Annotated in this window: 41 protein-coding genes (1 of these 41 only partly in view); 11 read left to right on the forward strand and 30 right to left on the reverse strand. The window is 73.3% G+C overall.

Going from position 1 to position 57,671, the window contains the following annotated elements; genetic code table 11:
• Positions 1-152: 152 nt before the first annotated feature.
• The 8 genes from ACIQMJ_RS38110 to ACIQMJ_RS38145 form a co-directional block, all read right to left on the reverse strand.
• Positions 153-2,948 carry a beta-galactosidase gene (locus tag ACIQMJ_RS38110; RefSeq protein ID WP_499765883.1) on the reverse strand — a complete coding sequence of 932 codons (2,796 nt, stop codon included), beginning with the start codon at positions 2,946-2,948 and terminating at the stop codon, positions 153-155.
• Positions 2,945-5,242: an alpha-xylosidase gene (gene yicI / locus ACIQMJ_RS38115; protein WP_499765884.1), complete on the reverse strand. Its 2,298-nt coding sequence runs from the start codon at positions 5,240-5,242 to the stop codon at positions 2,945-2,947. The genes ACIQMJ_RS38110 and yicI overlap by 4 nt, the downstream gene beginning before the upstream one ends.
• A 148-nt stretch (positions 5,243-5,390) precedes the next feature.
• On the reverse strand, positions 5,391-6,203 hold the full coding sequence (locus ACIQMJ_RS38120) for a carbohydrate ABC transporter permease (protein ID WP_499765885.1): 813 nt from the start codon (positions 6,201-6,203) through the stop codon (positions 5,391-5,393).
• Complete coding sequence (locus ACIQMJ_RS38125; RefSeq protein WP_499765886.1) at positions 6,203-7,105, reverse strand: carbohydrate ABC transporter permease; 903 nt, start codon at positions 7,103-7,105, stop codon at positions 6,203-6,205. The genes ACIQMJ_RS38120 and ACIQMJ_RS38125 overlap by 1 nt, the downstream gene beginning before the upstream one ends.
• Positions 7,102-8,379 carry an ABC transporter substrate-binding protein gene (locus ACIQMJ_RS38130; protein ID WP_499765887.1) on the reverse strand — a complete coding sequence of 426 codons (1,278 nt, stop codon included), beginning with the start codon at positions 8,377-8,379 and terminating at the stop codon, positions 7,102-7,104. The genes ACIQMJ_RS38125 and ACIQMJ_RS38130 overlap by 4 nt, the downstream gene beginning before the upstream one ends.
• A complete protein-coding gene (locus ACIQMJ_RS38135) occupies positions 8,379-11,294 on the reverse strand; it encodes a glycoside hydrolase family 3 protein (RefSeq protein ID WP_499765888.1) in 2,916 nt (971 codons plus the stop codon). The genes ACIQMJ_RS38130 and ACIQMJ_RS38135 overlap by 1 nt, the downstream gene beginning before the upstream one ends.
• 355 nt (positions 11,295-11,649) lie before the next feature.
• Positions 11,650-12,786, reverse strand: a complete 1,137-nt coding sequence (locus ACIQMJ_RS38140; protein WP_499765889.1) for a S1 family peptidase — start codon at positions 12,784-12,786, stop codon at positions 11,650-11,652.
• 211 nt (positions 12,787-12,997) lie between these two features.
• The gene (locus ACIQMJ_RS38145; RefSeq protein WP_499765938.1) at positions 12,998-13,723 is read right to left on the reverse strand and encodes an SDR family oxidoreductase; all 726 of its coding nucleotides are present in this window, start codon (positions 13,721-13,723) and stop codon (positions 12,998-13,000) included.
• 83 nt (positions 13,724-13,806) lie between these two features.
• On the opposite strand from ACIQMJ_RS38145, the gene ACIQMJ_RS38150 reads away from it, so the two are divergent.
• Positions 13,807-14,676, forward strand: a complete 870-nt coding sequence (locus ACIQMJ_RS38150; protein WP_499765890.1) for a LysR family transcriptional regulator — start codon at positions 13,807-13,809, stop codon at positions 14,674-14,676.
• Between the two features lie 12 nt (positions 14,677-14,688).
• Here the strand turns inward: ACIQMJ_RS38150 and ACIQMJ_RS38155 are convergent, their stop codons facing one another.
• The 3 genes from ACIQMJ_RS38155 to ACIQMJ_RS38165 form a co-directional block, all read right to left on the reverse strand.
• Complete coding sequence (locus tag ACIQMJ_RS38155; RefSeq protein ID WP_499765891.1) at positions 14,689-15,258, reverse strand: hypothetical protein; 570 nt, start codon at positions 15,256-15,258, stop codon at positions 14,689-14,691.
• Positions 15,259-15,902: 644 nt separating this feature from the next.
• Positions 15,903-17,225, reverse strand: coding sequence for a M20/M25/M40 family metallo-hydrolase (locus tag ACIQMJ_RS38160; protein ID WP_499765939.1), 1,323 nt, complete (start codon positions 17,223-17,225; stop codon positions 15,903-15,905).
• A gap of 59 nt (positions 17,226-17,284) precedes the next feature.
• A complete protein-coding gene (locus ACIQMJ_RS38165) occupies positions 17,285-18,235 on the reverse strand; it encodes a universal stress protein (RefSeq protein WP_499765892.1) in 951 nt (316 codons plus the stop codon).
• A gap of 431 nt (positions 18,236-18,666) precedes the next feature.
• On the opposite strand from ACIQMJ_RS38165, the gene ACIQMJ_RS38170 reads away from it, so the two are divergent.
• The 3 genes from ACIQMJ_RS38170 to ACIQMJ_RS38180 are packed head-to-tail and all read left to right on the forward strand — an operon-like array spanning position 18,667 to position 22,597.
• Positions 18,667-19,392, forward strand: a complete 726-nt coding sequence (locus tag ACIQMJ_RS38170; RefSeq protein WP_499765893.1) for a hypothetical protein — start codon at positions 18,667-18,669, stop codon at positions 19,390-19,392.
• A 21-nt stretch (positions 19,393-19,413) separates the two neighbouring features.
• Complete coding sequence (locus tag ACIQMJ_RS38175; RefSeq protein ID WP_499765894.1) at positions 19,414-21,192, forward strand: MAB_1171c family putative transporter; 1,779 nt, start codon at positions 19,414-19,416, stop codon at positions 21,190-21,192.
• Between the two features lies 1 nt (position 21,193).
• A complete protein-coding gene (locus tag ACIQMJ_RS38180) occupies positions 21,194-22,597 on the forward strand; it encodes an FAD-dependent monooxygenase (protein ID WP_499765895.1) in 1,404 nt (467 codons plus the stop codon).
• Here the strand turns inward: ACIQMJ_RS38180 and ACIQMJ_RS38185 are convergent.
• The 7 genes from ACIQMJ_RS38185 to ACIQMJ_RS38215 all read right to left on the reverse strand — a co-directional run bounded on the left by ACIQMJ_RS38185 (position 22,573) and on the right by ACIQMJ_RS38215 (position 34,184).
• Positions 22,573-23,937: an MFS transporter gene (locus ACIQMJ_RS38185; protein ID WP_499765896.1), complete on the reverse strand. Its 1,365-nt coding sequence runs from the start codon at positions 23,935-23,937 to the stop codon at positions 22,573-22,575. The two genes, ACIQMJ_RS38180 and ACIQMJ_RS38185, sit on opposite strands and share 25 nt — an antisense overlap.
• 105 nt (positions 23,938-24,042) lie before the next feature.
• The gene (locus ACIQMJ_RS38190) at positions 24,043-24,555 is read right to left on the reverse strand and encodes a DUF1360 domain-containing protein (protein ID WP_499765897.1); all 513 of its coding nucleotides are present in this window, start codon (positions 24,553-24,555) and stop codon (positions 24,043-24,045) included.
• Between the two features lie 51 nt (positions 24,556-24,606).
• A complete protein-coding gene (locus tag ACIQMJ_RS38195) occupies positions 24,607-25,872 on the reverse strand; it encodes a glycosyltransferase (RefSeq protein WP_499765898.1) in 1,266 nt (421 codons plus the stop codon).
• Positions 25,869-28,136, reverse strand: a complete 2,268-nt coding sequence (locus ACIQMJ_RS38200) for a GH92 family glycosyl hydrolase (protein ID WP_499765940.1) — start codon at positions 28,134-28,136, stop codon at positions 25,869-25,871. Before ACIQMJ_RS38200 ends, ACIQMJ_RS38195 begins: the two co-directional genes overlap by 4 nt.
• Positions 28,137-28,252: 116 nt before the next feature.
• Positions 28,253-32,029 carry an nSTAND1 domain-containing NTPase gene (locus ACIQMJ_RS38205; protein ID WP_499765899.1) on the reverse strand — a complete coding sequence of 1,259 codons (3,777 nt, stop codon included), beginning with the start codon at positions 32,027-32,029 and terminating at the stop codon, positions 28,253-28,255.
• 92 nt (positions 32,030-32,121) lie between these two features.
• A complete protein-coding gene (locus tag ACIQMJ_RS38210) occupies positions 32,122-33,123 on the reverse strand; it encodes a glycosyltransferase (protein ID WP_499765900.1) in 1,002 nt (333 codons plus the stop codon).
• Between the two features lie 44 nt (positions 33,124-33,167).
• Positions 33,168-34,184, reverse strand: coding sequence for an Lrp/AsnC family transcriptional regulator (locus ACIQMJ_RS38215; RefSeq protein WP_499765901.1), 1,017 nt, complete (start codon positions 34,182-34,184; stop codon positions 33,168-33,170).
• 100 nt (positions 34,185-34,284) lie between these two features.
• On the opposite strand from ACIQMJ_RS38215, the gene ACIQMJ_RS38220 reads away from it, so the two are divergent.
• The 5 genes from ACIQMJ_RS38220 (at position 34,285) to ACIQMJ_RS38240 (ending at position 39,804) form a co-directional block, all read left to right on the forward strand.
• Positions 34,285-35,454, forward strand: coding sequence for a M20 metallopeptidase family protein (locus tag ACIQMJ_RS38220; RefSeq protein WP_499765902.1), 1,170 nt, complete (start codon positions 34,285-34,287; stop codon positions 35,452-35,454).
• A gap of 287 nt (positions 35,455-35,741) precedes the next feature.
• Positions 35,742-36,746: a glycoside hydrolase family 10 protein gene (locus ACIQMJ_RS38225; RefSeq protein ID WP_499765903.1), complete on the forward strand. Its 1,005-nt coding sequence runs from the start codon at positions 35,742-35,744 to the stop codon at positions 36,744-36,746.
• 126 nt (positions 36,747-36,872) lie between these two features.
• The gene (locus ACIQMJ_RS38230; protein WP_499765904.1) at positions 36,873-37,226 is read left to right on the forward strand and encodes a DsrE/DsrF/TusD sulfur relay family protein; all 354 of its coding nucleotides are present in this window, start codon (positions 36,873-36,875) and stop codon (positions 37,224-37,226) included.
• A gap of 16 nt (positions 37,227-37,242) precedes the next feature.
• Positions 37,243-38,400, forward strand: a complete 1,158-nt coding sequence (locus ACIQMJ_RS38235) for an NAD(P)/FAD-dependent oxidoreductase (RefSeq protein WP_499765905.1) — start codon at positions 37,243-37,245, stop codon at positions 38,398-38,400.
• A gap of 273 nt (positions 38,401-38,673) precedes the next feature.
• Positions 38,674-39,804 (forward strand): acyl-CoA dehydrogenase family protein, encoded by a 1,131-nt coding sequence (locus ACIQMJ_RS38240; protein ID WP_499765906.1) that lies wholly within the window; start codon positions 38,674-38,676, stop codon positions 39,802-39,804.
• On the opposite strand, the gene ACIQMJ_RS38245 is transcribed toward ACIQMJ_RS38240, so the two are convergent.
• From ACIQMJ_RS38245 to ACIQMJ_RS38255, 3 genes are all read right to left on the reverse strand, one after another.
• Positions 39,801-41,081, reverse strand: coding sequence for an MFS transporter (locus ACIQMJ_RS38245; RefSeq protein WP_499765907.1), 1,281 nt, complete (start codon positions 41,079-41,081; stop codon positions 39,801-39,803). The two genes, ACIQMJ_RS38240 and ACIQMJ_RS38245, sit on opposite strands and share 4 nt — an antisense overlap.
• Positions 41,082-41,303: 222 nt before the next feature.
• A complete protein-coding gene (locus ACIQMJ_RS38250) occupies positions 41,304-42,509 on the reverse strand; it encodes a ferritin-like domain-containing protein (protein WP_499765908.1) in 1,206 nt (401 codons plus the stop codon).
• A complete protein-coding gene (locus ACIQMJ_RS38255) occupies positions 42,506-43,357 on the reverse strand; it encodes a phosphate/phosphite/phosphonate ABC transporter substrate-binding protein (RefSeq protein ID WP_499765909.1) in 852 nt (283 codons plus the stop codon). The genes ACIQMJ_RS38250 and ACIQMJ_RS38255 overlap by 4 nt, the downstream gene beginning before the upstream one ends.
• A 469-nt stretch (positions 43,358-43,826) precedes the next feature.
• Between ACIQMJ_RS38255 and ACIQMJ_RS38260 the strand changes: the two genes are divergently transcribed.
• Entirely contained in the window at positions 43,827-45,326 is a 1,500-nt protein-coding gene (locus tag ACIQMJ_RS38260) for a vanadium-dependent haloperoxidase (RefSeq protein WP_499765910.1), read from the forward strand.
• Between the two features lie 34 nt (positions 45,327-45,360).
• Here ACIQMJ_RS38260 and ACIQMJ_RS38265 read toward each other — a convergent pair whose 3' ends face one another.
• Genes ACIQMJ_RS38265 through ACIQMJ_RS38275 form a run of 3 tightly spaced genes read right to left on the reverse strand, consistent with a single transcriptional unit; the run spans position 45,361 to position 48,871 of the window.
• Positions 45,361-47,067 carry a PhnE/PtxC family ABC transporter permease gene (locus tag ACIQMJ_RS38265; protein ID WP_499765911.1) on the reverse strand — a complete coding sequence of 569 codons (1,707 nt, stop codon included), beginning with the start codon at positions 47,065-47,067 and terminating at the stop codon, positions 45,361-45,363.
• Positions 47,064-47,828 carry a phosphonate ABC transporter ATP-binding protein gene (locus ACIQMJ_RS38270; RefSeq protein ID WP_499765912.1) on the reverse strand — a complete coding sequence of 255 codons (765 nt, stop codon included), beginning with the start codon at positions 47,826-47,828 and terminating at the stop codon, positions 47,064-47,066. The genes ACIQMJ_RS38265 and ACIQMJ_RS38270 overlap by 4 nt, the downstream gene beginning before the upstream one ends.
• 5 nt (positions 47,829-47,833) lie before the next feature.
• Complete coding sequence (locus ACIQMJ_RS38275; RefSeq protein WP_499765913.1) at positions 47,834-48,871, reverse strand: putative selenate ABC transporter substrate-binding protein; 1,038 nt, start codon at positions 48,869-48,871, stop codon at positions 47,834-47,836.
• A 213-nt stretch (positions 48,872-49,084) separates the two neighbouring features.
• Between ACIQMJ_RS38275 and ACIQMJ_RS38280 the strand changes: the two genes are divergently transcribed.
• Complete coding sequence (locus ACIQMJ_RS38280) at positions 49,085-49,735, forward strand: winged helix-turn-helix transcriptional regulator (protein WP_499765914.1); 651 nt, start codon at positions 49,085-49,087, stop codon at positions 49,733-49,735.
• A 15-nt stretch (positions 49,736-49,750) separates the two neighbouring features.
• Here ACIQMJ_RS38280 and ACIQMJ_RS38285 read toward each other — a convergent pair whose 3' ends face one another.
• The 6 genes from ACIQMJ_RS38285 to ACIQMJ_RS38310 all read right to left on the reverse strand — a co-directional run.
• Positions 49,751-51,007: an ABC1 kinase family protein gene (locus tag ACIQMJ_RS38285; RefSeq protein ID WP_499765915.1), complete on the reverse strand. Its 1,257-nt coding sequence runs from the start codon at positions 51,005-51,007 to the stop codon at positions 49,751-49,753.
• Between the two features lie 4 nt (positions 51,008-51,011).
• Positions 51,012-51,737, reverse strand: coding sequence for a hypothetical protein (locus ACIQMJ_RS38290; RefSeq protein ID WP_499765916.1), 726 nt, complete (start codon positions 51,735-51,737; stop codon positions 51,012-51,014).
• 10 nt (positions 51,738-51,747) lie between these two features.
• A complete protein-coding gene (locus tag ACIQMJ_RS38295) occupies positions 51,748-52,497 on the reverse strand; it encodes a DUF6073 family protein (RefSeq protein WP_499765917.1) in 750 nt (249 codons plus the stop codon).
• Positions 52,498-52,555: 58 nt separating this feature from the next.
• Positions 52,556-53,008 carry a hypothetical protein gene (locus ACIQMJ_RS38300; RefSeq protein WP_499765918.1) on the reverse strand — a complete coding sequence of 151 codons (453 nt, stop codon included), beginning with the start codon at positions 53,006-53,008 and terminating at the stop codon, positions 52,556-52,558.
• Positions 53,009-53,178: 170 nt separating this feature from the next.
• The gene (locus ACIQMJ_RS38305; protein WP_499765919.1) at positions 53,179-53,610 is read right to left on the reverse strand and encodes an acyl-CoA thioesterase; all 432 of its coding nucleotides are present in this window, start codon (positions 53,608-53,610) and stop codon (positions 53,179-53,181) included.
• Positions 53,607-57,671, reverse strand: partial view of an SDR family NAD(P)-dependent oxidoreductase gene (locus tag ACIQMJ_RS38310; RefSeq protein ID WP_499765920.1) — the 3' portion only. It continues 1,479 nt past the right edge of the window; 4,065 of the gene's 5,544 nt are visible here — the last part of the coding sequence; the start codon falls outside the window, past its right edge; the stop codon is at positions 53,607-53,609. The genes ACIQMJ_RS38305 and ACIQMJ_RS38310 overlap by 4 nt, the downstream gene beginning before the upstream one ends.

The following is a 57,671-nucleotide window of genomic DNA, read 5'->3' on the forward strand; positions in this document are numbered from 1 at the left end:
CGGCCCCCCCCCGCCCGGGCGGGCGCGCGCGGGGGGGCGCGGGGGCGGCTCCCCCCCCCCGCGCCGCCGCCGCGGGGGGGGGGGCGGGGGGCGGGCGCCCCCCCCCCCCCCCCCCCCGACCCGAACCCGAGGTCCGGTTGCTGCCGCCGCGGCTAACGGCCCGGGGCAGCACCGGTCCGGTGGTTGCCTAGGGTCACCAGGCTCACCTTCCCGGGGTCTCCCTGCGCCGCCTCGGTGGAGATCACGGCGAAGGTGAGCGTGTTGTGCTCGCCCAGGACGCCGGCCGGCAGCACGAACTCCCGCTGCGGCCCCGCGCCGTTGAGGTACTGGCCCATGTTCCAGCCGTTGACGAAGATCAGCACCCGGTAGCCGCGCGCCGTGGTGTCCTCGAACCTCAGGCCCAGCGACACGTCGTGCCCGCGCGGCAGGTCCAGCCCGAAGTTCGTGCGGTACCAGGACACGCCCGGCGTCAGCGCGCCCGGCGGGCGTTGCCAGCCGCCGGAGCCGGGCAGGTGCCAGCCGGCGCGCTCGCCGTGCAGGCCGCCGGTGTTCATCGGGCCGCGTTCGCCGTCCATCGGCCTCGAACCGCGGATCTGCCACGAGATCGGCGCGGTCGAACCGCCGACCACCACGCCGAACAGTCCGCGTGGCTGCTTGTGGCGGACGTCGTCGGCCGTCCAGTCGTCGTTGTGGCCCATGTTCTCGACCAGCACGGTCAGGGTGGCCTGCTGCCCGTCGGCCAGCAACCCCTCGGGCACGGCGAAGTCACCGCGTCCCGGGTCGGGGTTGACCGGCTCGGCGTCGGACTCGGTGCCGCCGGCGGCGGAGCCGAGGTAGCGGCCGTTGAGCCAGACCAGGTAGATGCCGCGCCGGCCGGTGATGGCGTTGACCGTCACGGTCTTCTCCGCGCCGGTGGCGGTGAACCGACCGCGGTACCAGACGTTGCCGTTGTGGTGGCCGTACTCGTCGGCGTAGAGCACCGGCAGCGTCTTGGGCTTGATCGGGCTGACCGTGGTGGTCTTCTCCGCCGCGGTCCAGCCCGACTCGCCCTGGCCTGGCGCCTCGGGGCGGTACTCCCACCCGGTCAGCTCGGGCAGGCGCACCGGCTCCGGGCCGGGCAGCGAGCCGACCAGCGACCCGCCGGCCGTGCGCCGCACGGCGACCGGCCGCCCGCCGACCGACAGGTGGCGGACCGGGGCGAACACTTCCACCTCGCCGGCGCGGTCGGTGTCGGCGCGCAGCACCAGCCGATCGCCCCTGACCTCGGCGGACCGGACCAGCGACGGGCCGCGCACCAGCACGGGCCCGGCCGCGGTGTCCTGCCGCCAGAACCCGGCGGCGGTCTCGTCGGTGCCCAGCATCAGCAGCACCGGCTTGCGCCCGCCGCCGCTGATCAGCACGCGCGCCAGGCCGGTGTGCGTGTAGTCCAGCCGCAGGTCGCCGCGGTCGTAGGAGCTGCGGACCCGACCGTCGAGCACCCGCACGGTGGGCGCGGAGTCGTAGCGCAGGACCGTGGAGCCCTGCTCGCCGTCACGGCCGTACAGCACGGCCACGTCCCGACCCGACGCCTCGACGTGCGTCAGGACCTCCGAGCTCGACCACACCAGCCGCTGGCCGCCGAGGTCGTACCCGGCGACGAGCACCTTGGCGTCCCGGCCGTGCACCCGCACCGGCACCTGGTAGCGGCCGTCCGGGGTGGCCCAGTCCAGGGTCGTGGACACGTCCGCGGTACCCGCGAGGTCGGCCTGGCGCACCAGCACGAACTGGGTGCCGGTGTCCGGGTTCGCCCGCGCCCGCGCCAGCACCGCCGGGTCGGCGGGTACCGGCGCGGCGGCCTCGTCGGTCTTGGCCAGCGGCGCGACCGTGGTCATGAAGTAGCCCTGCCGCTTGAACTCGCCGTACTTGGCGGTGAGCTGCCGCGACTCGGTGATCGCCGAGCCGTAGTCGTAGGAGGTGTAGACGTCGTTCGGCTGCGGCAGCCAGCCCCAGGACGTGCCGCCGAAGGTCATGTAGTAGCCGAACATCGTCGCGCCGCTGGAGATGGCGTTGTTCTTGTAGAACACCTTCATGAAGCTCGGGCCGGTCAGCTCGCGGCACTTGTCGTACCCGGCGTCCTTCAGGTCGATCGCGCCCGCCTGGTACTCGGCCGCGTACACCGGCGCGTCGTCGCGCAGCCTGCGCGTGACGCCGTCGCCCCACGGGCCCCACGTGCCGGGGGCGGCGCAGTCGAACGACTGGGGGTAGTCGTCGACGCCGGGGATCTGCACCGCGCCCTCGCCGGACGACCAGTTGGCCAGGTCGCCGCCGCAGCAGTTGTTGTGCACGATCGGCACGTCGATGCCGGCCGCCCTGGCCTGGTCCTGGAGGTCCTGCATGTAGGCCGGGTCCACGTTGACCGCGTACTCGTTCTCCACGTTGTAGGCGATCACCGAGCCACCGCGCGACACCTGGTGCCGCGCGATGATCGGGTTGAGCCGGCTCAACCACTCCGTGTACGCGGCCCGGTACCCGGGATCGCCGGACCGGGCCCGGCCCGGCACCGTCTTCAGCCACGCCGGGAAGCCGCCGCCGCTGGTCTCGGCGTTGATGTACGGGCCGGGTCGCGCCACCACGTGCAGGCCGAGCTCGTCGGCCATCCGCAGCAGCCGGTCCACGTCGCGCACGCCGGTGAAGTCGTACACGCCCGGCGAGGGCGAGTGGTAGCCCCAGTGGAAGTACAGCGACACGCCGTTGAACCCGGCGGCCCGGACCTTCTCCAGCACGTCGCGCCACAGCTCGGGGCTGGGCAGCCGGAAGTAGTGGAACTCGCCCGCCCACAGCACCACCCGCTCGCCGTCCACCATCAGCGAGTACCTGTCGTAGGTGACCTCGTGCCGCTGCTCGGCGGACACCGGGGTCGGCACGGCGAGCGAGGCGAGCAGCACGAGCGCGACCGCTAACAGCCTCACCGGACACCTCGCAGGGTCAGGGCGCCGCTCCCGGCGCTGACCAGCACCCCGTCGGGGTGCGACTCGACCGACCCGCCGTCCACGTCGTCGACCGCACGCGCGCCGACCAGCAGCAGCCTCCAGCTCGACGGCGCGCCCTCGACCTCGACCCGGATCTCGTCGCCGCGGCGGCGGGTGCGGAACGTCGTGTCGCCGACCACCGTCACGTGGTCGCCGTCGGCCAGCCGGTACGCCTGGAGCGTGACGCCCTCGGCGTAGTCGTAGTCCGGCCGGTCGTCCACCGCGCCGACGGGCAGGATCGTGTTCGGCCGCACGAGCACCGGCGCGGTGAGGAAGTCGCAGCGGTCGCGCACCCAGCGCGGGCCCTGCACGGTCTCCCCCGTCAGCAGGTGCGTCCACGTGCCCTCGGGGACGTAGTACGACACGTCGCCCTCGTCGGAGAACACCGGCGCGACCAGCAGGTCGTCACCGAGCATGTACTGGCGTTCCAGGTGGGCGCAGCCGGGGTCGTCGGGGAACTCCACCACCATCGCCCGCATCACCGGGACGCCCTCGGCGGTGGCCTGCCGCGCCGCGCCGTGCAGGTACGGCATCAGCCGCAGCTTCAGCTTCACGAACCGGCGCAGCACGTCGACCGACTCCTCGTCGAACAGCCACGGCACCCGGTACGACGAGCTGCCGTGCAGCCGGCTGTGCGACGAGAGCAGGCCGAACGCGATCCACCGCTTGAACAACGCCGCCGACGGCGTGCCCTCGAACCCGCCGATGTCGTGGCTCCAGAAGCCGAACCCGGACATCCCCAGCGACAGCCCGCCGCGCAGGCTCTCGGCCATCGACTCGTAGGTGGCCTCGCAGTCGCCGCCCCAGTGCACCGGGAACTGCTGCGAGCCCGCCGTGGCGGACCGGGCGAACACCACCGCGTCGCCGTCGCCGCGCCGCTTGCGCAGCACGTCGAACACGGTCTGGTTGTACAGGTGGGTGTAGTGGTTGTGCATCCGCTCCGGGTCGGAGCCGTCGTGGTAGACCACGTCCGTCGGCACGCGCTCGCCGAAGTCGGTCTTGAAGCAGTCCACGCCCTGGGCCAGCAGGGCGTCCAGCTTGGCCGCGTACCAGGCGCGGGCGGCCGGGTTGGTGAAGTCGACCAGCGCCATGCCCGGCTGCCACAGGTCCCACTGCCACACGTCGCCGTTCGGCTTGCGCAGCAGGTAGCCGTTCGCCTTGCCCTCGGCGAACAGCGGCGACCGCTGCGCGATGTAGGGGTTGATCCACACGCAGATGCGCAGGCCGCGGGCGCGCAGCCGCTCCAGCATGCCGACCGGGTCGGGGAACGTGCGCGGGTCCCACTCGAAGTCGCACCAGTGGAACTCGCGCATCCAGAAGCAGTCGAAGTGGAACACGCTCAGCGGCAGGTCGCGCGCCAGCATCCCGTCGATGAAGCCCGACACCGTCTCCTCGTCGTAGGACGTGGTGAACGACGTCGACAGCCACAGCCCGAACGACCACGCGGGCGGCAGCGCGGGACGCCCGGTGAGCGCGGTGTACTTGCGCAGGATCTCGCGGGGCGTGGGCCCGTAGACCACGAAGTACTCCAGCGACTGCCCCTCGACGCTGAACTGGACCTTCGACACCGCCTCCGAGCCCACCTCGAACGACACGTGCCCGGGGTGGTTGACGAAGATCCCGTAGCCCGCGTTGGTCAGGTAGAAGGGGACGTTCTTGTAAGCCTGCTCGCTGCTCGTGCCGCCGTCGGCGTTCCAGATGTCGACCGTCTGGCCGTTCTTGACCAGCGGCCCGAACCGCTCGCCCAGCCCGTAGACGGTGTCACCGACACCCAGCGCCAACTGCTCGCGGACGTGGTGCGTGCCGTGCACGGTCATGAAACCCATGCCCTTGGTCCCGCTGCCGGTCAGCGTGCGACCGTCGGCGGTGAAGTCGACCCGCCACTCCTCGCCCCGGTTGACCCGCACGGACAACGCGCCCGCGGTCATCACCACGCCCGCGTCGTCCTCCACCACCTTGGCCTCGTGCGCGCCGTCGGAGGCCAGCGCGAACACCGGCGCCTCCGGCGTCCCGCCCGAGAAGTGCGTGATCCGCACCCCGATCACGTCGGCCATCGGCGAGGTGAGCCCCAGCGTGACCGCCGGGCCCTTGAGCGTGTCGCCGCGGTGCCGGATCGGTCGGGTCGACGCGTGCACGACGACCTCCCCGTTCCCCGCGGCGACGTCCCGCACCTCGACCGGGTGGGCCGCCTCGACCCCGGGCCGCAGCAGCCAGTACCCGTCGCTGAACTTCACCCGAACTCCAATCAGCGAAAGCCTTGTTGTTGGTCGCCAAGAAACGTCGAGCCGGACCCGTCCGGCCCGCGTAAGCGGTGCCGACGGCCGGTCGGGGCGGCAGCGGCACCCCGGTCCGGGCGGCGGGCCCGCGCCCGCGGCGGTGGCATCACTTCACCGCTCCCGCCGTGATGCCGCGGGTCAACGCGCGTTGGAAGATCAGGAAGAAGACGATCGCGGGGATGACCCCGAGCAGCGCCGAGGCGCTGGTCATGGTGGCGTCCATCATCCGCTGGCCCTGGAGCACGCCCAGCGCCACCGGCACGGTCTGATTCTCGTTGGAGATCAGCAGCACCAGCGGCAGGAAGAACTCGTTCCACGTCCAGATGAAGAAGAACACGAACAGCACGCCCAGCGTCGGCCGGCTGATCGGCACCACGACCCGCACCAGCGCCTGCCACTTGTTCGCGCCGTCGATGCGGGCGGCCTCCAGCAGTTCGCGCGGGAAGCCGCCGAGCGTCGAGGTGAGCAGGTAGGTGCCGAACGCGGCCTGGATCGCCGTGAAGATCACGATCACGGCCAGCTTGGTGTCGTACAGCCCGACCTCGTTGGCCAGGAAGTACAGCGGGTAGACCAGCGCCTCCTGCGGCAGGGTGTTCGCGACGAGGAACACCACCAGGATCCACAGCCGGCCGCGGACCCGGCCGATGCCCAGCGCGTAGGCGTTGAACACCGACACGACCACCGCGAGCACGGCCACCGACCCGCTGATCACCACGCTGTTCCACAGCTTCTCGCCGAAGTCGACGCGGTCCCAGAACGCGATGATCCCGTCCAGCGACACCCCGTGGGGCAGGTCGAGCGGACCGCCGGTGGAGTACTCCGCCGGCGTCTTCACCGCGTTCAGCGCGACGATGGCGAACGGCGCCAGCATCACCGCCGCCAGCAGGACCATCGACCACAGCACCGCGTGCCGCCGCATCAGCGCTCACCCCGGTTCTGCACCCGCAGGAACACCGTGGTGAGCAGCAGGATCAGCACCGTGAGCACGGTGGCGATGGCCGCGCCGTACCCGACCTGGGTCTTCTCGAAGAAGTTCTGGAACGAGTAGTAGGACGGCACGTTGGTCGAGCCGCCCGGCCCGCCCCTGGTCAGCACGTAGATCGGCGCGAACACCTTGAGCGCGGCGATGGTGCAGGTCAGCAGCACGACGAAGATCTCCGGCCGGATCTGCGGCACGGTGACGTGGAAGAACCGGCCCCACCACGACGCGCCGTCCAGCTCGGCGGCCTCGTGCAGCGACGGGTCCACCCGCTGCATCCCGGCCATGAAGATCACCACCGGGTAGCCGACCTGGATCCACAGCAGCACGCCCATCACGGTCCACAGCGCCAGGTCGGGGTCGCCGAGCCAGTTCTGCGCCAGAGCGTCCAGCCCGACCGCGCGCAGCACCTCGTTCAGCGCACCGTCCTGGGGTGCCAGGATCCAGCTCCACACGATCCCGGCCACCGCGATCGGCAGCACCTGCGGCAGGTAGACGCAGGCCCGCAGCACGGCGGCGTGCCGCGGCCCGAAGTGCTTGCCGATGAAGTCGAACAGGGCGGCGGCGATGACGAGCCCGGCCAGGGTCGGCAGGACCGCCATCGCCACCACGAGGCCGACGTTGTGCCGGAACGACGCCCAGAACGTGCCGTCCGACATCAGCCGGCCGTAGTTGTCCAACCCGACCCACTCGGGCGTGCCGGCGCCGGACCACTCGGTGAGGCTGATGCCGACGTTCATCCCGAACGGCACGAGGACGACCGCGAGCAGCAGCAGGCCGCCGGGGATCAGGAAGAGCAGGTACGACCCGCGGTCGCGGATCGAGGTGGGGACCAGGCTCATTTGCCGACGCTCGCCGTGTTCTCCTTGTAGTAGTCCGCCAGCTCGGTCAGCGCCTCGTGCGCGCCGATCTGCCCGGTGATCACCTTCTGCACCGACGACACCTGCGCGTCGTAGAAGCCGGGGGCGGGCCAGTCCGGGTAGAACGCCAACCGGTCGCCGTCCACGAGCGCCTGGAAGTCGTCGTTGAGCTGCTTGGTCCTGGGGTCGGTCGCGGGCGTGGCGCTGGGCGCGACCGGGATGCCGCCCGCGTCGCGCAGCTTGTCCTGGATCGCGGGCGACATGGTGATCTCGATGAAGTCGTAGGCGAGCTGCTTGTTCTTCGAGCCCTTGGGCACCACCCACAGGTTGCCGCTCGACCCGGCCGTCATGCCCGGCCACGGCACCGCGGCCCACTCGAAGTCCTTCACCTGGGCCTGCACCCGGCCGTACCACCAGCTGCCGCTGACCATGATCGGGTTCTTGCCCTGCATGAACGCCAGGCCCATGTCCTCGGCCTTCACGCCGGCGGAGTCCTTGGAGATGTAACCCTCGCGCAGCCACTTGGCGAACGTCTCCGCGCCGAAGACCCACGTGTTGTCGTGGAAGTCCACGGGGCCGGTGTAGCGCTGGAACCGGTCGACCCACTCGCGGTCGGCCTTGGTCAGCGCCAGTTGGTAGAACAGCTGCGCGGCCGGGTACTCGGCGCCGCCCAGCGCGAGGGGCGTGACGCCCGCCTTGGCGAACTTGTCCATCGCGGCGGTCAGCTCGTCGAACGTCTTCGGCGCGGCCAGCCCCTGCTGGTCGAACATCGTCTTGTTGTAGTAGACCATCACGTACTCGGCGTAGTTGGGGATGCCGTACCACTTGCCGGAACCCATCACGCCGCGCTCGTCGTACTTGGCCGTGGTGTCGATGCCCGGACCGAGCTTCTTGTCCCACCCGCGCTTGGCGACCTCCTCGCCGAGGTCGGTCAGCAGGCCCTGCTTGGACAGCAGGCCGGCGGTCGCGTTGCCCTTGTTGTACTCCAGGATGTCCGGCGCGTCCTTGGAGTTGAGCACCATCGAGGCGGTCTTCTGGATCTGCTCGAAGCCCTTCTCCTCGAACTTCACCTTCACGCCGGGGTGCGTGGCCTCGAACTGCTTGATCGCCTCGGCCCACGCCACGCCCATGGCGCTGTCCGGGCCCTCGTAGTGCCACAGCTTGAGGGTGTTGGGGTCGGAGGTCTCCTCCGAGCCACCGCAGCCGGCCACGGCCAGCACGGCCGCGACGGCGGCCGCCAGGAGTCGCTTGGACATCAGGGTGATCCCTCCACGGTGAGGTTGTCGATCCGGGCCTTCCCGGTGAAGACCAGGTGCACGTCCTGCCTTCCGGTGGCCCCGCGCAGCGGCGAGGAGACCTCGGTCCACGAGTGCTCGTCGGCCGTGGTCGGCACGGCGAGCGTGCCCACCAGGCGGCCGGTGGGTCCGCCGAGGCGGACCTCGACGGTGGTCGGGCCGTCCGGGTTCGCCACCCGGGCCGTCACCGCCCGGGACGACCGGCCCAGGTCGACGTCGGAGAACGCGATCCACTGGCCGGGCGCGGTCGAGGCGACGGCGGTGCCGCGTTCCCTGGTGGTGGGGACCAGGGTCACGCCGGAGTAGTCGTCGAAGTTCTGCGCCTGCGTCGTCCGGCGCAGGTCGCGCGGCGGGATGGTCTCGCCCAGCACGCTGACCGCGCGCCGGAGGGTGCCGACGGTGAACTGGTGCCGCGCGGTCTCCACCACCCGCTTCTCCCGGGTCACGTCCCAGAACGACAGGTCGGACGCGGCCACGGTGAACGAGACCGTCTTCGTCTCGCCGGGCCGCAGCTCCACCCGGTCGAACGCGCGCAGCCGCCGGATCGGTTGCGCGACCCGCGACTTCTCCTGGTGCGAGTACAGCTGGACCACCTCGGCGCCCGCCCGGTCCCCGGTGTTGGTCACGTCCACCCGGACCTCCACCTCACCGGAGGCGCGGACCACCGGCCGGTCGACCACCAGCCGGGAGTACCGGAACGACGTGTAGCTCAGGCCGTGGCCGAACGGGTACAGCGGCTTGCCGGTGAAGTACTGGTAGGTGTGGCCGGACCGCGAGATGTCGTACCGGAGCTTGTCGGGCAGGTCGGCGTCGGACCGGTACCACGTCTGCGTCAGCCTGGCGCTCGGGTTGTGGTCGCCGAACAGCACGTCGGCGATGCCGTGCCCGGTCTCCTGGCCCGCGTGCGAGGTCCACAGGATCGCGGGCAGGTCCGCGGTGTCCCAATCGCCGGAGTACGGGTACCCGCTCTCCAGCACGACGACCGTGTTCGGGTTCGCCGCGCGCACCGCGTCGACCACGGCGCGCTGCCCGGCCGGGAGCGCGGTGGTCTCGCGGTCGTCGTCCTCGCGGCCGTTGATGAACGGCATGCTGCCGACCACCACGACGGCCGCGTCCGCGCCCCTGGCCGCCTCGACGGCGCTGTCCACGCCGCTGCGCACGACCTCGCGGCCGAACTTCGTGGCGGTCTGCGGGGTGGTGGCGCCCAGCACGAGCCTGCCGTCCGCGCCGACGACCACGTACCTGTTCGCGCCGAACCAGGACTGGGTGACGTCGTTGCCCGCGTACTCCAGCACGACCGAGCCGTCGGCCTGGGCCACGAGCCCGAACTGCTGCTGGACGAACCAGCCGTTGGGCTGCACGGCGTCGTTGACCAGGGCGCGGCCGGGGCCCAGCGACACGGTCCTGCCGTTGGCGGCGGCCCGCAGCGTGACCGTGCCCTCGCCCCAGTCGAAGACGTCGAGCCCGCTCGCGTCGCCCGGGGCCGCCTCGGTGGCCGTGAGCGGCCCGCCGGCTGCCGCGGTGGACGCGGTGACGTAGCGGCCGGTGGCCAGGTCCTGCAACCTGATCCGGTCCACCCCTTCGCTGGAGGTGACGGCGGCGCGTTCCGCGAGGGCTTTCACCGGCGTGACCCGGTAGGGCATGGTGCCGGAGTACCAGTCCTCGTAGAGGGTGTCGGCGAGCTGGCCGACGACCGCCACCTTCTTGGTGTCCGCTGTGGACAGCGGAAGGATGTGGTGGTCGTTGCGCAGCAGCACGACCTGCTCGGCCGCCGCCCGGCGCGCGAGCTGCCGGTGTTCCGGCGCGTCGATGACGTCGGGTGTGATGGCCGCGTACGGGTTGCGGCCCGCCGGGTCGAACTCGCCGAGCCGGAAGCGGATCGACAGCACGTGCCGCGCGGCGTCCTCGACGTCGGCCACCGTGATCAGACCCCGGTCGATCGCCGCCTTGATCGAGGTCGTGGTCGGCGCGGAGTCCTGGTTGTCCTCGGTGAAGTTGTCCAGGCCCGCCCGGATCGCCGCCGCGTTGCCCTCGACCTCGTTCGGGTAGTACCGCTGCGCGCCCGCGACGTTCGACGCGCCGCCCGCGTCGCCGACGATCATCAGGTCCTCGTCGGTCCACGAGCGCACCACGCCGTCCAGGTCGTGGCTGACGTGCGTCGGACGGCCGTTGAGCAGGTTGTAGGACGCCATCACGCCGGTGGCCGCGTCGGCTTCGACCGCCGGCCGGAACGCGGCCTCGTCGTAGTCCTTGAGGATGCGCGGCGGCACGATCGAGTCGACGGTGACGCGGTCGTCCTCGACGTTGTAGGCCGCGTAGTGCTTCAGCGTCGGCGCGGCCTGGAGGTAGTCGGGGTGGTCACCCTGCACGCCGTGCCCGAACGCGGTCGAGATGGCGCCGGTCAGGTGGGGGTCCTCGGAGTACCCCTCCTCGTTGCGGCCCCAGCGCGGATCGCGCAGCGGGTTCACCACCGGAGCCCACAGGTTCAGCCCGTTGAACGCGGGGTCGCGCGCGTGGAACCCCCGCGCCTCCCGCCCGGTCGCCGCGCCGACCCGGCGCACCAGCTCCGGGTCCCACGTGGAGGCCAGGCCGATCGCCTGCGGGAACACGGTCGCCTCGCCGAGCCACGCGACGCCGTGCAGCGCCTCGGTGCCGGTCTTGAACGCGCCGATCCCGAGCCTCGGGATCGGCGGTTGGTACTGGTGCAGCAGCGAGACCTGCTCGTCGAGGGTCAGCCGGCCGAGCAGGTCGGCGATCCGGGCCGGGCGGGGCAGGTCCGGGTCGCGGAAGGGCGGTTCCTGGGCGTGCGCGGGCAGCGGGGTCGACAGCAGCAGGGCGACCAGCGGGAACAACAGCGAGCGACGGGTTCTCGACACTGATCGACCCTTCGTCCGGGGCAGCCTGCGGCTCCCACGCCATCGAAGCGCTTCGACTGGCCACCGTAGAGGGCCGGCGGTGACGTGCGCAACAGGCTGACCGGCGCGAAAGTTGTTAACGCTAATTTACTTGACAGGCATGCCTTGACACGTCCACGTCACGCGGGATACCACTGTGACCCGATCCTGTTGCGCTGCCCGTTCGCCGAACATCGGGTGTTAGCGCTAACAGTCTCGGGCCCCCAGGCCGCGGGCCCCCTCCTACCCCTGGCCTGACGCACGAGGGCCCGCCCGGAGCACTCCGGGCGGGCCCTCGGTCACGCCCGCGGCGCGGCGGGCGGGAACGCGGTCGGCGTCAGGCGGTGAGCAGGGTCAGGCCGTAGGTGGACAGGATCTCGTTGATCGGCTGGAACCAGGTCCGGCCGCCGGACGAGCAGTTGCCGTACCCGCCGGACGTGACGCCCTGGGCCTGGTCACCGGTGATGAACGAGCCGCCGGAGTCGCCGCCCTCGGCGCACACGCTGGTGCCGGCCATCTGGTGCACGTCGCCCTGCGCGTAGTGGATCGTCTCGTTGCGGGACTGGATCACGCCGCAGTGCCAGTGCGTGGTGGAACCCGAGCGGCAGACCGAGGTGCCGACCGGCGCTTCCCACGAACCGCGCACCAGCGCGTCGGACACCGTGCCCCAGCCGAGCACGACGGGCACGTTCCACCAGCCGCCGCCGGTGCGGACCCACGCGTAGTCGTTGCCGGGGAACGAGGAGCCGGCGAACTGCCCCTGCCAGGAGCGGTCCCAGCCGTACACCTGCGCGCCCGTGCCGCCGCAGTGGCCGGCGGTGACGTAGCCGCCGTGCACCGAGAAGCCGATGGAGCAGCGGACGTTGCCGGTGTAGTACGGGTCGCCGCCGACGGTGCCGGCGGCGAACGGCACGGGCGCGGTGACACCGTCGGTGTTCACCTCGATCGGCCCGAGCTTGCGCGCCTCGGCCAAGAACTTGGCGACCTCCGCGGTCTGCACGCCGGGTTGGACGTCCACCACCACCGCGCCGCTGCGCGCGTCGGGGTGCCAACTGGTCACGGCCGACGGCACGGCGCCCGCCGCGGACAGCGCGTCGACCCGGTCCTTGACCCGGTCGAGCTCCGCCGCCGACCGGGCGACCAACCGCGCCTCGGCGCCGGTGGCCCGGACCCGGTCGGCCGCCGCGGTGTCGGTCACGCCGACCACGAGCACGCCCTTGTCCTGGTCGAACCAGCTGCCGCCGAACGACGCCCCGGCCGCGGCCCGCGCCGAGGGTGCCCGCCTGGTGGCCTTGGCCTCCCGGTCGAGCCTGGTCAGCACCTGCTGCTCGGTCAGCCCGAACGCGGTCCGCATCGCGGACACGAGCCCCGGCGACAGCGCCTGCGCCGGCGGCGCGGCCTGGGCGGACGGCGCGACGACCAGCCCGCTCACCACCAGAGCGGCGGTCACACCGATCTTTGTCAACGTTGTCATCAGCACGCAGTTCTCCTTGTCCACAGGGAGGCGCGCGGTCGGTGCAGGCCAACCGCACGCCCGAGGCAAGTCGGCGAGAGAGCGCTCTCACAGTCTGCTGGTTCAGACCATGCCAACACCCCCGCCCCTCCGTCAACCCCGCGAGTCCTACCTCCAGAACACGAGAGTCCTACGTTCGGAACGCATGAGTTCAACGCTCAGGAGCCCCGGCTCACCACGGAACGACCCCCGCGTCGTCGAAGAAGCCCCCGCGCGGACCGTCATCCGGCAGGGTGGCCAGCCGGATCGCGATCGCGGCACCCTGCTCGGGCGTGCGCGACCCGGCGAAGCCGGTGAAGTCCGTGGCGACGTAACCGGGGCACGCGGCGTTCACGATGACGTCGGTGTCGGCGAGTTGGCGGGCGTACTGCGCCGTGACGCTGTTGAGCATCGACTTCGACGGCGCGTACGCGGCCATCACCGGGCCGGTCTGCAACGCCAGCGACCCCATGTTGCTCGACATGTTGACGATGCGCGGGCTGCGCGCCCGGCGGAGCAGCGGCAGCATCGCGTTCGTCACCCGGACGACCCCGAAGACGTTCGTGTCCAGGACGGTGCGCAGCACGTCGAGGTCGAGCGTCGTCGGGTCCTGCGCGCCGCCCTCGGTCCGGCCGGAGATGCCCGCGTTGTTGACGAGCACGTCGAGCCGTCCCGCCGTCCGCTCGATGACACCCGCCGCCGCCGTGACGCTGTCGTCGGCGGTGACGTCCAGCGCCACCCCGAACGCGTCCACCCCCTCCGCCCGCAGGCGCTCGACGGCCTCCTCACGCCTGGCCCCGTCGCGCGCGCCCACCGCGACCGTGAAGCCGATCGCACCGAGACCCCGGGCGATGGCGTAACCGATTCCCTTGTTCGCGCCGGTGACCAGCGCGATCTTCGTGTCGTTCACCCGACCCATGCTCGGCGGGCCGCGCACCGCCGTCCAAGATCGATCCGGTACGCCGTGATACCTCCGGGGTATCACGGCGGTAGGCTCGGTCCGTGCACGACCTCGAGACCCGCGAACTCCGGTACTTCGTCGCCGTGGCCGAGGAGCTGCACTTCGGTCGCGCCGCCGACCGGCTCGGCATCGCCCAGCCGCCCCTCTCCCGCGCCATCCGCCAACTCGAGCACCGGCTCGGCGTCCGGCTCTTCGACCGCGACCGCCGCGGGGTCGCGCTCACCGACGCCGGCCGGGTGCTGCTGCGGGAGGCCGGAACCGTCCTCGACGCCGTCACGGCCGCGGCACGCCGGACGCGACGGGCGGCCGACCCGGCACGACCGCTGGTGCTGGTCACCAAAGCCGGTGCCTCGCACGAACTGCTGCAACGGCTCCTCGACGCGCACGCGGCCGAACCCGGCGCCGCACCGGTCGAAGTCCTGCTGTGCGAGGTCGGCGAGCAGGCGCGGCGGCTGCGCGACGGGCAGGCCGACGTGGCGCTCATGCACCGACCGTTCGACGACCTCGCCGGGTTCGACACCGAAGACCTCCACGTCGAGGGCCAGATCGCGCTCCTGCCGGCCGGCCACCCGCTCGCCGCCCGCGACGAGCTCACGCTGGCGGAGGTCCGCGACGTGCCGGGCCTGCCGATCGCCCGGTGGCCCCGGCTCGACGGGTCCTACCCGGACGGTCCCGGGCCGGAGGTGCGGACCCAGTCCCAACTGGCCCAGCTCGTCGCGCTCGGCCGGGCGCTGCTCGTCATCCCGGCGTCCAGCCGCGCGTGGCAGTGGCCCGACCACGTCGCGGTCCCCGTCGTCGACGCGCCGGACGTCACCACCGTGATCGCCTGGCCGCCGAGCAGCCGTTCACCGGCGGTCGCCTCGCTCGTCCGGTCCGCCGCCGCGCTCCGCTCCCCCGCCGCGCGGAGCTGAGCCGCCGGTGGTTCAGCAGTCGGGCGTGCCCCACGGGCGGGGTGCCGCCGGGTCGGCCGGCCTGCTGATCTCGTAGACGCAGCTCGGCACCTCGGCCAGGTCGTGCAGGTCGGAGATGGTCAGGATGGCCAGCGGTCGGGTGAGACCGGTCCTGGACCGCGCGAAGTCGAACGGGCCGGTCGCGCCCTCGAAGTCGTCGGGCTCGCGCAGCTCCTGGGCGATCGCCGCCCGGTGCACGGTGGGGCGCAGGCCGGTCGACGGCGCCGCGGGGTCGGGGTTGGGCACCCTGGACCGGGTCCGGTTCTCCCGCGCGGCCGCCTCGAACAGGCTCGCCGCGTCGTAGGCGAGCCCGATCCGCTCACCCGGCCACGGCATGTGGTCGCCGGACTCGGCGAGCAGCCGGGCGAAGTCCGCCACCCGGCCGGGGCCGGTGACCCGCTCCCGCACCCTGCGGTGCCCGGTGCAGAACTCGACCAGGGGACGCGCGCCGGGGTGCGCGGCGTCGGGCGCGGCGGGCTGTGCGTCGAGCTTGGCGATCCAGTCGGCGAGGTCGCTGATCTGCAGTCCGCCGCGGCGTACCACTCGCGCAGCTCGCGCACGATCGCGCGGTTGTCGTGGATGTTCTGCGGCGGCGGCAACTGCCGGCCGCTGAGCCAGTCGACCAACCGGTAGTGGCGGAACGAGCGCAGCTTGTCGCGGCCGAAGCGGTCGGCCGGCAACCGGCTGTGCAGCACGTCGAGCAGCGGCAGCAGCGGCGCCTCCCGCTCGACCCCGGACCAGTGCTCCCGAGCGGTGTGCGCGGCCTGCGCCACGTCCACGTGGGCGTGCGGCACCTTCCGCTTGCGCTGGGCGTCGGTGCCCTCCAGGCGGAGGTCCAGCGCCTTCGGCACGTCGTTCCCGTCGACCTCGCCGAGCACGCACAGCAGCGGCAGCGGGCGGTCGCCGCGCAGCCCGTCCCGACCTCGGCGCGGCTTCCACCTCGGGCGGTCCACGAGGTCCCGGATGACGGACGGCAACACGTGGGCACCGCGGAACACAGGATCGTTCATCTTCGCCTCGTTCCCCCTCGGAACCGATCCGAGCAGTATCGAGGCGGTGGTTCCGGCGAACTCGCCATTGGCCGGAACCTGCATTCGATCGGACGAATTCCGCGGCGTCGCCGCCACGAATAATGCGGTCGGACGAATGGGGGCGCCGCCCGTGCGGGACGGGCGGCGCCCCCGCTGTCACGAGTTGCGCAGGAAGCGGTCCAGCACGCGGACGCCGAACTGGAGGGCGTCGACCGGCACGCGCTCGTCCACGCCGTGGAACAGCCCGGAGAAGTCGAGGTCGGCGGGCAGCTTCAGCGGCGCGAAGCCGAAGTTGCGGATGCCCAGCTGCTGGAACGACTTGGCGTCGGTGCCGCCGGACAGCATGTAGGGCAGCACCTTCGCCCCGGGGTCCTCGGCGGTGATGGACGCGGTCATCGCGTCGACCAGCGCGCCGTCGAACGTGGTCTCCACCGGCGGCAGGCCCAGCCACTCGCGCTCCACGTCCGGGCCCAGCAGCTCGGCCAGCTCGCGGTCGAACGCCTCCTCGCGGCCGGGCAGGATGCGGCAGTCCACAGTGGCCTCGGCGACCGACGGGATCACGTTGGCCTTGTACCCGGCGGACAGCATGGTCGGGTTGGCCGTGTCGCGCAGCGTCGCGCCGATCATCCGCGACAGCGCGCCGAGCTTGCCGATCGAGCCCTCCAGGTCGTCCTCGGGGAAGTCCAAGCCGGTGATCTCCGAGACCCCGGCCAGGAATTCGCGCACGGACGGCGAGAGCACCACCGGGAACCGGTGCTGACCCAGCTTGGTGACCGCCGCGGCGAGCTTGGCCACCGCGTTGTCGTTGTGGATCATCGAGCCGTGGCCCGCGGTGCCGCGCACCCGCAGCTTGAGCCACCGGATGCCCTTCTCCGCGGTCTCGACCAGGTAGGCCCGGACGTCGTCCTTGAGCGTGATGGAGAAGCCACCGACCTCGCTGATCGCCTCGGTGACGCCCTCGAACAGCTCGGGCCGGTTGTCCACCAGCCACTTGGCGCCGAACAGGCCGCCCGCCTCCTCGTCGGCCAGGAACGCGAACACGATGTCGCGGGGCGGCACGATGCCGTCGCGCTTGAACCGGCGCGCGATCGCGAGGGTCATCGCTACCATGTCCTTCATGTCGACCGCGCCGCGGCCCCACACGTACCCGTCCTGGACCGCGCCGGAGAACGGGTGCACCGACCACTCGGAGGCGTCGGCGGGCACCACGTCCAGGTGACCGTGCACCAGCAGCGCGCCCCGGGACGGGTCCGCGCCGGCCAGGCGGGCGATCACGTTGCCGCGGCCCTTGGCCCCGGATTCGACGTAGGTGGTCTCGTAGCCGACCTCGCCCAGCTTCTCCGCGACCCACTCGGCGGCCGCGCGCTCGCCGACGACCGTGGCCGGATCCCCCGTGTTGGTCGTGTCGATCCTGATCAACTCGCTGGCCAGCGACACGACCTCGTCCTGCGCGAGCCGCAGCCCGGCCCCGTCATCCAAGTTACTCACCAGGACTTCCTACCATCCGCGCCCGATCCGGGTCCCGGTGCTCGGCACCGTCAGCCGCGCACGACGGCCAACGGGCAGGGCGCGTGGTGGAGCATGGCGTGGCTGACCGAGCCGAGCAGCGCGCGCCGCACCGGGCCGTGGCCGTGGCTGCCGACGACCAGCAGCGACGCGTGCTCGGCGTGCTCGGCCAGCGCCTGGGCGGGCCGGGCGAGCGACACCACCCGTTCCGCCCGGACCTCCGGGCGGCGGGCGAGCGGGCCGGCCAGCGCCTGGGCGACCAGGGCGTCCGCGGCCGACCGGAGCTGCTCGACGTCCAGGCCGAGGCCCAGCCCCTGCCCCCACGCGCCGCCCGGCGCCATCGCGTCCACCGGCAGGCCGGTCGTGGCGTGCACGCCGACCAGGACGCCGCCGTGCCGCGCCACGTGGTCCACCGCGAACTCGATCGCGCGGTCGCTCGGCTCGGACCCGTCGACCCCGACCACCACCCGGCCGTCGTCGTCCTCGGGATCGTCGTCCTCGGTGTCCCGGACGACCACCAGGGGTCCGGTGAAGTGGTGCGCCAGGTCCGCGGTCACGGAGCCGGCGAACACCCGGGCCAGGCCGGTGGCGCCGGACGAGCCGACGACGAGCAGCAGCGCTTCGCGGCCCGCCTCGGCCAGCACGGCGGCCGGGTGGCCGTCGAACGCGCGGGTGTCCACCTCGACGCCGGGCGCGACCTGCTCGCACTCGGCGGCGAGCTCGGCGAGGTGGTCCTTGGTGTACGCGCGCACCGCCTGCTCGCCGACCAGCTGCGGCAGCGGCATCGACACCGGCGTCACCACCACCTCGGGGAACGGCCCGCGGATCACGTTCACGACGACCAGGCGCACCCCGCGGCTCGCGGCCTCCCGCGCCGCCCAGCGCGCGGCCTGCCGCGACCGCTGCGAGCCGTCGAACCCGACGACCACCGCGCCCCGGCCGATCGCGCTCTCCGGGCTCTTCAGGATGTCCGGGCTGGTCATCGCCCACCTCCGGCACTCGGCGTGATCCCGACGTCACCGGGGTAGCCGAGCCGGGCGGACCCGACACGTGGTCGACGGGTTTTCCGGGGTGATCGCGCGCTCGCCCACGGACCCGCGGTCGCCCACGAGATCCCTCGGCCCTGCGCACCCCTCAGTGCGTGCCGCCGTGGCGGAGGCGGCGGCACAACCGCAGGGCCTGGTGACGACCGGCGTGGTCACCGGGATCTCGCCGCACCGCGCAGCCGGCCCTTCTACCGTTCCACTCTCACAGGATGCCGACGCCGCCTGCCCCCAACAGCAGTGGAACCGCCGCGGCCAGGCTACTGCCGCCCCCACCCTGGAATCAACTGCTGGTGCGGAGTAGCTTCTGCCCTGCCACCCGCAGTGGAACTGCTTGCGGGGTGAAGCAGTCGTGCGTACGAGGGGTGACCATGACCGCGGGCGGGCAGCGGCTCTTCGCCGAGATCCTGGACGAGCTGTGCCTGCGTCCCGGTGACCGGCCGCGGTTCACGAACGTGGAACTGGCCGAGCGCATCCGGCTCGACGGCGGCGAGATCACGCACACCTACATCTCGCAGCTGCGCCGCGGCGACAAGGACAACCCCACGTGCCGCACGATCGAGGGCCTGGCCAGCGCCCTGGGCGTGCACCCGGCGTGCTTCGTGGGTGGACGCACGCGGCTGCACGAGGGCGAGCGGCCCGCGTGGCGGCGCGGCGCGCTCAAGCACCTGTTCGCCACCGTGTACCCGCCCCAGCGCGGCCCGTTCTCGCCGGAGGAGGTCGCGGCCCGGATCAGCGGCGGACCCCACGGCTCGATCTCGGCCAACTACATCCGCGAGCTGCTGGCCGGCACCAGCGACAACCCCAGGCTCAAGCACGTCCTCGGGCTGGCCGAGGCGTTCGGCGCCGCGCCCGCGTACTTCTTCGACGACGAGCTGGCGGCCCGGGTGGACGAGCAGCTGGAGACCCGGCTGGCCATGGACCGGCTCGGCGTGAACACGGTCATCCTGCGCACCGCGGAACAACCCCCTCCGCCCGGCGTGCGCAACAAGATCCTCCTCGCGCTCGTGCGCGCGCTGCACCCCGGCGTCGCGGCCGAGGACGCCATCAGAAAAGCACTGGAACCGGACGTGGTGGCCGATGACGAGACCCGCTGACGTCCCCTTGGTGGTGGTCGGGTGAAGGCGAAGGAGTTGCGGGAGCTGCGCGACGGGCTCATCCGCGAACTGGACCTCGACGGGTCGGCGACCACCGAGGCGGTGTGCGTGCGGCTGTGCGAGGTGGTGGCGCGGCGGATGCGGCGGGAGATCGTGCTGCGGTTCGAAGACCTCGGCGCGGGCGGCACGAGCGGGTTGTGGGCCGTCACCGAGGACGAGGTGCACGTGATCATCGTGACCACGGCCCGCAGCTGGGTGCACCGGCTGCTCATCCTGACGCACGAGATCGCGCACATGCTCTGCGGGCACCGGCCGCCGCGGCTCGACGCCGAGGAGGGCCGCCGGCTGCTGTTCCCGGACCTGTCGCCGGCCATGCTGCGCATCCTGGCGGGCCGCACCGACCTGTCGCGCCGGGACGAGCGCGAGGCCGACCGGGTCGCGGGCGTGCTGACCCGGGCGTTGCTCGACCGGGCGGGGCGGCAGCCGCACGAACCGGCGCGACCGGACGGGGACGACCTGGCGACGCGGGCCTGGTACACGTTCGGGTACCCGAGCGGGGCCACCGTGGCTGACGTCCAGTACCTGCTCAGCGCCCTGGGCGTGCTGGCGCTGCTGGCGCACAAGTACCGGGCGTACCGGCGGGCGCCGCCCGAGCTGCGGCCCGCGGTGCTGCCGATCTGCCTGGCGTGCGTGACGGCCGCGCCCGCGTTCGTGTTCCTCGCGCCGGTCGTGGGACAGGGCGTGGACCGGCTCACCGGCGTGCCGAACCTGTCCGTGCTGCTGGTGTACGGCTTCGGCGTGGCGTTCGTGGCGGCGAACCAGGCCATGCTGCTGTACTGGCGGCACCCGCCCGCGCGGGCCTGGCGGACGACCCGGCGGGTGCTCGTCGCCTCGGCGTTCGTGCTGGGCGCGGTGGTCGCGCTGTTCGCGCTGGGATCGCCCGACGAGGAGCACCACGGCGACTTCCCCGTGGCGTTCGCGGACACGCCGTACCTGGCCGAGCTGCTGGTGCTCTACCACGTCACGTACCTGGCCGGGATGCTCAACGTGGCCCGGTTGTGCCGGCTGTGGGCCGACGAGACACCGCCCGACCAGCCGTGGCTGCGGCGCGGGTTGCGGCTCAACGCGGTCGGCGTGCTCATCGGATCGGTCTACGCCGTCCTCGTCCTGGTCGCGGTCGTCGGCAGGTGGGTGGGCGCGGAGCTGGACGCGTGGGGCGTGGCCGCGCCCCGGACGCTCACGCTCGCCGTGCCGGTGGTCGTGATCGGTGCGAGCATCGCCGCGTGGGGACCGCGGCTGACGCTGTGGCGCGAGCGGGTGACCCGGGTTCGCGACGCGGTCCGGGACCACGCGCCGCTGCGCCCGCTGTGGCGTGCGCTGCGGGCTGTCGACCCGACCATGCGGCACGTGCCGGTGACGCCGCGCGAGCGGTTCGACCCCGAGCACCGGCTGTTCTGGCGGGTGATCGAGATCAACGACTGGCTGCACCGGCTGCGGGCGGGGCGTGACCCGGTGGTGGCGGACGCGGTGGCGCGGCGCGCGGCCGAACACGGCGCGGGCGAGCAGGAGGTGCGGGCGGCGACCGAGGCCGCGTGGATCAAGGCGGCGCTGGCGGCCCGCGCGCGTGGCGTCACGACGACCGGTGAGGCACCGTCCGACCAGGACGAACCTCTCGCGGCCGAGCACGCGTTCGCCGGCGAGCGCACCTGGCTGGTGCTGGTGGCCGAGGCGTTCGACGGCCGGGTCGTGGCCGACGCGCTGGCCGACGCGGACCGGGCGACCGCGCCCGGGAGGAGCTGACGTGACGGGCACCCACGCGCTGGTCCTGGGCGGCGGCCTGGCCGGGATGCTCGCCGCGTCCGTCCTCTCCGCCCACGCGGACCGCGTCACCGTCGTGGACCGGGACCGCTTCACCGGCGGCGACCGCAAGGGCGTGCCGCACGGCAGGCACGCGCACGTCCTCATGGCCGGCGGCTGCCGGGCGCTGGACGACCTGCTGCCCGGACTCACCGCGAGCCTGCTCGACGCCGGCGCGCAGCACCTCGGCCTGCCCGATCGCCTGCTCGTGCTCACCCAGTCGGGCTGGCTGCCCCGGCTGGCCGAGATGCGGTTCGTGCTCGGGTGCAGCCGCGCCCTGCTCGACGACGCGGTCCGACGACGGGTGCGGGACCGGGTCGAGCTGACCGAGGCCACCGACGTGGTCGGGCTGCTCGGCGACCGCGCCGAGGTCGCCGGGGCACGCGTGCGCGACCGCGCCACCGGCGTGGAGCGCGACGTCGAGGCCGACTTCGTGGTCGACGCGACCGGCCGGGGTTCGCACGCCGACTCCTGGCTCGCCGACCTCGGCCTGCCGCCCGTGCGCGACGACCGCGTCGACTCCGGCCTGGTCTACGCGACCTGCCTGTACCGCATGCCTCCCGGCGCGGGCGAGGGGTTCCCGGGCATCAGCGTCCAGGCCGACCCGAGGACGTCCCGGTTCTGCCAGGGCGGCGCGCTGGTGCCGATCGAGGGCCGGCGGTGGATCGTCAGCCTCGCGGGCACGCGCGGCGGTGAGCCGGGAACCGGGCCGGAGGAGTTCCTGGCGTTCGCTCGCGGCCTGCGCCACCCCGTCATCGCCGACTTCATCAGCGCCGCCGAACCGCTCACCCGGCCGTTCGCGTTCCACGCCACGGTCAACCGCCGTCGCCGCTACGAACGCCTCTCCCCCTGGCCCCGCGGGTTCGTCGTGATGGGCGACGCCGCCTGCACGTTCAACCCCGTGTACGGGCACGGCATGACGGTCGCGGCACGCCAGGCGGTGGCGTTGCGGGACGGCCTGGCCCGCCACGGGCTCGGCGGCGGCGCGGCCGGGCGGCTCCAGCGGCGGTTCGCGCGCGTGATCGACGACCCGTGGCAGATGGCCGTCGCCCAGGACCTGCGCTACCCCGACACGATCGGGCCCACGCGCGGCGGGCTCGCCCTCCTCCGGGAGCACTACCTCGACCGGCTCGTGCTCGCCGCCACCGGCCGTCCGGCCGTCACCCGGGCCCAGATCGACGCCTACACCCTGTCCAAGCCGCTGTGGACGCTCCTGCTGTCACCGCGCGTGGTCCTCGGCGCGGTGCGCGGTCCGGGCCGCCCGCCGGCGCACGACGTGCCGCTGACCGAGGCGGAGTCCCGAGCGCTGACCGCCGACCCGCGTCACCGGGCGCCCGAAGTGGACTGAGGGGCGCGCTCGTCCATCTGCCGGTACGACACCAGGCCGACGACGGCCGCGAGCGCTCCCGCGCCCAGCAGCACGGGCCGGGTGGCGTCCACGTCGAACGAGCGGTCGAAGACGGTCACGACCGTCGGGCCCACCAGGGTCACCAGCAGCGGGCCGAGCACGGTCGACAGGCCGAGCACCACCTTCATCAGCGACTGCACCAGCGCGACCATCCGGCCGCGCATCGAGTCCTCGACCCGCGTGCCGATGATGGTGAGCCCGGTGAGGAACGCGACCCCCGCGCACCCGCCCACCACGGCGACCGCGACCAGCGCGAACCACAGGTGCGGCGCGAGCGACACGACGGCCAGGGCCAGGCCCGCGCCGACGATCGTGATGCCGAAAAGCCGGGTGTAGGTCAGCGTCCGGGACAGCTTCGGCGCGGTCGCCATGCCCGCCGCCAGGCCGAGGAACACCGCGATGAACAGGGTGGCGTAGGCGCTCTCGCCGCCGCCGAGGCTGGTCGCGTAGAGCCGGGCGCTGCCGATCACCCCGCCGGCCGCGGCGAACGCGCCGGTCATGCCGATCACGAGGCCGCGCAGCAGCGGCGTCCGCCACGCGTGCCGCAGGCCGTCGCGCATCATCACCGCGAAACCGGGGCCGCCGCGCTCCTCCCGGCGGGTGGCCCGACCGGACAGCTCCGGGACGCGCACCGCGATCAGCACCGCCGACGAGAGGTAGAGCAGACCGTTCGCGGCCACGGCGATGAGCGCGATCCGGAACTCCAGGTCGCCGTCGCGCACGCCGAGGTAGCCGGGGATGCCCGCGATCAGCGAGTACAGGCCGAACCCGCTGACCGTGGCGATGCCGTAGGTCATCACCAGGCCGAGCTGGTTGGCCGTGTCGACCTGGTCGGGCCGGCGCAGCAGGTTGGGCACGGCCGAGTCCTTGGCCGGGATCCACAGCATCGCGCAGCAGCCGACCAGGAAGTTCGCGACGAACAGCCACCACGCCGTGCCGACCAGCGCGATCGACAGGAACAGCCCGCCGCGCGCGAGGTCGCAGACCACCATCACCTTGCGCCGGTCGAACCGGTCCGCCAGCACCCCGCCCAGCGGCGCGAACAGCACACCCGGCAGCAACTGGGTCAGCACCACCGCGCTGAGCGCGAACCCCTCCCAGCCGTACCCGGCGGCCAGTTTCGTGACCAGCCCGGTCAACGCGAGCAGGGACAACCAGTCGCCCACGCTGCACAGGAACGTCACGCCCCAGAGCCGCCGGAACGGCCCGATGGCCAGCACCTCGCGCGCCCGGCGCGCCGTGGACGTCCCGGCCCCACCCGGACCGTCCCCCTCGGCCACCACACCGACACCGTCGCCTTGAATGCCGCCACCCCCGCCGTAGTCGCAGATGATCAGACTAACGACGACGGCTCGACGCCTCCCGCGAGTTGCGCGATCACGCGGTCAGCTCTCGTCGGCGGTGTCCTTGAGCTTGCTGTCGACGACGTGCAGCCAGTCCGACACGGCGACGGCGGACAACGTGGTCGCGACCAGCCGGGTGGCCCGCGGCGCGAACACCATGCCGGCGGTGAGCGCGCTGGCGATCCACACCCCGGAGCAGAACGGGCAGGTCACCAGCTCGCCGGCCGCGTGCCGGACCCCCTCGCCGCGCACCGACTCGTTCACCTCCGCCGCGCCCGCCGGCCCGTCGAACCGGGTGAGCGGCGCGCGCAGCACGCTGGTCACGGCGCCCTTGGTCAGCAGGCGGCTCGCCTTGTGCGTGGCCAGCGACAGCAGCGCGACATCGCGGACGGCGACCCGTTCGGGCAGCCGCACGCCGGTCCGCCGGCCGATCGCGGTCGCCCCGACGACGAGCGCGCTGTAGGAGCAGAGGGTCGCCAGGTATCCCCGCAGGGGGCGCTGCTCGCCGGCGGAGTAGGCGGCGCTGACCCGCCGGAAGACGTCGGTGATCGGCATGGCTCAGGTGTAGCCGTGCGCCGCCGGTTCAAACGCGCGTCGCGGCCCCGTTCACCCCGTGGCGGGCGCGGCGGCGAACAGGTCGTCGAACACCCGCACCCGGTCGAACGACAGGGCGTGCGCCCGTGCCCGGTCGGCCAGGGACCGGCGCTCCTCGGCCGACAGCTCCAGCACCGCGCGGTCGATCGCGGCGGCGATGGCGGCGACGTCGCCGGCGGGCACGGTGATGGCCGTGCCACCAACCGCCTCGCCCGTGCCGCCGGTGGTGGTCGTGATCACCGGACCGCCGCCCGCCAGCATCTTCTCGGTCAACGCGATGCCGAATGTCTCCACGAAGTCCGGCTCCGGCCTGGTCGGCAGCGCGTAGGCGGCGCAGCCGCGCATCAGCAGCGGCTTCTCGTCGTCGTCCACGTCGGACAGCAGCACCACCCGGTCGTCGTCCCGGGTGAGCGCCCGCACCTCGGCCAGCGCCGGACCGCTCCCGGCGATCACCAGCTTGACCCGCGACCGCGAGCGCGACCGGGCGAAAGCCGCCACCAGGTCGTGCACGCCCTTGGCGCGTGCCACCCGGGACAGGAACAGCACGTACCCGTCGCGGTCGAGGCCGCGGCGCGCCAGGGCGGCGTCGACCCGCGCGGGGTCGAGGTCCAGGTACGCGGACGTGTCGATCGGCGGGTAGCTCACCGCGACCCGCGCCCGGCACTCCTCGGCCAGCCGCGTGCCGCAGTGCGCGTCGACGGCCTCGGCGGCGGCGACGATCTCCTGCCGGGTGTACTCCGACACCGCGATCACCCGGTCGTTGGCCAGGAACGTGGTGAACAGCGCCACCGCCGCCCCGAACCGCCCTTCGCGCAGGCACGAGCGGATGACGTTGGTGACGTCGGAGCCGACCGCCTTGGCGATGGTGCGCACGTCGGGCCCGAACCCGGCCGCCCGCGCCGCCGCCACGGCGTCGCCCACGACCGCCGTGTGCGGCACGAGGTACATCGACAGGCACGTGGTCGGCACCGGTTCGGCGAGCAGCTCGACCAACCGGCCGGTGAGCCCGGCCAGGTACCGGCCGTCGGGCACCCGGTAGTCGCCGACCGGCTCCGGCCGCTCCACGGTGATGCCCGCGCTGTAGGGCGTGATGCGGTCCAGGGGCTTCAGCGGCAGCCCCGCCGCCTGGAGCGCCGGTATCGGCCACGTCAGCAGCCGCACGTCGTCGAAGCCGCGGGTCAGGGCGACCTCGGCGAGGTTGCGGGCCTCGCCGGAGTGGCCGCAGATCACCGGATCGGCGCGGACCACGATGACGAGGCGGCGGTTCGGCCTGCTCATGTGCGGGCTCCCGGTGCGAAGGGGTGGGGCGGTGCGGGATCGGTCGGTGCGGGATCGGACAGCGACGGCGGCCGGACCCGGCGGCCCCACGCCGACGGCTCCGGGCCGAGGTCGAGTTGCAGCCGTCCGCCCGCGTGGACGTCCGCGGCGCGCAGGTGCGCCACGTCCAGCGGTCGGCCGTTGAGCCGGGCGGACCGCACGTACTGCGGTGGCGGCGCGCGGTCCAGCCCGTCGGAGCTGATCGGCGTCTCCCGGTGTCCCGTGGTCTCCACGACGAACTCCCGGTCGCCGACGTGGAGCGTGGCGCGGGCGAACGCGGGCGCGTTGACCAGGAACAAGCCCTGCCCGGCGACCGGGAACAGCCCCAGCGAGGCCCACACGTACCAGGAGCTCAGGCCGCCGGAGTCGTCGTTGCCGGGCAGCCCGCCGGGACCGGTGCCGAACTGCCAGGTCAGCGCCGCGTGCACGACCTCGGCCGTGCGGTCGGGCCGGCCCGCGTAGTGGTAGGACCAGGGCGCTTCCATGTCCGGCTCGTTGTTGAGGCCCTCGAACCGGTTCAGCGAGTAGCCGACCGCCATCTCCGCCGGGTCGGGCCGCCGGCCGGGCTGCACCACCGGGGTCGCGCCGAAGCCGAAGAACGCGTCCAGCATCGCCACGAACGCCTCGTCGCCGCCCGCCAGCGCGATCCGCCCGGCCATGTCGTGCAGCAGCCGGAACGAGTAGTTCCACTTGCCGCCCTCGTAGAACGACGAGTCGCGCAGCAGGCCCGTGGCCGGGTCGAACGCGTTGGTCCACAGCCGGCTGCGGGCGGCGAGGTCGTCGGCGAGGCGGCCGTCGCCCAGCGCCCGCGCCACGCCCGCCGTGCAGTGGTAGGCGTAGGCGAGGTCCAAGGTGTGCGAGATCGGGTGCACGACGCCGTGCTCGTAGAAGTCCTCGCCGTACAGCCGGCGCAGGTCGGCTTCCATGTGCACCAACGCCCAGTGCCAGTCCAGGTCGCCGAGGCCCAGCGCGTGCGCGTCCGCCAACGCGGTGTGCACCAGGGCGCTGGCCTGCCGGAAGAACCGGTCCGCGCCCCGCGCCATCCGGTAGCCGATCGGGAAGTTGCCCTCCTCCTCGCACACCCGGACCAGCGACTCCAGCAGGTCCACCGCCCGGTCCGGCACGATCGCCGCGAGCAGCGGCACCTGGGTCTTGTAGATGTCCCACATCGTGCAGACGTCGAACGCGAACGGCCCGGACGTCGGCCAGAACGGGCTCTCGTCGTCGGCGAAGCACGGCTTGATCAGCGAGTGGTACAGGGCGGTGGCGAACACCTGCCGCCTGGCGGGCGTGCCGCCCTCGACCTCGACGCGGCCCACGTGGTCGCGCCACCGGTCCGCGGTGCGCTCGCGGGTGGCGTCGAACGCGGGCGGGTGCGGCCCGCACTCGCGGTGCAGGTTGTCCCGGGCCTGCTCGCAGCCGCGCAGGGAGAAGCCGATCCGCACCTCCACGGTCTGCCCGGCGTCGGTCGGCCCGAGGAACAGCAGGCCGAACGGGCGCAGCGTGGTCTGCCGGATGCGGTCGAAGTCGAGCCGCGTGCCGCCCTCGATGAGCCGCCGGTCGTGCCAGAGCATCTGCCGCCAGCCCGGCGAGTCGACCTCGACGTGCACCGACAGCGGCACGCCCTCCACCACGACCGTGCCCTGCGCCCGGCCGTGGCCCAGGCTCTCCACGTGCGCGCGCAGCGGCACCGTGCGGCCGTGGTCGATGGCCAGGCCGCCGCACGACAGGTCCACCACCACGCGCGCGCCGCGGTGCTCGGGGAACGTGTACCGGTGGACCGCGACCTTCGCGCCGACGGTGATCTCGCAGCGGATGCCGGTGTCGAGCGTGGCCGCGTAGTACCCGGCCTCGGCGACCTCCTCGTGCAGCGGCCAGGACTGGCCGAGCGCGTCCAGCTGCTGCACCATCGGGGTCACCCGGACGTAGTTGTAGTACTTGCGGATCGCGCCGGTGCCGGACTGCTGGAAGTGGGTGAAGCCGGACGCCCGCGACCCGTCGAACATCTCCTCCGGCAGGCCCTCGGTGTTCTTCGTGTACCGGCCGTAGCCCGTCGGGTAGGCCCCGGAGTAGGCGCAGGCCGACACCATGCCGAGCGGCGAGGTCGCACCCGGGTGGGTGTTGCCGATCTGCGCTTTCGGCCACCACCAGGTAGCGGCGAGACCCTGCGCCGCGGGCAGGGAGGTCGCCGCCGTGCCGATGAAGGGATCGATCTCGTCCAGGATGGCGCGACTGTAGGTCGGCGCGGCGCCACCGGTGGTTTCCGCCGCGTGAACTCGGTGGGAACGTGTGACGCGCGTTCACCGGTCCGGGTCACGGCATCGGGTTGACGGGGTCGGGGTCACGGGCAGGGCGGTGCGAAGTCCGGTTGCCCCACGTGCTCCTCCCACTGCTCGGCGGTCAGCACGTTGCGCGACGTGGCGCAGATCCGCTCGATCGCCCGGTCGACGTCGAGCGGCCAGAGCTTCGCCGTGCGGTCGCTGCTGCCGGTGACGAGGGTGCGCCCGTCCGGGCTGAACACGACCGCGTTCACCGCGTCGGTGTGGCCGGGCACGGCGGGGCCGACCGCCCTGGGCTTCGCCGTGTCCGCAAGGTCCCAGAACCGCAGCAACCGGTCCTTGCCGGCGCTGGCGAGCGTGCGCCCGTCGGGGCTGAACGCGACCGCGTACACGGTGTCGGTGTGAGCGCTGAGAGCCGGAGCCGCTTCCTTGAAGTCGTCCGGGTCGGCCACGTCCCACAGCCGGACCGCGCCGTCCTCGGCGCCACTGGCCACGGTGCGGCCGTCCGGGCTGAACGCCACCGACCACACCGGACCGGAGTGCCCGCCGAGCGTCGTGCCCCGCGGCGTGGGCGGCAGGTTCCCCAGGTCCCACAACCGCACCTTGGTGTCACCGCTGCCGCTGGCGAGAGTGTGGCCGTCGGGGCTGAACGCCACCGAGGTCACGTGCCCGGTGTGCCCGGTGGCCACCGAGAGCTGCACGGCCTTGGTGCGGTCGGTGACGTTCCACAGGCGGATGACCGACTTGTCGTCACCGCTGGCCAGCACCCGGCCGTCCGGGCTGAACGCCACGGTCCACACGTACCCGGTGTGCCCGGCGAGCTGGCCGAGCGGCGCGGGCTTCGCCGGGTCGGCCACGTCCCACAGCCGCACGAGGTGGTCCTTGCTGCCGGTGGCCAGGGTGCGCCCGTCCGGGCTGAACGACAGCGAGGTCACCGACTCGCCGAACCCGGTCAGCGGCGTGCCGTACGCCTTCGGCGAGGCCGGGTCGGAGGTGTCCCACAGCCGGACCGCGCGGTCGACGCCGGTGGTGGCCAGCGTCCGGCCGTCACGGCTGAGCGCCACCGCCTCCACGCTGCCGGTGTGCCCGGTGAGCATGGTGCGCGGGACGTCCCACAGCCGCACGGTCCGGTCGTGGCTGCCGGTGGCCAGCGTGCGACCGTCCGGGCGGAACGCCACCGCCGTCACCGGACCGGCGTGGCCGGTGAGCGACCAGCCCAGCGGGGCCGGGTGCGCCGGGTCGGCCACGTTCCACAGCAGCGCCTTGTGGTCGTAGCCGGCGCTGGCCAGGGTCCGGCCGTCCGGGCTGAACGCGAGCGACCAGATGTAGCTGGTGTGGCCGGTGAGCTGGCCGAGCTGCGCGGGCTTCGCCGGGTCGGCCACGTCCCACAACCGCACCGTGCGGTCCTGGCTGCCCGTGGCGAGCGTGCGCCCGTCCGGGCTGAACGCCACGGACAGGACGGGCCCGGTGTGGCCGTCCTCGGGTGCGGCGAGGGACGTGGGGCGCGCCGGGTCGGCGACGTTCCACAGCAGCAGGTGGTTGTCGTTGTCCACGCTGGCCAGGGTCCGGCCGTCGGGGCTGAACACCGCTTCGAAGACGCTGTCGGCGTGGCCGGTCAGCGGCGCGCCGATCGCCGCGGGCGCGGCGGGGTCGGTCACGTCCCACAGCCGGACCGTGCTGTCCTCGCCCGAGGTGGCGGCCGTGCGGCCGTCCGGGCTGAACGCCACCGACGAGACGGTGCTGATGTGGCCGGTCATCCGGCCCAGCGCGACGGGGTGGGCCGGGTCGGCGAGGCCCCACAGCTGCGTCGCGCCGTTGCCGGTGCCCGCCAGCACCTTCCCGTCCGGGCTGAACGCGAGCGAGACGACCACGCCGGTCAGGTCCGTCAGCGTCGCGCCCAGCGGCGTCGGGCGGGCCGGGTCCGTGACGCGCCACAGCCGCACCTCGCGGTTCTCCGCGCCGGTGGCCATGAGCTGCCCGTCGGGGCTGAACGCCACGGCCCGGACGTTGTCCGTGCCCACCGGCAGCGACGTGGCGAGCACGGTGTTCGCGGCGGCGAGCAGCTTGGTGGCCTGGTCGGGCGACCGGCGCATCCGGTAGGCGGCCAGGTCGAGCTGCGCGGCCAGCGACGCGTCGGTGCGGCCGACGTGGTCGGCTTCCGCGGTGACCTGGTTGTAGACGGCGGTGTTGCGGTGCTCCACGGCGGCGTCGCGCGCCTCCCGCGCCGCGCCGCCCTGCCGGATCGCGACCACGGCCGTCACCGAGGCGATCAGCGCCAGCGCGGCCAGCAGTGCGAACCGGTGCCGCCTGGCCTGGACGTGGCGGTGGTGCCGGCGGACGGACTCGGCGAGGAACGCGGACGCGGTGGGCGGCAGGTCGCGGGTGGACGCGAGCGCGCGGGCGGTCTCCAGCCGGCCGCCGCGGTAGAGCCGGGACGGGTCGCGGTGGTCCCGGTCCCAGCCGGCGGCGGCCTGCTCCAGCTCCTGGCGGACGAGGTTGCCGGCCCGGTCGGAGTTGACCCAGTCCCGCAGGCGCGGCCACGCGCGCAACAGCGCCTCGTGGGTGATCTCGACCGTGTCCTGGTCCTGGGTGAGCAGCCGGCTGCTGGTGAACGCGTCCACCACGGCCGCCACGGCGTCCGGGTCGCGTCCCAGGGCGGACAGCTCGGACCGGGGCACGCGACGGCGGGTGTCGCCCACCTCGCCGTCGCCGACGCCGACCAGCCGGGGCAGCAGCGCCTCGGCGATCTCGCGGCCCGTGTCGTCCAGGGCGGTGAAGACGCCCTCGGCGGTGGTGGCCACGGCCTCCCGGATGCCGCCGGTGGCGCGGTAACCGGCCACGGTCAGCGCGTGGCCGTGCCGCTGCTGCCAGGTGGCGCGCAGCGCGTGCGCGAGCAGCGGCAGCCGACCCGCTTCGTAGCGGCCTGCGGCGGCCGGGTCGTCCGGCGTGGTGACGCCCAGGTCGGCCAGGAGCAGTTCGACCAGGCCCGGCTCGACGTCGAGCCCGACGGCCCGCGCGGGCAGCAGGACCGCTTCGCGCAGCTCGGTCCCGGACATCGGCCCGAGGAACAGCTGGTGGTCCTGCGACGCCGACCGCAGGTGCGGGTAGTCGGCGCAGGACGCGTAGAAGTCCGCCCGCAGCCCGTACACGACCAGCGCCGCCGGCGGCTGCCCGTCCGGGCCGGACGCGGCCAGGCGGGCCAGCAGGTCGAGGAAGTCGGTGCGCTCGCGCTCGTCGTCGCACAGCGTGAACAGCTCTTCGAGCTGGTCGACGACCACGACCAGGCGGGCGGGCTCGTCACCGCCGCGGTCCGCCAACGCCTCGCGGGTCAGCGCCACGACGGCCTCGGGCTCGGTCGTCCGCACCTGGTCGGGCTCGGTGCCGACGACCGCCGCGAGGTACCCGGCCAGCACCCGCGCCGGCCGCGCGGTGGGCGTGAACAGCAGGCACGGCCAGTGCCGCGAGCCCTCCAGCCGGCCGGCCGCCAGCGCGGGTAGCAGCCCGGCGCGCAGCAGCGACGACTTGCCCGCGCCCGAGGGTGCGACGACCACCAGCGGCCCGCCCTCGCGGAGCCGTTCGTCCAGCCTGCCGAGCAGCTCCGCGACCAGCCGGTCCCGGCCGAAGAACCACCGCCCCTGCCCGGGACCGAACGCGGCCAGGCCCGGGTACGGGCACTCGTCGCCGGCCGCGTCGGAGTCCACCCGCCGCACCCCGTGCACGCCGTCGGTGTAGTGCAGGTGCAGGTCCCGGCCGACGAGGTACTGGTCCTGGCCGGCCTGGAAGATCACCGAGCCCTCGGCGGCCTCGGCCCGCTGGTGGACGTCGAATCGCGAATCCACACCATTCCCCTTGCACCGTGCGCCAAGGCCAGAGCGGCGAACGCCGGCGAGTATGCCAATCCGCAAAAATGCGATTCGGTCGAGGGGCCCTTTTACGCGCGTTCCGCGTATTCCGGGAGTCGGCGGGCGACTTCACCCGGAGTGGGCATCCGGTCGATTTCCTCGGCGATCGCGCGCGCCGCGTCGGTGTGCCCGCCGGGCCGGACCAAGGTCCGGACGTGGTCGGCGATGGCGTCCGCGCTCACCTCGTCCGGCAGGAGCCGCGCCCCGGCCCCCGCGGCGGTGACGGCCTCGGCGTTGGCGAACTGGTCCGCGCCCTGCGGCAGGAACAACTGCGGCGCGCCGACGGCGAGCGCGCCCAGGGTGGTGCCGCTGCCGCCGTGGTGCACGACGACGTCCACGTGCGGCAGCAGGTCGGCTTGTGACACCCACGAGTGCACGGTCACGTTGTCCGGCACGGGGCCGAGCTGGTCCGGCCGCACGCGGCCGGTGGCGACGACGACCCGGGCGTCCACTGCCGACAGTCCGGCGAGGGCGGTGGCCAGCAGTTCCGGTGTGCCGAACGCGGTGCCGAGCGTCAGGTAGACCAAGGGCTGTGACGTGCGGTGAACGTCCCGGGCGGGCAGTGCGGGCCCCGCGGAGAACGCGACCGGGCGCAGCTCGACGCGCTCCTCGTCGGCCAGGAAGTCCTTGTCCTGCAACGACGGCGGGCAGATGTCGACGTGCGGCCGACCGGGCGCGGCCCGCGACGGCCGCTCGAAGCCGATGCCTTCGGGGAACAGCCGGCCGAAGCCGTGCCAGAGACCGGGGATGCCGGCCCGGCGCGCGGCGACGGCCGCCCCCGGCACTCCCCACCCGTGCACCACGAGGTCCGGCCGCAGGCGCGCCAGCTCCGGCTCCAGGTCCTCGGCGTACATCTCGTAGAACGTGTCGGCCGGGCGGAACGGCCGCAGCCCGTTCGCGGCCAACGGCGCGTGCACCTCGTCGCCGACGGCGAAGTGCACTTCGTGCCCGGCCTCGCGGGCGGCGATCGCGAGCGGGACCATCGGATAGGTGTGCCCCACCGACGCGAGGGAGGCGAAAAGAACGCGCATGGCGCGAATTTACGCCTCCCGTCGGGGCTTCGATGGCGCTTTTGTCACGGAGCCGCCCACGGGTCGACGGGCACCACGTCGGTGATCCGTCCCGTTTCGTCCACCAGGCACCCCATCCGCTTCACCGCCCGCAGCGTCACGGCCCGGTCGGTGAGCGTGAGCGCCGGCAGCCGCCGGGCCAGTTCCGCTTCCAGGCGTTGGACGTCGCCGAGCGAGCGCAGCCACAACGTCATCACCAGGTTGTCGGCCCCGGTGACGGCCGCGCACAGCCGGACCTCCGGCAGCTCGGTCAACGCGGTCGCGGTCCCGTCCAGCTCGTCCGGCGGCACCCTGGCCCAGAACGTCGCCGCGATCGGCCACCCGGTGATCGGTTGGGCGACCTCGCAGCGCAGCGACAGCAGCCGGCCGTCGACCATCTCGCCCAGCCACCGGCGGACGGTGGACCCGCTCCTGCCGGTGCGCGACGCGATCTCGGCCGCCGGCCTGCGCCCGTCGTCGAGCGCGCGCAGCACCTCCCGGTGGTGCGGCTTCCAGACGGCACGACCGGCCGGCCGGCCCGCTGCGACGGCCCGCGCGCGCCGCTGGGGTTCGAGCGCGCCGAGCCGCCAGTGGTTGCCCTCGCCGTAGACGGTGGTGACGGCGTGGGTCCGCGTCCGGCGCAGGCCGGGCAGCCCGTGCAACCGGTGCAGCACCACGTGCGACAGGGTGGCGAGGTCGGGGGTCAGCACGGTGAGGAACAGGTCCCGGCCGCTGCTGATGACCGAGATCGACACGATCTGCGGTATGCGGGACAGCGCCTCCACGGCGTGCGGGCGGGCGGTCGGTTCGAGGTCGACCTCGATGAACGCGTTGCAGTGGTCCTGGGCCCACGACCGCACCTCGGGGTACGCGGTGACGCGCGCGAGCCCCGCGTCGACGAGCCCCTGCCACCGGCGTGCCGCGGTGACCGGGTCGATGCCCAGCGAGCGCCCGACCTCGTGCCACGTCGCCCGCGGCGCGGCCTGCAGGGCGTGGACGAGCCTGAGGTCGGTCTCGTCGGGTGTGATCGAATCCTGCGTCAAGGGCCGTCCCGGTGAGCGATTTTGCCAATTTGAGCGCCGATCTTGGCACCCGACGTGATCCTCGGCAAGTACCCGCCACGATCCCGAGGAGTGATCACCCATGTCGGTGCACGAGGACGCCACCGCCCTTCAGGACGACCTGGTGCGGCTGCGGCGACGGCTGCACGCCGAACCCGAGATCGGCCTGGACTTACCGCGCACGCGGGACGAGGTGCTCGCCGCGCTGGACGGGTTGCCGCTGGAGCTGTCGCTGGGCGAGGCGCTGACCTCGGTGACCGGCGTGCTGCGCGGCGCGCGGCCGGGACCGGTGGTGCTGCTGCGCGCCGACATGGACGCGTTGCCGGTCCAGGAGCGCACCGGGCTGGACTTCGCGTCCCGTGTGGACGGTGCGATGCACGCGTGCGGCCATGACATGCACACCGCGATGCTGGTCGGGGCCGCGCACCTGCTCGCCGCCCGGCGCGACGAGCTGGCGGGCGACGTGGTGTTCATGTTCCAGCCCGGCGAGGAGGGCTGGGACGGGTCGGCCGCGATGATCGCGGAGGGGGTGCTGGACGCGGCGGGCCGCCGGCCGGACGCCGCCTACGCGTTGCACGTGTTCGGCGCGGGTGTGCCGCACGGCGTGTTCTCGGCCCGGCCGGGCACCACGATGGCGGCCAGTGACGTGCTGGAGGTGACCGTGGTGGGCGCCGGCGGGCACGGCGCCCGTCCGCACCGGGCGAAGGACCCGATCCCGGTGGCGTGCGAGATCGTCACCGCGTTGCAGACCGCGGTCACCCGCCAGTCCGACATCTTCGACCCGGTGGTGGTGACCGTGGGGTCGTTCCACGCCGGGACCAAGCGCAACGTCATCCCCGACACCGCGCGCTTCGAGGCGACCGTGCGCACGTTCTCCGCGCCGGCCAAGGCCAGGGTCGAGCACGCGGTGGTCACGCTGGCCCACTCGATCGCCCGGGCGCACGGCCTGCACGCCCAGGTCGAGTACCGCGACGGCTACCCGATGACGGTCAACGACGAGCAGGAGACGGCGTTCGTCGCCGACACGATCAGCGGGCTCTTCGCCGGCCGCTTCCGCCCGTTGCGCGACCCGATGCCGGGAGGCGAGGACTTCTCCCGCGTCCTGCACCGGGTCCCGGGCGCGTTCATCCCGTTCGGCGTGGGGGACGGCACCACGGACAACCACTCCCCTCTCGCGCGGTTCGACGACGCGCTGCTGGCCGACGGCGCGACCGTGCTCGCCGAACTCGCGCTGCGCCGGACCGCCCGGTGAGATACGCGCTGGACGGCGGTCCACTCGACCGCGTCGCGACCGGGCTCCAGGTCGCGCTGGTCGACGGGCGGCGTCCGGGATCGCGGTGCTCACGCGGTCGGCCACCGCCGTCCTCGCCGACGCGCTGCGCCGCGTGGACCGAACCGGTCCGGCCGAATGGTCGCCACCGGCTCACGGATGGCCGCAGTGGTTGCGAAAAGGTTCGATAAGCGTTGCCCGACGCGGTGGCGCGCACCCATGGTGGAGCGCCACCGCCTCGGAAGGGGACCGTCGAAGTGCGAAAGCCCTTGTCAACGTCCTTCATCACCGCGTCGTTGATCGCGGCGACCCTGCTCCCCGCCGGCCCGGCCGCCGCCGAGGTCGGTGCGACCACCCTCGCCTCGGCCGCCGAGCGCAGCGGCCGGTACTTCGGCGCGGGCGTGCAGGGCCACAAGCTGTCCGACCCGACGTACGCGGGCATCCTCGATCGCGAGTTCGCCGTGGTCACGCCCGAGAACGAGATGAAGCTCGACGCCACCGAACCGCAGCAGGGCCGCTTCACGTTCACCGCGGCCGACCGGGTGGTGGACCACGCCGTGCGGCAGGGCAAGCGGGTGCGCGGCCACACGTTGCTCTGGCACTCCGGGCAGCCGTCCTGGCTCGCCGGCCTGGGAGGTTCGGCCCTGCGCCAGGCCATGCTCGACCACGTGACCGGGGTGATGTCCCACTACCAGGGCAGGATCCACTCCTGGGACGTGGTGAACGAGGCGTTCGCCGACGGCACGACCGGAGCGCGCCGCGACTCGAACTTCCAGCGCACCGGGGACGACTGGATCGAGGCGGCCTTCCGCGCCGCCCGCGCGGCCGACCCCGCCGCGAAGCTCTGCTACAACGACTACAACGTGGAGAACTGGGCGCACGCCAAGACGCAGGCCGTCCACCGCATGGTGCGCGACTTCAGGTCCCGCGGCGTGCCGATCGACTGCGTCGGCCTCCAGTCCCACTTCGGCACCTACCACCCCGTGCCGACCGACTTCGCCACCACGCTGCGCAACTTCGCCGACCTGGGCGTGGACGTGCAGTTGACCGAGTTGGACGTGGAGGGTTCCGGTGCGGCCCAGGCGGAGAGCTACCGACGCGTCGTGCAGGCGTGCCTGGCGGTGAGCCGGTGCACCGGCATCACGGTGTGGGGGGTCCGCGACAGCGACTCGTGGCGCGCGTCGGCCACGCCGCTGCTGTTCGACGGCACGGGCGCGAAGAAGCCCGCGTACACGGCGGTCCTGGACGCTCTCAACACCGGCTCGTGCCGCTGACGCCGTAGAGCCGGTCGGCACCTCCTGTTGCTCCCGACAGAGCTTGCGCCCGTCGTCGACGATCCTATACTAATCCATTGTTCAGTGGATTAGTGGACTGAGCTCGGCGACCACCAGGAGACACCGATGAGGTTCTTGATCGTCCTGCACGACCCGCCCTACGGCACCGAGCGCACCTACAACGGCATCCGGTGGGCGCGCCAGCTGATCGACGCCGACGGCAACCACGAGGTCAAGGTCTTCATGTTCGCCGACGCCGTCGCCGCCACGGCCGACGGCCAGAAGACCCCCAACGGCTTCTACAACCTCGCCAAGATGCTCAAGGGCTTCACCGAGAAGGGCGGCGTGGTGGGCAACTGCGGCACCTGCATGGACGCCCGCGCCATCGCCGAGGACCGGCTGGTCCCGGGCAGCCACCGCTCCGGCATGGCCGAGCTGGCCGAGTGGACCGTGTGGGCCGACAAGGTCATCAACGTCTGAGATGGGGAACGAGACCGTGGCCAAGACCGTTGTCGTCCTCGGAGCGGGCGTCGGAGGACTCACCACCGCCACCCGACTGCGGGAGATGCTGCCCGAGCACGACCGGATCGTGCTGGTGGACCGCTCGTTCGACGGAGTGCTGGGGTTGTCGCTGCTGTGGGTGATGCGCGGGTGGCGCACCCCCGAGCAGGTGCACGTGCGCCCCAAACCGCTGGCCGGGATCGACATGCGGACCGCGGAGGTCCGCTCGATCGACACCGGCACCCGGCACGTGCACACCGACGGCGGCTCGATCGCCTACGACGCGCTGGTGATCGCGCTCGGGGCCGGGCTCGCCCCGGACCGGGTGCCCGGGCTGAGGGAGGCGGAGGAAGTCGGGATCGCGGGCGGGTTCTACACCCTCGACGGGGCCGAGCGGCTGCACCGGCAACTGTCCGAAGTGGACTCCGGCCGGGTGGCGTTCGTGGTCGCGGGCGTGCCGTTCAAGTGCCCGGCCGCACCGTTCGAGGGCGCGCTGCTCGCCGCCGACCTGTTCGGCGAGGCGGGCGTGCGCGGGTCGGTCACCGTCGACGCCTTCACCCCCGACCCGTTCCCCATGCCGGTCGCCGGGCCGGAGGTCGGCAGGGCGCTCGTCGGGATGCTCGACCAGCACGGGATCGGCTTCCACCCCGGCAAGAGCCTCGACCTGGTCGACGTGCCGGCCAAGCAGCTGGCCTTCGCCGACGGCACCCGGGAGTCGTTCGACTTCCTCGTCGTGGTGCCGCCGCACCAGGCGCCGGCCCCGGTGCGCGACACCGGGCTGGGACCGATGGGGTGGGTACCGGTCGATCCCCGCACGCTGGCGTCCGCCGTTCCCGGGGTCTGGGCACTGGGCGACTGCTCCGCGCTGACGCTGCCCAACGGCAAGCCCCTGCCCAAGGCGGCGGTCTTCGCCGAGGGAGAGTCGGAGGTCGTGGCCAACGGGGTGGCACGCCACCTCGGCCACGACGCGCCCGAGCCGTACTTCGAGGGCAACGGCTCGTGCTACGTCGAGATCGGCGGGCACCTGGCGGCCAAGGGCGTGGGCAACTTCCTGGCACCGCCCGCGCCGTCGGTCACCCTGATGGACCCCTCGCCCGAGTTCCACCAGGAGAAGCAGGACGAGGAACGCGCGTGGTTGGAGCGGTGGAGCTGACCGTCCGCACCGAGGGGGGCGGTCGGGCTTCCCGACCCGACCGCCCCCCTCGGGTCGCTCCACTCCGTCCACTGAGGACTACAAAAGCGCACTTCGCCGTTCACCCGTTCCGCCGCTTGCACGGCATCTGACTGCTCGTATACTACTCCAGGGGTCAATGGAATAATGTTTTACGAGTACTGCGAAACGGCCTCACCACATCGGCGGATATGAGCCGGCGTCGACTCGCGCGCGAATTTCGCCTCAGAGCAGGAAATCGCGGAGGTATCGCACATGACCCCCAGTCCGCACCTCGACGTCCTCACCCCGATCATCGCGGACACGATCGCGCCCAATGCCGCCGACGTCGACTCGACCGGCACATTTCCGCGTGCCGGTGTGAAAGCCCTCGGCGAGTCCGGGTTGCTCGGGCTGATCAGCGCCACCGAGGTCGGCGGACAAGGCGGAGGGTTGCGCGCGGCCGCCGAGGTGGTCGAGCACCTCGCCCGCGCGTGCGGCTCCACCGCGATGATCGTCTGCATGCACTACGCGGCCACGGCGGTCATCGAGGCGTTCGGCCCGCGTGAGACGCGCGAGGCCATCGCCCGGGGTCAGCACCTGAGCACCCTCGCGTTCTCCGAGACCGGGTCGCGCAGCCACTTCTGGGCTCCCCTGTCCACCGCCACCGAGACCTCCGACGACCGCGTGCTGCTCAACGCCCGCAAGAGCTGGGTGACCTCGGCCGGCGAGGCGGACTCCTACGTCTGGTCGAGCAAGCCGCTGGCCGCCGACGGGCCCAGCACGCTGTGGCTGGTCCCCTCGACGGCCGCGGGCCTGGACTCCAGCGGGACGTTCGACGGGTTCGGCCTGCGCGGCAACGCGTCGCGGCCCGTGTCCGCCGCGGACGTCGCGGTCGACCGCGCGGCCCTGCTCGGCGAGGACGGCAAGGGCGACGGGATCATGCTGAGCGTCGTCCTCGCGCACTTCCAGGTCATGAGCGCGGCCGTCTCGCTGGGGCTGATGGAGTCCGCGATCGGGAAGTCGGTCGAGCACGTCACGACCGCGCGGCTGGAGCACCTCGGCAGCCGCCTGGCCGACCTGCCGGTCACCCGGGCCAACATCGCGAAGATGCGGTTGCTCGCCGACCAGGCGCGCACCCTGCTCCGCGACACGGTGGACGCGATCGAGACCGGGCGGGAGGACGCGACGCTGCGGGTGCTGGAGGTCAAGGCGGCGGCGTCGGAAGCCGCGATCGCCGTCACCGACCTGGCCATGCGCGTGTGCGGCGGTGCGGCGTTCCGCAAGGAGGGCGGGCTGGAGCGCTACGTCCGCGACGCCCGTGCCGCGACCGTCATGGCGCCCACCACGGACGCCATCCACGACTTCCTCGGCCGCGCACTGTGCGGCATGCCCCTGTTCGACTAGGACGCCGAGCGCCGCCGTCCCGTGTCGCGCGGGTGGGTCTCGTACATGCGCGCCGCGACGACCACGCCGGACGCGGCGGTGATAGCGGCGACCACCCAGACGGCGGCGCGCACGCCCGCGAGGTCGGCGACCACGCCCGACAGGAGCGCCCCGACGGCGAACCCGCCGTCACGCCAGAGCCGGTACACCCCGACCGCGCGGGCCCGCCAGGACGGGTGCGCGACGTCCCCGATGGCGGCCAGCAACGTCGGGTAGACCATCGCCGTGCCCGCGCCGAGCAGCACGGCCGCGACCGCCCAGGCGGCGAACGTGCCGGCGACCGCCGTCAGGGCCAGCGCCGCCGCCTGGGTGAGCATCCCGGCGGTGATCAGCCCCTTGCGGCCCCACCGGTCCGACAGCGGACCGGTGAGGAGTTGTCCGACCGCCCACACCGCCGGGTAGAGGGCGGTCAGCACGCCGATCCGGGCGACCGACAGGCCGGCGGTGGCGAACAGGATCGGGAACAGGCCCCAGGCCAGGCCGTCGTTGAGGTTGTTGACCAGGCCGGCCTGGCTGGTGGCCGACAGCGCCGGCTCGCGCAGGCTGGTGTGGGCGAAGACCTGCCGGTCGGTGAGCCCGGCGTGCAGGTGGTCGTGGCGGCCGTCGGCGCGGGCCGTGTGCCGGGACGCCTCCAGCCGGGCGTGGTCGCGGGTCTCCCGCACCAGGACCAGCGACAGGCCCAGCCCCAGCGCCGCGTAGGAGAGCCCGAGCAGGAACGGGGCGGGCCGCAGCCCGTAGCGGGCGGCGAGGTAGCCGGTGGCTGCGGCCGTGGCGGCGACCGCCAGGTAGCCGGCGGCCTCGTTCAACCCCATCGCGAGGCCGCGCCGCGACGGGCCCGCCAGGTCGATCTTCATGATCACGGTGGTGGACCAGGTCAAACCCTGGTTGATGCCGAGCAGGACGTTGGCGGCCACGACCCAGCCCCACGAGGGCGCCCAGATCAGCAGCAGCGGCACCGGGATCGCGAACAGCCACCCGGTCAGCAGCACCGGTTTGCGGCCGTACCGGTCGGAGAACGTGCCCGCGACGTAGTTGGTCGCGGCCTTGGTCAGCCCGAACGCCAGCACGTAGGTCAGCAGGAACGTGTAGCCGGTGAGGTGGAAGGTCTGCTCCGCCAGCGGCGAGAGCACCGTGCGCTCCTGCCCGAGCACGCCGCCGACCAGCGCGTTGACCGCGACGAGCAGGGTGAACTGGGCGAGGTTCGCGCGGATGCCGAGGCGGAGGTCCGCCGGGCTCATGCGGCCGGTTCCGGCGCGGGCGCGGTGACGGCCGGCCGGTCTCCCGGACCCGGCCGGTCGTCGACGGGCGGAACCACCTCGGCCGCGTCCACGGCGTCCTCCTCGCGTCCGGCAGTGGGGCGAGCGCCACTGCTCGGCCAAGTTCTACCGTATTCCAAAGAGGAGTGGACAACCGGGTGATCGCGAGCGTGGCGGGTGGCCGCGGCCGGGCCACCCGCCGTCCTACATGAAGTTGCGCGTGTGCAGAGCGGACAGGTCGGCGGCTTCGTCACCGGGGAAGCCGAGGTGCACCAGGCGCCGCTGTCGTCCGTCGTCCATTTCGGATTGCAGCTTCATCACGGCGTCGTACCCCTTGCCGATGGCCTGGGGCGTCCACTCGCCCGCCGCCAGGATCACCAGCGAGTCGAACACGTCCTGGTTCAACCCGGAGGTGTCGACGAGCGCGCTGTACCGGCGTTCGACGGCCGCCCGCAGGCGCGGGCGCAGCGACGGGTCCAGTTCGGCCTGGTACTGGAGGTGGGCGACGCCGAACGCGACGTGCCGCGCCTCGTCCCGCCGGGCCAGGCGGGTGACCTGCCGCGTGACCGGGTCCGGGGCGTTCTTGTCCAGGAACTCCAGCAGGTTCAGGAAGCTGCCCTCGCCGAGCACCGACAGCAGGAACGACGCCATGGAGAAGTCGGCCTCGCCGAGCAGGGTGGCCAGCGACTCGCGGCCGCTGACCGACGAGGTGCCCATCTCGCCGCCGCGCAGCAGCGCCCGGCGGGTGAACACCTCCATGTGGCGCGCCTCGTCGGCCGCCTGCACGGCGAGCAGTTGCAGCACCTCGCGGAAGTGCGGGTGGACGCGGGCGAGCAGCTGGGCAGGGATGACCAGCGCCGCCTGCTCGTTCTCGATGAGGTAGGTCATCACCTGCACCACCGCGGCCTCGATCTCGGGCGCCAGGGTGAAGTCGGCGTCCCACCCGACCTCGGTGTCCGGGTTCCACTGCACCGATGCCGCGTGGCGGTAGAGGGACGGCGCGATCTCGGCCCACACCAGGTCGCGGTGGGTGATGTCGAAGGGCGTGCGCGGTCCCCCGCTCTCGATGAGCGCGCCGCGCGCGGCCAGCCCCCAGTCCGAGGGCGGGTGCTCCACGATGCCGTCCGGGCCGGGGCCGCCCGCCCGGCGCGCCCCCGCCCAGCGGTCGAGGTCCGCCTGACCGCGCACGACCCACGCCCGGACGCCGAAATCGGTGTCCAGGGCGTGCCGGACGCGGTGCCCGTGCTGGCGGCACCACGCCTCCAGGTGCACGACCAGCGCCGGGTCGCCGCCCGTGACGCCGAGCTCCTGACCCGGCCGGAGGTCTTTCAGCCCCTGCTGCACCAGCAGGTGCGCGCCGCGCTCGAAGCCGAGGTGCCCGAGGTCGACGATGCCGGGTGGGGTCGTCATGGCCGGTACTCCTCCGCCGTGACGCGCCCTTGGGCGTCGTAGAAGCCCTCCTCGTCCACGGCGGTCTCCAGCAGCGAGTAGCCGGTGGCGCGGCCCTCCTGCCACATCTTCAGGCCCTCCAGGTCGAGCAGGGGGCGGACCTCGGGGTCGGCGTAGGACATCGACAGCAGCAGCTCGCCGAACCTGTCGACGAGGTCCGCCGGCGCGGTGTCGACCACGCTCATGTTGCAGTGGTCGTAGGCCGGGGTCTGCGCGAGCACCCGCGTGCGGCCGGGCGGCAGCGTGCCCTCCCGGCCGAACTGGAGGTGGTTGACGTCGATGATGGCCGCCGCGTCGACCTCGCCCGCGAGCAGCGCCCGTGCCGCGTCCCGCTCGCCGCCGATGTGGTCGCCGTGCAGGCCGACGCCGACGTCGAACCGCTCGACGGTCACGTCCTCGCCCGGTGTCAGGCCGGCCTCGCGCAGGAACGACCGCGGCACGAGGGTGGCCTGCGGCGAGTCCACCGCGCCCAGCGCCACCGTGCGGCCCTTGAGGTCGGCCACCTTCTCGAACGCCGAATCCGCCCGCACCAGGATGACCGAGTGCAGGTCGCGGTCGGTGTCCCTCATGACGAGCGGGCGGACCTCGCGGCCGGACGAACGGGCCAGCCGTTGCGCCCGTAACCACGCCAGGGGCGAATTCCACGCGGCGTGGAGCTTTCCGGAAACCAGGTCCTCGACCTGGCGTTCGTAGTGCGAGTAGAGCACGAAGTCGAACGGGAGCCCTCGCGCCGTCAGCCAGGAGCGGAACCCGCCCCAGATGGTCACGACTTTCGGGTCGTACGCGACCGCGCCCATCAACAGAGTCATCGCGGCGATCTCCTCCGTCGGGGCAAAGGCGACGGGATGCCGCTCGATTGCCCGGCAAACACTGTTCCAGCAATAAATGGATCATTGGCAGAATATCCACGGGCCCTCACCGTGTCCAGGGTCGGCAATTGCCGCGAATGCCGTCCGGCCGCCAATCGGGTCACCCGGCACACTTCAGAGTCACTTAGCCACTTGGGGCAACCTCGATCGGATCACCCGGTGGCCGACCAGCGCGGGACTCCAGCACTACCACGCGACCACCCCTGGTACTTGTCCGAACACTCCGGCTAGGCCGTACGCGTGAAAGCGCACTCCACGAACTTGTGACACGTCGTCGCACGCTGCTACAACTTACAGGCTGCTTACGTTTCATATATCTACTTGACGACGCTCGTCGTCCGTCCTCGCGCCTCCACGGCCCCCGCGCGACCCCGTCGACCACCCCAGCCGCCTACCTCCGGAGCGGAAGATGAGATCCCGACCGAGCAGATCGCGCCCCGCCACGACGGTGGCGTTGGCCGCCGTGCTGGCCGTGGGCCTGCCACTGGCGCCCGCCGCCGCCGACACGCCACCGAACGCGCAGGCCCTCCAACCGCCGAACGTCGTCCTCCAGTGGAGCAACGCCGGGATGTCGGCCATCAGCAAGTCCACCATGGGTCCGCCGATGGTGGCCCGCGCCTACGCCGTGCTGCACACGTGCGTCTACGACGCGTGGGCCGCCTACGACTCGCGCGCCGCCGGGACGATGTTCGGCAACGGGCTGCGCCGCCCGGCGGCCGAGCGGACGGCGGCGAACAAGGCCGAGGCGATCAGCTACGCCGCCTACACCGCCGCGCTGGACCTGTGGCCGGAGTACAAGGCCGACTTCGACGCGCTGATGGCCGCCCTGGGCTACCGGCTCACCTCGACCACGATCCCGGCCTGGATCGGCAGGCGCGCGTGCGACGCGGTGCTGGACTACCGGCACCGCGACGGCTCCAACCAGCTGGGCGACATCGCGCCGGGCCCCTACTCGGACTACACGGGCTACGCGCCGGTGAACCTGCCGATGGACATCGCCCAACCCCTCGCGGTGAACACCCTCAAGGACCCCAGCCGCTGGCAGCCGCTCAGCTACGTGGTCGGCGACCAGGTGGTCACCCAGGCCGGGGTCGGAGCGCAGTGGCGCCACGTGACACCGTTCGCGATGAGCTCGTGGAACCAGTTCACCGCCGGGCTGGCGCAGCCGGCGCGCCACGGCACGGTCCGCTTCGAGCAGCAGGCGCAGCAGCTCATCGACTACGGCGCGAACCTCAACGACCGGCGCAAGGTGATCTCCGAGTACTGGGCCGACGACTTCCCCGGCACGCCCCGGCCGCCCGGCCGGTGGCTGGTCGTGGGGCAGTACGTCTCGACGCGCGACGCGCACACCGTCGACGACGACGCCAAGATGCTGTTCGCCGTCGCCAACGCCATCTTCGACGCCAGCATCGCGTGCTGGGGCGTCAAGTACGAGTACGACTCGGTCCGGCCGATCACCGCGATCCGGTACCTGAACCGGAACAAGCAGATCCCCTCGTGGTCGCGCGCGGGCACCGGGCCCCAGCTGATCAACGGCGACACGTGGCTGCCCTACCAGCCGGACTTCCTGATGACGCCCTCGTTCGGCGACTTCGTCTCCGGGCACAGCACGTTCGGCGCCGCGGCCGCCGAGGTGCTGAAGAGCTTCACCGGCAGCGACGCCTACGGCGAGACGCTGATCTACCCGGCCGGGTCGTCGAAGGTCGAACCCGGCCGGACGCCGGCGCACGACATCACGCTCAGCTGGTCGACGTTCACCGAGGCCGAGGCGGAGAACGGCCTCTCCCGGCTCTACGGCGGCATCCACTTCCAGGACGCCAACCAGAACGGCCGCGTCCTGGGCCGCCAGGTCGGCGCCAACGCGTGGGCCAAGGCGGCGCGGTTCTTCGACGGCGTCCCGTCGCCCTGACCCGCACGACCCGGCGCCGACGGGCGGCGCCGGGTCACCGGATGGCCCGGCGGGCCGCCGCGCCGACGAAGTCCACCACCAGGGTGAGCAGCACGATCGTCGCCACGATGGTGGCGGCCCGCGCGAAGTGGAAGCTGTTGAGCTGGTGGTGCAGCAGCACGCCCAGGCCGCCCGCGCCGACGACGCCGACCACCACGGTCTCGCGGACGGTCACCTCCCACCGGTACAGGCTGTAGGCGGCGAACCTGGGCGCCGCGGCGGGCAGCACCCCGTACCAGACGAGCTGCCCGCGTGGCGCTCCCAGCGCGCTCAACGCCCGCAACGGCCGCCCGTCGAGGTTGTCGACCGCCTCGGCCATGAGCCGGCCCAGCACACCGGCGGTGTAGATCCCGAGCGCGACCGCGCCCGGCACGACGCCGGGGTGGAACGCGAACAACGCGAGCAGCGCCCACACCGGCGGCGGCACCGCCCGCAGCACGATCATCGCCAGCCGGGCGGCGACGAGCGCGGGCAGGCGTCGGGCGCGGGCCGCCGCGCCGCGGTCGAGCTGGGGCAGCGCCGCCGCGGGCACGGCCAGCACGGCGGCGACCGCGAAGGCGATCACCATCGCCAGCACGGACATGGCCAGCGTGACGCCGGACAGCCGCAGCAGCTCCGCCACCCCGCCGTCCACCGGCTCCGGGGGCCACACCTGCGCGGCCAGCATCGAGACCTGGCGCAGCGACCGGTCGCTCCACAGCACGGACGGGTCCAGGCGCACCCACCACGCCGAGGCCACCGCGAGGGCCGCGGCGAGCAGGATCGAGCCCACCACCACGGCGTCCCGGTTCCGGACCGACCCGTGCCGCCGGCCGGCCGATCCGGACAGCCTCGACCGCACCAGCGAACTCCACCCGTCGGCGAGCGCGCTGAGCAGGATCAACGCGTAGAGCAGCGTCCACATCTCGCGGTAGACCAGCGCGTGGAAGCTGTCCAGCAACTCCGTGCCCAGGCCGCCGGTGCCGACGAGGCCGAGGATCGTGGCGCTGCGGATCGCGCACTCCAGCCGGTAGAACGCGTACGACACCAGGTCGCCGAACGCCGGCGGCAGCAGGCCGTAGAGCACGGCCGAGGACTTGCGCGCGCCGGCGGCCAGCAGCGCGTCGTGCGCGGCCCGGTCGGTCTCGTCGAGCAGCTCGGAGAACACCTTGGCGGTCACCGCGCCGAACGGGATGCCGATCGCCAGCACGGCCACCACGGGGCTGCGGCCCAGCACGATCAGCAGGCCCAGCCCCCAGATGACCTCGTGGACGCCGCGCGGCACCACCAGCGCGACGCGGGCCAGGCCCCACGCCACCACGTCGCGCGTGCGCCGGGCCGGCGCGTCGGCCCGCCACCAGACCTGGGACGTCAGCACGCCGCCGACCAGGCCGATCACCAGGCTGACCGCAGTGCCCAGCACCGCGTACGCCACCGTGGTCAGGGTCGACGCGCCGACCAGCGCCAGGAACGCGCCGTCCGCGCGGGGGTGGACCGCCGCGGCGAAGAACTCGACCAGCTGCCGCAGGCCGTCCGCCCGGACGACGGGGTCGCCGTCCAGCGCCACGGGCAGCGCCGACGCCACGACGGCCGCCGCGCACGCCACCAGCCACCACCGCCGGCGCCTCCCGGACCCGGCGGGACGGGGCGACCGGTTTGGGACGGCGGACGGCGGCAGGCAGCCGACGCGTTCCTCCACGGCCGCCCCGGCGGTCAGCGTCACGACCCGCCGCCCGGGTCGGTCCGGAACAGCCGGGCGACGTCGGCGTCGCGCACGTCGGCCGGTTTCGCGTCGACCACGACCCGGCCCGACCGCAGCCCCACGACGCGGTCGAACCGGCCCAGCGCCAGGTCGAGGTCGTGCAGGCTCGCCACCAGCGTCGTCCCGGTCTCGGCGGCGATCGCGAACAGCAGGTCCACCACCTCCCGCCCGCGCGCCGGGTCCAGGCTCGCGATCGGCTCGTCGGCGAGGATCACCTCCGGCTCCTGCGCGAGCACCCGGGCGATCGCCACCCGCTGCTGCTCGCCGCCCGAGAGGTCGCCGGTGCGCTCGCGGAGCTTGTCGCCGATGCCGACGCGGCGCAGGGCGGCCTCGGCGCCGGCGACCTCGAAGGGGCGGACCAGGGACAGCGCCGCCTTCCAGAACGGCCACGTGCCGAGCTTGCCCGCGTTGACGTTGTGCACCGCGCGCAGCTGCGCGACGAGGTCGAAGTGCTGGTGCACGGTGCCGATCCGCCGCCGCGCGGCGCGGACCTTCCGGGTGGACGCGGCGCGGTAGTCGCACCCGAGGGCGCGCACCCGTCCGCGCGTCGCGGCCACCGTGCCGTTGAGCAGCCTGATCAGGCTGGTCTTGCCCGCACCGCTCGGGCCGATGAGCGCCACCCGCTCGCCCGCCCCGATCTCCAGGTCGATGTCGGACAACACGTCCGCCCCGCCGAGGCGGACCGAAGCTGCGCGCAACTCGAAGACGCGGTCGCCTGCCACGGGGGTCAGCGCAGCAATCCGAGCTGACCGGCGACGGCCTCGATCTCCGCGTAGTCCCCGACCGCCGCGGCGACGAAACCGCCCGCCGCGAACAGGTCGAGCACCTGCTTCTCCCGGTCGTCGCTGCCGTCGCAGCCGAGCAGCGCGTCGCGGACCCGGTCGGTGAACCCCTGGCCGCGGTGGTCGTCGAGGTCGGGCCGGGCCAGCCAGTGGTAGTCGTGGTAGGTGGGGGTGCGGAAGACCTCGCGCACCTCGGCGGTGTCGACCTTGCCCTCGGCGACCCGCTTGTCCCAGACCGAGGCGCTGAGCACGCCCACGTGGTAGGCGCCCGACTCGACCAGCTTCAGCGTGGCGTCGTGCGACCCGGAGAACCCCGGCTCGCCGGCGAAGTCGGCCACCGAGACCCCGGCCCGGGTGAGGAAGTGCTGCGGCATGAGCCGGCCGGAGGTCGAGGTGTCGCTGCCGAAGGTGAACGAGTGCCCCTTCAGCGCGGCCAGGCCCGCGACCTCGGTGAACGGCTCGATGCCCGCCGCCGCGTCGGCCACGAACACGCTGCGGAACCGGGCGTCGACGTCCCGCTGGGCGATCGGCACCGCGCCGGGCACCCTGGTCCGGGCCTGCACGCCGGTCAGTCCACCGAAGAACACCAGGTCCAGGTCGCCGCGCTCGAACTGGGCCACGGCCGCGGCGTAGTCGCGCACGGGCACGTACTCCACCGGCACGCCCAGCCGGTCGCGGAGGTAGTCCGAGACCACCCCGTACATCCGCTGGAGCTGCTGCGGGTCCTGGTCCGGGATCGCGCCGATGCGCAACCCGTCCGGCTGGGCGCCGGCTCCCGCGCCGCACGCCGCCGTGAGGACCAGGACCACGGATAACAGGATCGCTCGCACAACACGCCGCATGGCGTTCCTCCCCCATCGGGACCGCCGGATGCCGCTTCCACCGCGCGGGCCGGTCGGCACTCGCGTCTCCGACGGCCCCGCCGCGCGCCGTGCCCGTGCGCCACGCTTCGCCGGCCGGATACACTCAGCAGATAACTTCATAGTAGTGTATCGACTATGGCGTCAACAGGGTCGACGAGCGTTCCGGACAGCCCTCGTCCCTGCCCGAAAAGCCCTGGACAAACGCACGTTCACAGAGGCTGAGCCAGTATTGCCCGGCACGCTGGTCCTGACGGAGCAGGGCGGGCGGCCAGTGGCCACGACGCGATGCTACTATCAGTCTCAACAGCTACCTTCGACGGAAGGCGCGGCACCATGAACGTCCGGCGGGACTACAACCAGTTCTGTGGCCTGGCGGGCGGCCTGAACGTGATCGGCGAGCGCTGGACGCTGTTGATCATCCGCGAGCTCCTCATCGCGCCGACGCGGTTCAACAGCCTCCTGGAGAACCTGCCGGGCATCGGGCCGAACCTGCTCGCCGACCGGCTCAAGATGCTGACCGAGCACGAGGTGATCAGGCAGCTGCCCGTGGAGGGCGACTCGCGCGGCAAGATGTACCAGCTCACCGAGCTGGGCGAGGAGCTGCGCGGCCCGGTGCTCGCGCTGGCCAAGTGGGGCATGGGCTTCCTGCGGGAGAGCGACGCCAAGAAGGCGGTGCGCGACGAGTGGGGCTTCCTGGCGCTGCAGGCGATGGTCGACCACGACCGCATCCCGGACGTGGACGAGACCTACGAGTTCCGGGTCGGTGAGCACAGCTTCGCCATCGAGGTGCGCGGCGGCGCGGTGACCTTCTCGCCCGGTTCGGTGCCGGTGCCGGACCTGACGATCACCTGCGCGGCCGACACGTTCGTCCGCATCGGCGCCCGGATGCTGACCCCGTTCGACGCGATCGTGACCGGTGACATCAAGGTCGACGGCGACCCGGAGGTCATCCACCGGTGCACCCGCATGCTGGGCCTGTCCTAGTCCCCGACCCCGGCGTCAGGCCGACCCGCCCGCTTCGAGCAGACCGGCCATGACGAACGGCGCGGCCTCCAGCTGGAAGTCCATCTCGGGGTGGTGCTGCTTGACCACGCCGTCCAGCGCCAGCAGGCTCAGCAGCGGGAACGTGAACTCCGGGTCGGCGTGCACGCCGTAGCGGCGCTGGAGGTCGAACAGCGCCGCGGCGAACCGGGGCAGGCTGAAGTCCCGCACGGCCCGCCCGCAGTTGCGCCGCACGAGGTCGGCGACGTCGCGGCGGAACCCGGCCAGGTCCGCCGCACCGGACACCGCCCGCGCCGTGGACAGCAGGGTGTCGGCGCACCCGGCGCCGTCGCCGTCGATCATGCCCGCGAAGAACGCGGTGAACTTCGTGCGGGCGAAGTCGCCGAGCTGGTAGACGAAGCCGAAGTCGACCACGACCACGTCGCCGCCCGGCCGGAAGTAGGCGTTGCCCTGGTGCAGGTCGACGTGGACGAACCCGTGCAGGAACATCGACTCGTACATGGCTCGCACCAGCGTCTCCACGGCCGCCGCCAACTCCGGGCCGGCGTCGGGGCTGCGGTCCAGGCCGTCGAGGAAGTCCATGGCCAGCACGCCGTCGCCGCACATGCCGTCCACCACCCCCGGGACGGTGACGGCGTCGAGGTCGGCGGTCAGCTCGCCGAACCGGCGCAGGTTGCGCCGCTCCCGGTCGAAGTCGAGCTGGTCGAGCACGCAGCCGCACAGCTGGTCGGCGATGTCACCGAGCGGCACGCCGCGGAACACCGGCACGAGCGCCAGCGCCCGCGCCAGGCCCCGGATGATCCGGGTGTCCGCGGTGATCTGCCGGACCGCCTCGGGCTTGCGCACCTTCAGCGCCACCACGCGGTCCGGCAGCACCACCCGGTAGACACACGCGATGGAACCGCTCGCCACCGGTCCGGCGAGCACGGCCCGGCGCACCGCGTCGGCGTGGCCCACGCCCGCGCGCTCCACCACCCGGACCGCGTCGGCGGCGGGCATCGGCCGCACGTCGTCCTGGAGGCGTCCCAGCGCGTGCGCCAGGGTCGGGCCGACGAGGTCCCGCCGCGTGCTCAGGAACTGACCGCCCTTGAGGAACGCGCCGCCGAGGCGTTCCACCACCGAGGCGACCCGCTCGGCGGCGTGCTCGCGCCACCGCCCGCGGTGCCGGACCCGCGCGAACGCCACCGAACCGCCCAGCGCGACCAGCGCCAGCACCACCTGGACCGCCCTGCGGGTGATCACGACCGTCGTCACGCCCTCATCCCCCCACCAGGCTCGCGACCGCGTCGCGCAGCGTCGCCGAATCCGCCGCCAGCAGCTCCGGCGGCACCGGCCGGGGCTCGGTCGTCCGCTCGAACGACGTCCAGTGCCCGGTGCGCGGGCGGGAGACCCGGATGCGCACGGGCAGGTGGTCCCACTCGGCGCCACCGAGCTCCAGCGCCTCCCACCGGCGCGTCTCCTCGCCGTCGAGCACGGTGCTGCGCGCGACCGGGATGCCGTGTTCGTCGCTGACGGTCTCCACCACCTCGTAGCCGTGCGCCGCCTTGGACACGCGGGTCGTGCAGCCCGGCAGGTCGTGCCACCGGCTCCACGGCGACACGCGGTCGTCCACGTCGCCGGCCGGCGGGTGCGACCACGCCATCAGGTCGACGTACCCGACGTCGGTCAGCGGCAGGCACTCGTACACGTGCGCGGCCGTGATCACCTTGGGCGCGCGCATCGTGGTCAGGAACGTGGTCACCTCGGCCGCCTCCGCGCCGAGGACCTCCTCGATGGTCACCCGGGTGCCCGCGAGGGCCGCGGGGCCGAGCACCAGCAGCACCGTCACGGCCCGTGCCGCCCCGGTGTCGCCCGCGCTCGTGGACCGGGCGAACAGGTAGGTCATCGGTCGGTGCCCGAGCGAGGCTTCCACCAGGAACGCGTAGGAGTCGAGCGGGCCCGCACCGAGGTTGGTCCGGGCCCACCCGACCGTGGAGTCACCCATCCGCGGGTTCCTAGACCGAGGTCACCGCGTAGGCTTCGACGGGGTCCTTGGCCGTCTCGATCGGGATGTGGTGCAGCAGGGCCCCGATCTCCAGGTCGGCCGCGATCAGCGTGCCGACCTGACGGCTGCCGTCGTACAGCGCGTAACCGTGCGACGTGCGGGACACGTCGCCGATCGGGGGCACCATGTTCACCCGCGACTCGACGGCCACCGGCGCGTCGCCGGTGTCGACGATCGCGCCCAGGTTCTCGATCTCGAACCGCGGGAACAGCAGCGTCACGCAGTTCTTCAGCGGCGTGACCTTGCCGCCGCCCGGCTGGGCCGGCGCGACCGTGGCGCCTTCCCGCTTCCACGGCGTGTTGGTCACGCGGACCTGGCCGAAGACCTCGCTGTCCCCGACCACCTGCAGCGACAGGAACTGCGCGCCGATGGTGGCCGTGGTCCAGGTGAGCTCGTCGGCGCCCTCCGCGCCGATGCGCGGCTCGTGCCGGCGGTAGACGCCGACGCCGTGCAGGTCGACCAGGTCCTCGCCGAGGCCGTCGATGCTGACGTGGATGCGCTCACGGACCGTGAACACCTCCAGCGCCGCCGGGCTGAGGGTGTACGGGCGGATGGTGTAGAGGTTGCCCGGACCGCCCCACGCGAGGTCGTGGCCCTTGACGACCTCGGCGTTGGACAGCGCGGAACCGTCCGCGCCGCTCACCGCTCCGACCGATTTCAGGATCTCCATGACGCTGACGGGGATGCCGTTGTTGTCCATGCCACTCCTGTTCACGAGATGTCGTCCGCACGCCGAGCGGCGCACGGCTTCCGCGCCGTCACGAGGTCAGGACGAGTGAAGCCATGAACCTGTCGAGGGCGTCGATGACGTACGCGAAGTCGATGACCCGCTCCGGCGTGACCGTCGCGCTCGCCGTCCGGTCACCCAGCTCGACCGCCAGCACGTCGACCAGGCGTTCCAGGTTGTTGTGCGAGATCGTCACGGGGAAGTGCTTGAGCTGCTCGGCGTACGCGGGGTCGGCGTGCGGCGGGCCGGGCTCGATGCCGTGGTCGGGACCGTAGGCGTCGCGCCACGCCGCCTGCACCGCCAGCTCGTACTCGGTGAACGGGCCCTGGAAGTAGGGCAGCCACCGGCTGCGCAGCTCGTTCGCCGACATCCGGCCCTCGACGAACGCCTTCGCCGCCGGCGTGATCTGCGCGCGGTACGCGTCGAGCAACGCGGCGGTGTCGAGCTTGACGGCTCCGGTGGACGCCTCTGCTGTCGCGGTCATCGATCCTCCTTGGGGTGACTCTCGTACCGAGTACATCACTATGCTTTTTCTAAGTCAATGCTCGGGCAGCATTCCACCGACACAGGAAAGACTTGCTGCACAAGGAAGTTTGACGAACGATCGCGCTGCGAACAGCGATCACTTCAAGATGACTCGGCGAGGAATGCCGGTCAACGCCCGTCCCGTTCCGATGCGCGGTAAGCCTGCAGCGCGCGGGCCAGCTCGGCGGGCAGCGGCACCGGTTCGGTGCCCGCGGCCGTCCGCCGGAGGCAGGCGACGACCTGCGACCCGCGGGCGCGCAGCCGGCCGGCCACGCGGAAGTCGAAGTCCATGAGCACGCGGTTGCCGCCGGAGTCGCGGAGGGTCATCGCCACCTCGACCTCGTCCAGCGCGAACGTCTCCGCGTAGTACTCCATCCCGCACGACACCGTCGCCAGCACCAGCTCCCCCGCGCCGACCGCGGCCAGCACGGCCGGCGCGTGGTCGGCGAGGAAGCGCTCGCGGCAGTGCCCCTGCCAGTGCAGGTAGTGCGCGAAGTAGACGTTGCCGACGACGTTGGTCTCGTCGAACGTCACCCGGTGCCGGTACAGGTAGGCCGTCATGGGTGCTCGGCGACCGCGACGGCGACCGCGAGAGCCGGTCCGGAGGGCGACGCCGCGGCGGGCGCGGCGCTGAGCACGCGTCGGCCGCGGTGGCGGAGCAGCACCAGCCCGTCGGCCAGGGCGTCCCCCACGTCGACCTCGTCGACCTCGTCGACCTTGGACAGCCCCAACGCCCCGAGCACGGCCCGCGCCCGTGCGTCGGCGGCCGTGACGTCCTCCCCTGTGCGGGCCGCGAGCGCCGCCGACAGCGCTGCCACCGGCCCTGCGTGCACGGGTTCGGCGTGCACCGGTTCGGCGTGCACCGCGACCGCCGGGTCCAGTGCCACCAACCGGTCGTCGCCACCGTCCCGGACGGAGGTCAGCCCGGCCCGGTCGCTGACGCCCAGCTCGGACAGCCGTCTGCTCAGCCAGGGGCCGACCAGCGGCGCGGGCAGGGGTCCGCTCCAGGGGCGGTGGCCGACGGCCCGCAGCCGCAGGCCCTCCCACCGGCTGACCGCGTCGCCGTTCGGGTCGAGCAGGTCCACGTCGAACCAGTACTCGTCGTCGGTGTGCCGGGTCTCCACGGCGTGCACCCGCAGCAGCCCGTCCGGCCTGCGCCACACGGTGACGCGGTCCGCGCCCACGGGCAGCGCCTTGCGGTGCGGCAGGCACGCGAGCAGCACGTGCACGCTCGCGTCGTGCGCGCCGGGGTCGCCGAGGAGCAGTCGGCCGCTGTGGAAGTCGGAGAACCACCGGGCGTGGTCGTCGGCGCGCACCCAGGCCCGGACCTCGAACGCGGTCAGGTGGTCGAACCGGACCAGCCGCTCGAACCGGCCCGTGTGGAACAGCAGCGGTCCGTAGAACGGGTGCCGACCCTCGGCGCGCGCCGGCGGTGACGGCACGGCGACGCGGTCGGGTGGTGACGTGGCGGTGCGCGACTCCGCCGAGAAGCGGATGGCCCCGTATCCGTCGGCGTCGTCGCGCAACGCCACGTCGACCCCGTCGCCCCGGTCCCGCGCCAGCGCGGCGACCTGCAACGTCCGTGTGCCCCGCTCGGCGACGGTGACCGGCGCGGTCAGGGCGACCCGCTCGAACGACCACCGCCGCGCCGCGCCGGTGACCGCGGCCACCGCCTGCGCCATCGCCTCCAGCCCGACCACGGCGGGCAGCACCGGGGTGCCGTCGACGCGGTGCTCGTCCAGGTAGGGGTCCGTGCCGAGGGAGAGCCCGGCGTGCACGACCGACTCGACGCCGGGCGTGCCGTCCGTCTCCTCCTCGGTGAAGCGCAGGCCGCGCTCGCCGCGCTCGCGCAGGACCAGCGTCGGCGTCGCGGGCAACCGGCCGGCCGGCATGACCGTGACCGGCGTGCCGGGGTCCGCGAGCAGCGCCACCAGGGCCGCCGCGCCCGCCTCGGGGGTGATCGGGTCGATGCCCTGCCCGCGCAGCCGGTCCACGACGCCCAGGCGTTCGCCCATGCCGACACCGGACCACAGGGTCCACTCCACCGCGTGCGTGCGGCAACCCGGGTGGCGCGCGGCCCAGCGCTCGACCTCCGCGCGCATCCAGTCGTTGGCCACGCAGTACTCGGCCTGGCCCGGCATCCCCATCCGCCCGATGACCGAGCCGAAGGCGAGCACGAGGGTGGCGTGGCGGCCGACGCTCTCCAGCAGCAGGCGCAACCCGGTGACCTTGGGCCAGACGGTCGCGCGGAGCGTGGTGTCGGTGACCGCGCCGAGCGGCCGGGGTTCGTTGACCCCGGCGCCGTGCAGCAGGCCGCGGATCGGCCCGCAGGTCGCGGCGGCCGACACGGCGGCCCGCACGTCCGCCGGGTCGGTCACGTCGCACTGGACGTAGTGGACCCGGATCCGCTGCGGCAGTTGGGTGAGCCCCGTCCGGACGGCGGGCGCGTCGGCGGGCGTCCGGCCGAGGAAGACCAGGGTCGCGCCGAACCGCTCGGCGAGCACGGCGGCGCAGCGCGCCGTGATGCCCGTGGTGCCGCCGGTCACCAGGCACACGTCACCCGGCGCGAGCGGCGCGGCGGCGCCCTCGCCGGCAGGGCGTGCTTCGGTGACCGGTCGCTGGTAGCGGCCGTCCCGCCCGAGGCGCAGTTCGAGGTAGCCGCCACGGGCGGCGAGGTCCAGGTCGAACCCGTGGTGCGCCGGGCGGTCCACGACGGTGACCGCGCAGTCCGGCCGCTCGACGGCGACGCTGCGGGCGAGCGCGGCGGCGGCCGGGTGGTTGTCGTGCAGCACGACCAGGAGGTCCGGCCGTTCGAGCTCGACGCGCTCGATGGCGGCGGCCAGCGCGCCGACCTCGTGCACGACTTCGACGGCGTCGCCGAACTCGACCACGAGGCCGCGTCGCGCGGAGTTCGGTGCGGACGTGCGCGCCGGCGGGCCGTCGGGTGCGCGCAGGCGTGGTGCGTAGCGGACCCAGTCGACCGGCTCGGCGGGCCGCGGGTCGTCCGGCGTGTGGGTCGTCCAGTGGTGGGTGAAGGCGCGGACCCACGGGCGCAGTCCGCGTCCCCGGTCGAGCCTGGTGCGCTTGAGCGGCGAGGCTTCGATCATGCGGGCGATGTCGCCGACCGACGGGTTCGCCATGACGTCGTGCGGGCTGGGCGCCTGCCGGCCGACCAGGTCGGCGGCGGTCGTCACCAGGTCGAGCAGTTGCAGGGAGCCGACGTGCAGGTCCGTGAGCAGCGAGGAGGTGGCCGCGACGCGCTCGGCGGGCAGTTCGAGGCTGCGGCTGAGGTGCTCCCTCAGCACGGTCAGGGCCTCACCTTGCGGCTGCGGCGGTGGCGGGGTCTGCGGCGGCGCGGAGGACGGGGTCGTGGGCACGGTCTCGCACGGGTTGGTCAGGAACGCGGCCGGGTGGTCGAGGTCGAACCGCCGGTGCCGGCCGTCGCGGTACCAGGTCGTGGTGGCGGGCACCCCCGCCGCGACCAGGGCGGCGACCACCAGGGCGTGGCGTCGCGGGTCGCCGCCGCAGTCCATGCCGACGACGGGCACCGCGATGCCGCTGTCGCGCACCAGGCCGGTGGTAGTCGTGCCCGGACCGACCTCGACCAGCAGGTCGCTGTGCTGCGCCAGGTGTTCCAGCGCCTCCTGGAAGCGCACCGGTGCCACGAGCTGGCGCAGGAGCAGGTCGGCGGGCCGCTCGACCGGTTCGCCGGTGACGGTGGAGAAGACCGGTTGGCGCAGCGGCGCGAAGTCGGTGCGCGCCAGAGCGACCTCGAACTCCGGCTGGACCGGTGCCATCGCCGCGCTGTGGAAGCCGTGCGAGACGGGCAGCGGGGTCGCCGGGATGTCCTGCGCCCGCGCCCGTTCCACGACTTCGGCGACGTCCGCCGCCGGCCCCGCGATCACGGTCTGCCGCGGCGCGTTCAACGCCGCCATGGTCGCCTCGGTCTCCTTGATCAGCGCCGCCGCCGTCGTGGCGTCCGTGCGCAGGCCGGCCATGGTGGTGCCGGGCAGGCCGTGGCGGGCCATCAGCTCGGCCCGCACCGTGACGAGGTCCAGACCCGCTCGCGGGGTCAACGCTCCCGCCCAGACCAGGGCGACGATCTCGCCGAGGCTGTGCCCCGCGGCGGCGACCGGCGCGCAGCCGGTGGTGGCGAGCCAGGCGAGTCCGGCGAGCGACTGCCGGACGATCGCCGGCTGGGCCACGGCCGTGTCGACGTCACCGTCCTCGACCCGCAGGTCCGGTCGGAGCGCGGGCACCGGCAGCGCGGTGGCCCAGGCGGGCAGTTGGGCGCGCACGGGTGACGCTTGGCCGGGGAAGAGCAGGCCGACGCGGGCGGGTGCGCCGAACCCGAGGGCGAACCCCGCGTCATCCGCCACGACGGAGCCGGGACCAGCAGCGGCCGACGCGCCGACCTCACCCGCACCCGCACCGACGCTCCCAGCCAGCCGGGCGCGAGCCCTCGTGGCGACGTCCGCCAGGCCCGCGGGTGTCCGGGCGACCAGGGCGCAGCGCACCGGAGCCAGGTGGGCCGCCGAGCCCGCGGCCGTGGCGGCGAGGTCGTGCACCTCGATCGAGCTCAGCGCGGGGGCCCGGTCGACGAGGTGGTCGAGTGCCGCCAG

The organism is Actinosynnema sp. NPDC091369 (assembly GCF_044757065.1).
Taxonomy (GTDB): Bacteria; Actinomycetota; Actinomycetes; order Mycobacteriales; family Pseudonocardiaceae; genus Actinosynnema.

What these genes read in the sequence shown, in the direction of transcription:
- ACIQMJ_RS38280 (WP_499765914.1), top strand. Translation starts at nt 49,085, where the DNA reads ATGAACGTCCGGCGGGACTACAACCAGTTCTGTGGCCTGGCGGGCGGC.
- ACIQMJ_RS38130 (WP_499765887.1), bottom strand. Translation starts at nt 8,379, where the DNA reads ATGTCCAAGCGACTCCTGGCGGCCGCCGTCGCGGCCGTGCTGGCCGTG.
- ACIQMJ_RS38260 (WP_499765910.1), top strand. Translation starts at nt 43,827, where the DNA reads ATGAGATCCCGACCGAGCAGATCGCGCCCCGCCACGACGGTGGCGTTG.
- ACIQMJ_RS38170 (WP_499765893.1), top strand. Translation starts at nt 18,667, where the DNA reads ATGACCGCGGGCGGGCAGCGGCTCTTCGCCGAGATCCTGGACGAGCTG.
- ACIQMJ_RS38245 (WP_499765907.1), bottom strand. Translation starts at nt 41,081, where the DNA reads ATGAGCCCGGCGGACCTCCGCCTCGGCATCCGCGCGAACCTCGCCCAG.
- ACIQMJ_RS38250 (WP_499765908.1), bottom strand. Translation starts at nt 42,509, where the DNA reads ATGACGACCCCACCCGGCATCGTCGACCTCGGGCACCTCGGCTTCGAG.
- ACIQMJ_RS38240 (WP_499765906.1), top strand. Translation starts at nt 38,674, where the DNA reads ATGACCCCCAGTCCGCACCTCGACGTCCTCACCCCGATCATCGCGGAC.
- ACIQMJ_RS38300 (WP_499765918.1), bottom strand. Translation starts at nt 53,008, where the DNA reads ATGACCGCGACAGCAGAGGCGTCCACCGGAGCCGTCAAGCTCGACACC.
- ACIQMJ_RS38295 (WP_499765917.1), bottom strand. Translation starts at nt 52,497, where the DNA reads ATGGACAACAACGGCATCCCCGTCAGCGTCATGGAGATCCTGAAATCG.
- ACIQMJ_RS38125 (WP_499765886.1), bottom strand. Translation starts at nt 7,105, where the DNA reads ATGAGCCTGGTCCCCACCTCGATCCGCGACCGCGGGTCGTACCTGCTC.
- ACIQMJ_RS38145 (WP_499765938.1), bottom strand. Translation starts at nt 13,723, where the DNA reads ATGGGTCGGGTGAACGACACGAAGATCGCGCTGGTCACCGGCGCGAAC.
- ACIQMJ_RS38210 (WP_499765900.1), bottom strand. Translation starts at nt 33,123, where the DNA reads ATGCGCGTTCTTTTCGCCTCCCTCGCGTCGGTGGGGCACACCTATCCG.
- ACIQMJ_RS38255 (WP_499765909.1), bottom strand. Translation starts at nt 43,357, where the DNA reads ATGACTCTGTTGATGGGCGCGGTCGCGTACGACCCGAAAGTCGTGACC.
- ACIQMJ_RS38165 (WP_499765892.1), bottom strand. Translation starts at nt 18,235, where the DNA reads ATGACCAGCCCGGACATCCTGAAGAGCCCGGAGAGCGCGATCGGCCGG.
- ACIQMJ_RS38305 (WP_499765919.1), bottom strand. Translation starts at nt 53,610, where the DNA reads ATGACGGCCTACCTGTACCGGCACCGGGTGACGTTCGACGAGACCAAC.
- ACIQMJ_RS38190 (WP_499765897.1), bottom strand. Translation starts at nt 24,555, where the DNA reads ATGCCGATCACCGACGTCTTCCGGCGGGTCAGCGCCGCCTACTCCGCC.
- ACIQMJ_RS38275 (WP_499765913.1), bottom strand. Translation starts at nt 48,871, where the DNA reads ATGAAGTTATCTGCTGAGTGTATCCGGCCGGCGAAGCGTGGCGCACGG.
- ACIQMJ_RS38120 (WP_499765885.1), bottom strand. Translation starts at nt 6,203, where the DNA reads ATGCGGCGGCACGCGGTGCTGTGGTCGATGGTCCTGCTGGCGGCGGTG.
- ACIQMJ_RS38140 (WP_499765889.1), bottom strand. Translation starts at nt 12,786, where the DNA reads ATGACAACGTTGACAAAGATCGGTGTGACCGCCGCTCTGGTGGTGAGC.
- ACIQMJ_RS38195 (WP_499765898.1), bottom strand. Translation starts at nt 25,872, where the DNA reads ATGAGCAGGCCGAACCGCCGCCTCGTCATCGTGGTCCGCGCCGATCCG.
- ACIQMJ_RS38230 (WP_499765904.1), top strand. Translation starts at nt 36,873, where the DNA reads ATGAGGTTCTTGATCGTCCTGCACGACCCGCCCTACGGCACCGAGCGC.
- ACIQMJ_RS38220 (WP_499765902.1), top strand. Translation starts at nt 34,285, where the DNA reads ATGTCGGTGCACGAGGACGCCACCGCCCTTCAGGACGACCTGGTGCGG.
- ACIQMJ_RS38290 (WP_499765916.1), bottom strand. Translation starts at nt 51,737, where the DNA reads ATGGGTGACTCCACGGTCGGGTGGGCCCGGACCAACCTCGGTGCGGGC.